Source organism: Allobosea sp. Root483D1 (assembly GCF_001429505.1).
Classification (GTDB): Bacteria; Pseudomonadota; Alphaproteobacteria; order Rhizobiales; family Beijerinckiaceae; genus Allobosea.
On the sequence record NZ_LMJW01000022.1, the window covers coordinates 306,372 to 364,042 of the forward strand.

Here is a 57,671-nt window from a genome sequence, read left to right on the forward strand (position 1 = left end):
TCGGTCTGGAACTCGCGCTCCGAGACGTCGTTGCAGACGCAGAAGCCGGCGATCGCGGCCATCGCGTCCTTCTCCGCGATATAGGAGCCGCCGTCGCCGATCACGATGGCGAGCTCGACTTCCCAGTCGGTCTTCTTCGAGTTCTTCGGAATGATCACGTCGTCATTGGGGCCGACGATGCAGTTCGGCGCCTTGTTGAACAGGATCGGTTCGGCCGGGATCGCCGCCCCGGTTTCGGCCGCGTGGTCGGCGAAGTTGAGGCCGACGGCGATGAAGTTGCGGACATCGCCGACGCAGGCGCCGACACGCGGCGAGCCCTCGACCAGCGGCAGTGATTCGGGGGACAACGCCTTTAGCTTGGCGAGAGAGGCCGACTTCAGCGTCGCTCCGGCGAGATCGGAGACATGCGCCGAGAGGTCGCGCAGCTTGCCGGCGGCGTCGATCAGACCGGGCTTCTCCTGGCCGAATGCGCCGTAACGAACCAATTTCACGTCGTTTCCCCCTTTTTCAATCGTTTCAATAGGGTTGAAAGGCAAGACCGAAGGTCGGGATGATTCTGGGCGGACTGTCTGTCCGATGCAAGCCCGCTCCGACGCATGCCATGCCTGCGGGCATGCGAGAGCCGGATTCGAGCAGGTTGCCGCAGCCCTGACCGGTGAATCCGCCTCTCAGTTGAGTTCAGAGACCGTTTTTGCCGATCGGCCGCCGCATCGAGCCGCTCGGGATGGCTCTGGAGGTTGTGGCGCTTATGCAACGCTCCTCGCTAAAGAGCGGCATCGTTTCGGGCCCGCGGGCAAGGTTATGTTGCGGCGCACAATGCCAAAATCACGATAGTTCGTATCTAAACTATCTTTTCCGTCGCCGGCTTTGATGCGGGACACGCGAAATACGTGATTTTTGCACGTTTTTGGCCCTGCCGATGCGGAAACCCGGCCGAGCATGGCGATTTGAAGGTGGTCAAGGCGGGATTGCGGCGTAATCCGGCAGGCGGCATGTTGATGACAGATTCCGCGGCGTGCTTCGCCGCAACTGCCACAACAAGAACCTCAGCCTGGGGAAGACGCCGCGATGAAGAGCCTCCTGAAACTCACCGCCGCCGCCACCGTCTCGCTTTCGGCGCTACTGGCGGCCGGCGCGGCTTCGGCGAGCTCCTTTGCGATCCGTTCGGGCCAGAGCGCCGAAGGCCTCGGCATGGCCTATGCCGGCGCGGCCTCGGGCGGCATCGGCATGGGCTCGATGGCCTGGAACCCGGCGACGATCACCATGTTCCCCGGTCGCAACAGCCAGTGGAACTTCACCTACGTCTACGCCAATGCCAGCTATGATCCGACCTCGACGACGCGGCTTGCTCCGCCGTTCGCACCGCTGGGCACGCCGAATCCGATTCAGAACGGCACCGGGAACATCGGTGGCGACGGCGCCTTCATTCCGGCCTCCTATTCCGCCTGGCAGCTGACGGACCGGTTCTGGATCGGCCTGACCACGGGCGCTCCCTACGGCCTGCGTTCGAAGCCCGACAACCAGATCAATGCGGGGCAGGTCTACAGCCGCTCGGCCAAGGTCCAGACGATCAACGTCTCGCCGACCATCGGCTATCAGGTCAACGACTGGATTTCGGTCGGCGCGGCCTTACAGGTCCAGTACTTCAATGCGTCTCTCAAGACCGCCGCGACTCCGGCGCCGACCTCGGCGCCCGTCATCATCGAAGGCGACACGATCGACTTCGGCTATCGGTTCGGTGTCAACCTGACCCCGTTCAAGGGAACGACGGTCGGCCTCGCCTATCGTTCTGCGGTCCGTCAGACACTGACGGGTAGCTTGCGTACGCCTTTGGGCGGCCAGCCGGTCAAGGCCAGCCTCAACCTGCCCGATTCCGTGGTCTTCGGCCTGTCCCAGGAGATCAACGACCAGTGGCAGGTCCATGCCGGCGTCGAGTGGACCAATTGGAGCCGGTTCCGCAACATCCCGATCGTCAGCACGTGGACGGGCCGGCCTGCGACCAGCCTGAACTTCCAGTATGACGACGCCTGGTACTTCTCCGCCGGTGCCGAGTACAAGTACAGCCGCGATCTCACCCTGCGCGCCGGTATTGGTTATGAACTCTCCGCGGTCAACGATCGCAACCGGACGCTGTTCATCTCGGACAATGACCGGCTCTGGCTCTCGGCCGGTGGCAGCTACCAGGTCACCGACAAGCTCAAGCTCGACGTCGGCTACACCTATATCCATGTGAAGGAAGCTTCGGTCAGCTACACCGGTACGCATCCGCAGCAGTCCGCGGTAATCTACACCGCCGAGGCCAAGCCCTATATCCATATCGTCTCGGCCGCTCTGACCTATCGCTGGGACAATCCCGTCGAGACGATCCCGGTCCGCCCGGTCGTCCGCAAGAACTGAGCAGAGCCGCTGCGACATTGAAAAAGCCGGCCTTCGGGCCGGCTTTTTTGTTGTGGTGAATGGCTCGGGTCACAGGCGAAGGGCGTAGAATCGCGTCCGCCAAATAGCGGCCGGACGTTCGAGCCAGCAGTGACGGCTGCCGCTTACGCCTTGATCTTCACATAACTGCCGGGCGCGTCCTCCAGCGCGGGCAGGGGGCCCTCGCCGGGGATGCGCGGCTTGACGCGCTTGGGCGCCTGCTTCTCGACCCAGGCGAGCCAGTGCGGCCACCAGGAGCCCGGATGCTCCTCGGTCTTCTCGAGCCAGTCCTCGAAGGCGCCCGCGGGTTTCGGGCCGGTCCAGTACTGGTACTTCACCTTGGTCGGCGGGTTGACCACGCCGGCGATATGACCGGAGCCGGCCATGACATAGTCGACCGGGCCGCCGAAGGTCTGCGAACCGAGGAAGACCGATTGGGCCGGGGCGATGTGGTCCTCGCGAGTCGCCAGATTGTAGATCGGGATCGTCACCTTCTTCAGGTCGAGCAGCTTGCCGCCGAGGCGCATCTCGCCCTTGCTCAGCTTGTTCTCGAGATAGCAGTTGCGCAGGTAGAAGGAGTGGTTCGCCGCCGGCATCCGGGTCGAATCCGAATTCCAGTAGAGCAGGTCGAAGGCGGTCGGCGCCTTGCCTTTGAGGTAGTTGTTGACCGCGTAGGACCAGATCAGATCGTTCGGCCGCAGCATGTTGAACGCACCCGACATGCGCGCTCCGTCGAGATAGCCGCGCTCGGCCATCTGCTCCTCGACGGCGCGGATCTGCTCCTCGTCGACGAAGACTGCGAGCTCGCCGGCATGGGAGAAGTCGACCTGCGTGGTGAAGAAGGTCGCGCTGGCGATGCGCTTGTCCTTCATCGCGGCCATGTAGGCGAGGGTGACGCCGAGCAGCGTGCCGCCGACGCAATAGCCGATCGTGGAGACCTGCTTCTCGCCGGTGATCTCTTCGATCGCTTCCAGCGCGGCGAAGATGCCCTCGCGCATATAGCTCTCGAAATCCTTGAGTGCGTGGCGATGGTCCGGGTTGACCCAGGAGATGCAGAAGACCGTCAGCCCTTGCGAGACGCACCAGCGGATGAAGCTCTTCTCGGCATTGAGGTCGAGGATGTAGAACTTGTTGATCCAGGGCGGCACGATCAGGAGAGGGCGCTTCAGCACCGTCTCGGTCGCCGGTGCGTACTGGATCAACTCGATGATGTCGTTGCGGTAGATGACCTTGCCCGGCGTGGTCGCGATGTTGACGCCGACCTGGAAGGCGCCGGCATCGGACTGGCGGATCTTGAGCTCGCCACCGCCGGCCTCGACGTCCTCGGCGAGCATCTTCATGCCGCGCACCAGGTTTTCGCCATTCTGCGCCATGGTCTCGCGCAGCAGCTCTGGATTGGTCGCGACGAAATTGGACGGGGAGAGGGCCCCGGCGATTTGCTTGACGTAAAAGCGCGCCTTCTCGCGCGTATGCGGGTCGAGCTCATCCGCTTGCTCGACCATGCCTTCGGCCCAGCGCGTGGTCAGGAGATAGGCCTGCTTGACGAAGTCGAAGACCGGATGGGTGTTCCATTCGGGGTCGGCGAAGCGGGCGTCGCGCTTCTCCGGTGCGATCACCGGCTCGACCTGCTCGCCGCCGAGTCGCTTCAGCGTCGAACTCCACAGGCTGAGGAAGTCGCTGGTGAGCGCGCCCTGGGCCTCGATGATCTTCTTGGGATCGCTGACCCAGCGCTCGGCGACGCGGCCGAGCACCTTGACCATCTCGCTGGCTTCGTCGGCCTGGCCGGTCTTGGCTTCGCCCCGCTCGATCGGCTTCATATAGGCGGCCGTCACCTTGCCGGCCTGCTCGACCAGCTTGCCCATGTTCTGCGCCATCGCCTCGAAATCGGGCACCGCCGGCAGCTCTGCCTGCGGCGCTTCTGCCGGTTTCCGGTGGGCTTTGCCCTTCTCGTCAGCAGGCGGACACATGATGGCGCTTCCCTCGGTAGCCTTACGCAGGAGTTGCACTCCCCATTTTGGACCCATTAAGGACCTAACCGGTATGAGTGACAAAGAAATTTTGCGGAAGCAGGGCGATGGCTGACAGGCGGACTCAAATCTCGCTCAAGGCGGCTGGGCTGGTCCTGTTCGTCGGAGCCGCGCTCGGAGGCTGCGGGGCGGCGCGTGGCGTGGCCGAGATGACCGATTTCGCCACGACGCCGGGCGAACCCAAGCCCTTCGTGGTCGAAACCAGGCCGCAGGATCCGAAGTTCATTCCGATCGGCACGACCGTCTCGCGACAGGCCAAGCGCAAGACTGTCGACGAATTCAAGAAGCTCGAGGCGGAACTCGAAGCCAAGCGGACATCGAATGAGGCGGCGGGCACGCAGGCCCAGAGCCTGGGCAAGGTCCTGCCACCCCCGGCGCCGCCGCCTGCTCCGCCGCCGTTGCCGTAAGAATGAGGGTATGGCTGCGCGCGAGGTGGCTTGCTTGACGCTGGTCAGGCGGCTCCAATCGCGGTCTTCGCGCCGGAGCCTCCGCAATGATCCTGATCGGCCAGTATGATTCGCCTTTCGTGCGCCGCGTCGGCATTGCGCTGACGCTCTACGAATTGCCCTTCGAGCACCGGCCCTGGTCGGTCTTCGGCGACGGCGAGAGGATCGCGCCGCTCAATCCCCTGGTCCGCGTGCCGACGCTCGAGCTCGATGACGGGCTGGTGCTGGTCGAGAGCCATGCCATGCTCGATTATCTCGACGGCTTGGTTCCGGCTGAGCGCGCCTTGTTCCCCCGGCAGGAGCCGGCGCGCCATCCGGCGTTACGTGTCGCCGGGCTGGCGATGGGGCTGGCCGAGAAAGCGGTCAGTCTGTTCTACGAAGTGCGGTTGCACGATCAGGTCTCGGAGATCTGGGCCGGGCGCTGCCGCAGCCAGATCGCCAGCGTCCTCGCCGCTTTGGAGCGGGAGCGGGCCGAGCGGAGCAGCGACTGGTGGTTCGGTGACCGCATCGGTCATGCCGATGTCGCGCTCGCCTGCGCCTTGCGCTTCGCCAGCGACGCACATCCCGATCTCGTGGTGCTGAGCGATTATCCCGCCTTGGCGGCGCATTCGGCCCGCTGCGAGGCGCTCGAGGTCTTCCAGGCGATCAGCCAGCCCTTCATCCCGCCGGCCTAGAGTTTGATCGGCAGACCGTCCCTAGGCGTTGCTCGCGGGTGGCATGCGTCGCCTTTCGATGAATCTTGCTTATTTTGCTCTGTCGGGGCGAAAGTTGCGGTGGTAAGGCATCTCAACGCAAGAATGTGATCGGCCGCCTTCCGGGCCGGCGATCCGCAAGGACCTGTTGCCGAGATGACCGACTTCCACCGCATCAAACGCCTGCCGCCCTATGTTTTCGAACAGGTCAACAAGATCAAGGCAGCCGAGCGCGCCAAGGGTGTCGATATCATCGATCTCGGCATGGGCAATCCCGACCTGCCGGCGCCGAAGCACGTCATCGAGAAGCTGGTCGAGACCGCCGGCAAACCGCGCACCGACCGCTATTCCGCTTCGAAGGGCATCGCCGGCCTGCGTCGCGCCCAGGCGCATTACTATCAGCGCCGCTTCGGCGTGACGCTCAACCCCGACACCCAGGTCGTCGCGACGCTCGGCTCGAAGGAAGGCTTCGCCAATATGGCGCAGGCCATCACCGGCCCGGGCGACGTCGTGCTCGTGCCCAATCCGAGCTATCCGATCCATGCTTTCGGCTTCCTGATGGCGGGCGGCGTGATCCGCTCCGTCCCGGCCGAGCCGACGCCGGCCTTCTTCCCGGCAGTGGAGCGCGCCATGGCGCATTCGGTGCCGAAGCCGATCGCGCTCGTCACCTGCTATCCGGCGAACCCGACCGCCTATACCGCTTCGCTCGATTTCTATCGCGACCTCGTCGCCTTCGCGAAGCGGCACGACCTGATTCTGCTCTCCGATCTCGCCTATGCCGAGGTTTATTTCGACGAGAACGACCCGCCGCCCTCGATGCTGCAGGTGCCGGGCGCGATCGACGTCGCCGTCGAGTTCACCTCAATGTCGAAGACCTTCTCCATGGCCGGCTGGCGCATGGGCTTCGCGGTAGGCAACGAGAAGCTGCTGGCGGCGCTGGCGCGCGTGAAGTCCTATCTCGACTACGGCGCCTATACGCCGATCCAGGTCGCGGCGGCGGCAGCGCTGAACGGCCCGGAGGACTGCATCCGCGAAATGCGCGATGTCTATCGCAAGCGCCGCGATGCGCTGGTCGAGAGCTTCGGCAAGGCCGGCTGGGAGTTCCCGGCGCCGCAGGCCTCGATGTTCGCCTGGGTGCCGATCCCGGAGAAGTTCCGCCATCTCGGCTCGCTCGAGTTCTCCAAGCTGCTGATCGAGAAGGCCGAGGTCGCGGTCGCGCCGGGCATCGGCTTCGGCGAGCATGGCGACGATTACGTCCGCATCGCCATTGTCGAGAACGAGCAGCGCATCCGCCAGGCCGCGCGCAATGTCGGGCGTTTCCTGAAGACCGCGGATCAGACCCTGCACAACGTCATCCAGATGCCGAAGGCAGGGTAGGGGAGCAGCTGACGCATCGCCCCGTCATTGCAAGCGCAATGACGGGGCCGGTGTTGCACGCCGGCACTGGACCGAGCCTCCGAAACATGGGAACCCAAGCGGCGGGGCGGATAGCAGGGATTGAGCGCGCATCATGGTCTCGAAAGGCCGGTTGATCGGGATCGTTTTTGGCCTGTTCGCGCTGGTTTGCCTGTTTGCGACCTATGATTTCTCGCGCGGCCGCAACACCGACACAGACTCAGCCCTGATCGCCGAGGTGCTGACCGCTTCGCGCGCCAAGGAATGCGGCCGCGACGCGACCGAAATTGCGACCAAGTATTTCCCGGCCGGCATGGGCCGCGCCGAAGCCGAACAACTGCTGGCGCAGACCGTGATCCGGGCGCCGAAGCCCTGGTTCTGGAAGCCGGTCGACGAGAACTCCACCCTGGCGGATGGCGACAGCATCGAGGCGCTGCGCACCATCAAGATCACCGCCTTCGGCAACCAGCTGCTGCGGCTCTATCTCGGCTTCGAGGGCGGCAAGATCCACAAGCTCGCCGCCGAGGTCGTCTGCCGCTTCGAGTGAAGGCGGTCGAAGCTGACCTTGAGCCTTGCGATCTCTCCTCATTGCGTACTCAATCCAGCGTTTCCGAAAGGGTTCCCTACACCCCTTCGCCGTTGACTCCCCGCGCGCCTCATGCGACCCCGCCGACCATGACCATGCACGCTGCTCCCTCCGAGATCAGGCCCCTGCGCGTCGGCATTGCCGGCCTGGGAACAGTCGGCGCGGCGGTCGCCGGCATTCTGAAGCGTCAGGAGAACGCGCTCGCCGCCCGTTGCGGCCGGCCAGTGCGGGTGACCGCGGTCTCGGCCCGCGACCGCAACCGCGATCGCGGCATCGATCTCTCCGGCTTCGTCTGGTTCGACGATCCGGTGGCGCTCGCCAGCTCTGGTGACATCGACTGCCTGGTCGAGCTGATCGGTGGCTCGGACGGCCCGGCCAAGCAGGCCGTCGAGGCTGCGCTCTCGGCCGGCAAGCACGTCGTCACCGCCAACAAGGCGCTCCTTGCTGCCCATGGCGTCGCGCTCGCCGAACTCGCCGAGGCCAATGGCGCGGCGCTCGCCTTCGAGGCCTCCTCGGCCGGCGGCATCCCGGTGGTGAAGACGCTGCGCGAGGCGCTCACGGGCAACAATGTCAGCCGACTCTACGGCATCCTCAACGGCACCTGCAATTACATCCTCTCGCGCATGGAGCTGGAGGGCCTGACCTTCGAGGCCTGCCTGAAGGATGCCCAGCGCCTCGGCTATGCCGAAGCCGACCCGACCTTCGACGTCGAGGGCTTCGACACCGCCCACAAGCTCGCCATCCTGACCAGCCTCGCCTTCGGTACGAGGATCGACGCCGAAGCGATTCATGTCGAAGGCATTTCCTCGATCACGCCGCTCGACCTGAAGATGGCCGACGAGCTCGGCTACCGGATCAAGCTGCTCGGCGTCGCCGAGCGGACCAAGACCGGCATCGAGCAGCGCGTGCATCCGACCATGGTGCCGAAGTCGTCTGCGATCGCGCAGGTCATGGGCGTCACCAATGCGGTGACCATCGATGCCGACGCGGTGCGTGAGATCACCCTGGTCGGCCCTGGCGCCGGTGGCGGCCCGACCGCCTCGGCCGTGATCGCCGACATCGCCGACGTTGCCCGCGGCACCGCCGGCCATCCCTTCGGCATGCCGGTCGCGCGGCTGGAGCAGCCGACGCGCGCGCCGATGCAGCGTCACGAAGGCGGCTACTATATTCGCCTCGCCGTCGCCGACCGCCCTGGAGCTGCGGCCGCGATCGCGACTCGGATGGCGGAAGCCGACATCTCGCTCGAGAGCATCGTGCAGCGTCGCTCTGAGATTGCCGCCCAGCGCGATCCCGGCGGGCGTTCCGGTGCGCCGGTTCCTGTCGTGCTGATCACCTACGCCACCAGCGAGCGGGCGATCCGCGCCGCGCTGGAGAAGGTCAGCGCCGACGGCCACATCGCAGAAGCGCCGCAAGTCATCCGTATCGAGCGGGAATGAGCATGGTAGGCGTGGCCATCCGCGGCTTCGCCATATCCTCGCCAGTCCGTTCGCCATTTGCCTCGGCCCACCGCTAATCGCGCTTAGGGAGTCCCCCATGTCCGTCGATCTCCGCATCTCCCCCGACCAGATCATCGAGCGCTATCTCTCGATGGAACTTGTGCGCGTCACCGAGCGTGCCGCCGTCGCCGCCGCCCGCCTGCGCGGCCATGGCGATGAGAAGGCGGCTGACCAGGCCGCGGTCGATGCGATGCGGCGCGAGCTCAACCGCCTGCCGATCGACGGCGAGATCGTCATCGGCGAGGGCGAGCGCGACGAGGCGCCGATGCTCTTCATCGGCGAGAAGGTCGGCAACAAGCAGGGCCCCAAGGTCCACATCGCCGTCGACCCGCTCGAGGGCACGACGCTTTGCGCCAAGGACATGCCGGGCTCGATCGCGGTGATGGCGATGGCCGGCGCCGGCCAGCTGCTCTATGCGCCCGACGTCTATATGAACAAGATCGCGATCGGCCCGGGCTACCCGATCGGCGTCGTCGATCTCGACGCCTCGGCCGCGGACAACATCAATGCGCTGGCCAGGGCCAAGGGCGTGAAGCCGCACGAGATCAACACGCTGATCATGGACCGGCCGCGCCATGAGAAGCTGATCGCCGAGGTCCGCAAGACCGGCGCCTCGATCCGCCTGATCACCGATGGCGACGTCGCCGGCGTGATCTTCTGCACCGAGCCGGAGAAGACCGGCATCGACCTCTATCTCGGCATCGGCGGCGCGCCCGAGGGCGTTCTCGCAGCCGCCGCGCTGCGCTGCGTCGGTGGCCAGATGCAGGGCCGCCTGATCCTCGACACCGAGGAGAAGAGGGCGCGCGCCGCGACCATGGGCGTCAAGGATCCGAACCACAAATACGACATGGCCGAGATGGCCTCGGGCGACGTCATCGTCTGCGCCACCGGCGTCACCGATGGCGGCATGCTCTCGGGCGTGCGCTTCGGGCCCGACGTGATCGAGACCGAGACGATCGTCTACCGCTCGATCACCGGCACCGTCCGCCGCATCTATGGCGAGCACCGCGAGTTCTCGAAGTTCCAGCTCGACTGAGCGCTGGGCTGACTGCGACGGCAAAGCCCGTTCCGCAAAGCTGCAGAGCGGGCTTTTGTTTTTGAGCTGACGATGCGCTGCTTCAGCCCTGCAGGGTGCCGCCGGCGAGCGTGTGCTCGACGCAGGCGTTGATATGCGTGGCCAGGACATCCGTGGCACGGGCGATGTCGCGCCGCATCGCGCAGTCGAGCAGAATCTGGTGCTCCTGCGCCGCCGCCTCGCCGCGGAAGATCACGGCGACCATCTGATAGCGCAGATAGCGGTCATAGACCGAGGCGTGCGTCTCCATCAGCACCTGCGAGCCGCAGGCCGAGATCAGCGCATGATGGAATTCCCAGTCATAGCGCTTCCAAAGCTCGGGATCGGCGCGGTCATTGTCGAGCATGCGCTTTTCCATCAGCGCCAGCTTGTGATGTGCGGCGACGACCCGGCCTTCCCACTCCATGTCTCCGGTCGCGAAGGATTGTGCCAGGGCATGCCCTTCCAGGAGCAGCCGCAGTGCCGCGATCTCGCTGAGATTGCTGGCGGAGACCGGTGCGACCATGAAGCCCTTTTGCCCCTCGGCCTCGACCAGTCCCTCCGACGAGAGCCGGTTCAGGATTTCGCGCAGCGTGCTGACGCTGGTGCCATAGGTTTCCCGCAAATCGTCGAGCTTCAGCCGCTGTGCCGGTGCGAGCCTGCCGAAGACGATATCGGCCCGGATGCGGCGATAGGCGAGCTCTCCGATCGAGGCGGTCGGCGGCGCGTAATTCAGCATGCGTGATCCGTGTGGACTGCGGCAGAGGGCGCAGCTTAGCGGCGCGGGTGGGTGGGTACAATCGGTATGGTGAAATCAAAATCGTCAGAGGAAATCGAAAATACCAGTTGATTGGTGTCGAGGGCTTCGGCATGGTCTGCCTCGAAGCGGGGCCAACCCGCACAGGGAGGAACGGCATGAAACAGGGAATCGACAGGCGTGCTCTGCTGGCGGCCGGTGGCGCGCTGGCATTGACGGGCGGCGCCGCGTTCGCGCAGGGCAAGACCAATCTGCGCTTCTCGGCGGTGTTCTCCGAGCAGGACATCCGCGCCGAGATGATGAAGCGCTTCGCCGAGGCCATCAAAGACGACTTCACGCTGCAGCCCTATTACGGCGGCAACCTGTTCAAGCAGGGTACCGAGCTGGTCGCCATGCAGCGCAACAACCTCGAAATGGGGAACATCGCGCCGCAGGACGTCTCGAACCAGATTCCGGCCTGGTCGATCGTGACCTCGGCCTATCTCTTCCGCGACGCCGACCATCTCAAGAAGGCCTTCGCCAGCGATGTCGGCCGCGACCTCAAGAAGATGGCCGAGGACAAGCTCAACATCAAAATCCTGGGGCCGACCTATTTCGGCGCCCGCCAGGTCGGCCTGAAGCCGAAGAAGAAGATCAGCACCCCGGCCGATCTCGCCGGCGTCAAATTGCGCATGCCCGGCGGCGACGCCTGGCAGTTCCTCGGCCAGTCGCTCGGCGCCAATCCGACGCCGATGGCCTATGCCGAGGTCTATACCGGCCTGCAGAGCGGCGCGATCGACGGCCAGGACAACCCGCTGCCCAACGTCCAGAACATGAAGTTCTACGAGGTCTCCTCGCAGATCGTGTTGACCTCTCACCTCGTCGGCTTCGACCTGCTCTGCGTCACCAAGCGGGTCTGGGACGGGATGGATGCGAAGAAACAGGCCGCCTTCCAGGCCGCGGCCGACGCCGCGATCGACTGGAGCACCAAGGAGCACCTCGCCAAGGAGGCCGAGCTGGTCGACTTCTTCAAGAAGCAGGGGCTCGAGGTCTATGCGCCCGATCTCAAGGCCTTCCGCGACTTTGCTCAGAAAAAGTATCTGGAGTCCGAACTGGCCAAGGGCTGGACGCCGGGCATGCTCGACAAGATCAACGCGCTCTAGAGCCGGATGATTTCAGTTGGAATCGCAAGGCGATGCTAACTGAAATCTGAATCCGTCTCTCATTAAAGAGTTAGAGCAGGATCATAGCGAAAAACCGGTTCCCACTTTTTCGCATCCTGCTCTAGCGTTCGCTAGGCTTACGCGATCAGTTCTAGCGCTGGCCCTTCGGGGCCGGCGCGGCNNGCGCTGGGCGCCTTTATGGCGCGCCGGGCCGAGAACCTGCTCGTGCTGATGCTCGGGGCGATGTTCGTCGTCTTCCTGGTCCAGATCGTCTTCCGCTATCTGCTGAATTTCCCGATCGGCTGGACGCATGAGATCAGCGTCATCCTCTGGCTCTGGCTGGTGCTGTTCGGCGCCGCCTTCGTCGTCCGCGAGAACGAGGAGATCCGCTTCGACATCATCTATGGCGCCGTCGGCCCGGGCCCGCGCCGGGTGATGGCACTGATCACGGCGATCGCCCTCGTTGCGCTCTACGTGATCTCATTGCCGGCGATGGTCGACTACGTCACCTTCATGAAGGTCGAGCGCACCGCTTATCTCAAGCTGCCGTTCAACTGGGTCTACGCGATCTACATCGCCTTCGCGGTCGGTGCGATCATCCGCTATCTCTGGCTCGGCTTTCGGGCATTGCGCGGCACGGCGCCCGAGGCCTTCGATCCGACCAAGGCGAGTTCGGGCGTATGAGCACGCCTTTCTCCCTCGCCATTCTCGCCATCATCACGCTGTCGCTGCTCGGCCTGCCGATCGGCCATGCGATGATCGCCGGCTCGATCCTTTATCTCCTCGTCGCCGGGCAGGACCTCTCCATCGCCGCCGAGCAACTGCTCAACGGCATGTACACCAACTATGTCATCCTCGCCGTGCCGCTCTTCATCCTGGCGGCCGAGCTGATGAACATCGGCTCGATGACCGAGCGGCTGCTGCGCTTCTGTGATGCGCTGGTCGGCCGCTTCAGGGGCGGGCTCGCCCATGTCAACATCGTCCAGAGCGTGATCTTCGCCGGCATGTCCGGCTCCGCCATCGCCGACGCCGCCGGAACGGGGCGGATGATGCAGGCGATGATGACCAAGGACGGCAAGTACCCGCCGGCCTTCGCCGCTGCGCTGACCGCCGTCTCCTCGGTGATCGGGCCGATCATCCCACCCTCGATCCCGATGGTGATCTACGCGCTGGTCTCGGACGCCTCGATCGGCTTCCTCTTCCTCGGCGGCGTCATCCCCGGCCTGCTGATGGCGCTGGCGCAGATGGTGATCGTCGCCACGGCCGCCAAGCGCCGTAATTTTCCGGTCGAGCCGCCGATCCCCTTGCGCCAGTGGCCGGGCATCACCTGGCGCGCTTTCCCGGCGCTGATGATGCCGGTCGTGCTGCTCGGCGGCATCTATGGCGGCGCGACGACGCCGACGGAGGCCGCGGCGGTCGCTGCCGCCTATGCGCTCGCCGTCTCGGTGCTGCTCTATCGCAGCGTCAGCCTGCAGGCCTTCTACAATTCCCTGGCCTACAGCGCCCGCACCACCGCCTCGATCGGCATGCTGATCGCTGGTGCCCTCGTCTTCAACTATGTCGTCACCATCGAGAACATCCCCGACGCCCTGCGCGCCTTTCTCGCCGGCTGGAACCTCTCGCCGCTCGGCTTCCTGATCCTCGTCAACGTCCTGCTGCTGATCCTCGGCTGCCTGCTCGAAGGTACCGCGATCCTCCTGATCGTTGTGCCGGTGCTGATCCCGACCGCCAAGGCGCTCGGCATCGACATGGTGCATTTCGGCGTCGTCGTCGTCGTCAACATCATGCTCGGGCTGATCACGCCGCCTTACGGCCTGCTGCTCTTCATCATGACCAATATCGCCGAGGTGCCGCTGCGCCAGATCGTGCGCGAATGCATGCCGTTCCTCGGAGCGATGATCGTTGCGCTGGCGCTGATTACCTTCTTCCCCAGCCTCGTGCTCTGGCTGCCACGCCTGATGGGCTACCAGGGCTGACAGGACAGGACCGACTAGTGACCAAACCGATCTACGTCCTCAACGGTCCCAATCTGAACCGGCTCGGCACGCGCGAGCCGCAGATCTACGGCTCGACCACGCTCGTCGAGGTCGAGACGCTCTGCCGCGAGGCTGCTGACGGGCGCGAGATCGTCTTCCGCCAGAGCAATCGCGAATATGAGCTGATCGACTGGATCCACGAGGCGATCGACAAGGGCGCGGCGATCGTCATCAACCCGGCCGCCTATTCCTTCACCTCGATCGCGATCCTCGACGCGCTGAAGATGTTTCCCGGCCCGATCGTCGAACTGCACATCTCGAACATCCACCGGCGCGAGGCGCACTACCACAAGTCCTACGTCTCGCTGGCGGCGACGGCGATCATCGCCGGGCTCGGCGCGCAGGGTTATGCGGTGGCGGTGACGGCCGCGATCGATCTGGCGGCGCGCGCCAGCTGAGGCCGCTCAGCGCGCCGTCATCACCGCACGGGTGAAGCCTGGCTCGACGAAGGGGATGCTGCCATCGGGCAGGCCGAGAATGCGGTCTACCGCGACGCCGTAGAAGCGCAGGCGCTGGTCGAGCGCCTCGATCGCGGCGTCTTCGTCCGCCGTGCCAGTGGCTGCGATGGTGCGGGCGACGGCATCGTGCGTGCTCGCCCCGAGATGCAGGATGATCTCGGCGGCAGCCTCGGGATCGGGCACGGCGAAGACACCTTCCGTCTTGCCCTGGGCGATGATGCCGGTCAGCACCGGCCGCATCACCGCGATCGAGGCGGCGTTGATCCGATGGTAGAGCACAAGGTTCTCCGGCCGGAAGACCACGTCGAAGGCCGCCCGCAACTTCGGAGCATCCTCGACCTTCATCTGCCGTGAGCGGGCAAGGAAGCCGTTCAGCCGGGCGAGGGCGTCGAGCGACGGGTCTTCCAGGAGATCGCGGACGCGCGCGACGGCGTCCTGCGCCAGCCGGGCGGTGATCCCTTCGAGCAAATCCTCCTTGGCGGAGAAGTGGTGATAGAAGCCGCCCTTCGAGATACCGATCTGCGCGATGACGTCATTGACGGTGGTCCGCTCGTAGCCGCGCTCGAAGAACAGCGCCTGTGCGGCATCGAGAATCTCGTTCCGGCGGTCATCGGGGCGCTTCACGACACGGGGCATGCTTCTCGCTCTCACTTGACGACCGACCGTCGGTCTGTAAAATGACCGACGGTCGGTCTCTTGCGATTGTGCGCGAGAGACGCTGCCGGCGCAACGCTTCCAGACCCGCGAAACTCCTGGGTCGAGCACGTTCGCGCGAGGCCTCCCGCGGAGGGTGCCGTGAAATTCGCTCGCAGTCTTCTTGCCGTCGCGGCCCTGGTCGCCGCCGGCGGCGCCTATTGGTCGCTGTCGAAGCCGACCGCGGTCGCGACCGTCGCGCCAAAACGCGGCGACGCGGCGGAGATCGTCTACGCCACCGGCACCGTCGAGCCGCGCAACTGGGCCAAGGTCGCGGCGCTGGTGCGCGAGCGCGTTATCGAGCGCTGCGATTGCGAGGGCCAGCGGGTGGAGCAGGGGCAGATCCTCGCCCGGCTCGACAGTGCCCAGGCCGAGGCGACTCTGGCCGAGCTCAAAGCCCGCCAGAAACTCGCCACCGCCGAACATGACCGTCTCGCGGTGCTGGTCGAACGCAATGTGATGAGCCTGCAGGCGCTCGACCGGGCGCGCAGCGAGATGAGCCAGGCCTCGGCGCTGATCGCCGGCCAGACCGCGCGCCTGGAGAATTATCTGCTGCGCGCACCGATGCGCGGCACCGTGCTGCGTCGCGACGGCGAGGTCGGCGAGATCGCCGAGCCTGGCACCGTCCTGTTCTGGATCGGCGAGGCCAAGCCATTGCGCGTCGTCGCCGAGGTCAACGAGGAGGATATCCCGCAGGTCAAGCCGGGCCAGCGCGTCCTGATCCGGGCCGACGCCTTTCCGGGGCGGGCGCTGGAGGGAACCGTCGACAGCATCACGCCCAAGGGGGACCCCGTCGCCAAGACCTATCGCGTCTATCTCGCTTTGCCGGACGACACCCCGTTGCTGATCGGCATGACGGTCGAGCTCAACATCATCGTGCGGGTGGCACAGAACGCGCTCCTGCTGCCGGTCGCCGCCGTGCAGGGCAATGCGGTCTTCATCGTCGAAGGTGATGTCGCCCGCCGCCGCGAGCTTGCGATCGGCATTCGCGGCACGGGCGATGTCGAGGTCGTCTCCGGCCTGCAGGATGCGGCGCGCGTGATCGCGCCTTTTCCCGCGAAGCTCGGCGACGGCGCACGTGTCGCGCAGCAGGGCAGGTGAGCCATGCGCCTGATCCTCGCTTTGGCGCTGACGCATATCCGCGGCCGCGGTCGGCAGACGCTGGTCGCGATCATCGGCGTTGCGCTCGGCGTCGGCTTCTCGATTGCCATGGCGGCGCTGATGCAGGGCGGCGAGGATGATTTCGTCGCGAGGCTGGTCGACACCATGCCGCATGTCGACATCACCGACGAATACCGCACGGCCCGCCGCCAGCCGGCACAGGATGCCTTCGCGGCGGCCCGGATCGCCGGCCTGCGCCCGAAGGACGACCGGCGCGGCATCCTCAACCCGACCGAGGCGACGGCCATGCTGCGCGCCTGGGTGCCGGGGCGGCTGGCGCTCAGCCTGAAGACGCAAGGGGTGGTGCGCTATGCCGGGCGCGATGTCGGCATCGCCATCATCGGCATCGAGCCGCAGGCCGAGATGAAGGTTTCCTCGCTCGCCAAGGATTTCCGCCAGGGAAGCTTCACCTCGCTGATCGCCGGCGGGAACAACATCGTCGTCGGCGACCGGCTGGCGCAGCGCCTCGGCGCCAAGCTCGGCACCACCGTCACGGTGGTCTCCTCCACTGGCCAGAGCCGCGCCTTCAAGATCGTCGGCCTGTTCCACACCGGCACCACCGCCCGCGACGAGGGCGAGGGCTATGTCCTGCTCAAGAGCGCCCAGATCCTGAGCGAGCGCCCGAACGCGATCAACGAGATCAGGCTGAAGCTCGACGATCCCGCTGCTGCCCCGCAGGTCGCGCGCCGGGCGGAAGCGCAGATCGGCTACAAGGCGGTCGCCTGGCAGGAGGCGAACGAGTCGCTGCTCGAGGCGCTCGTGATCCGCAATGTCATCATGTACACCGTCGTCGGCGCGATCCTGCTCGTCGCCGGCTTCGGCATCTTCAACATCATCTCGACGATCACCCACGAGAAGGCGCGCGACATCGCCATCCTGAAGTCGCTCGGCTTCACCGAGACCGACATGCGCCGCCTCTTCCTGCTGGAGGGGCTGGCGCTCGGCGCTGGCGGCTCGCTGATCGGCTGGGCGGTCGGATTCTCGCTCTGCTTTGCGCTCTCGCTGGTCCGCTTCGAATTGTCGGGCGCGAGCGTCGCACAGGAGATCACCCGCCTGCCGCTGGCCTGGAGCATCTGGCACTATCTGATCGCCGCCGGCTTCGCGCTGGTCTCGGCCGGGGTCGCCGGCTACCTGCCGGCAAGGCAGGCGGCGCGCCTCCACCCGGTCGACATCATCCGGGGCGCGACATGAACGCGCTGATCGAGACGACGGGGCTCACCCGCGTGCTGCCTGCCGCCGTGCCGGTGACGCTGGTCCATGACATCACCCTGACCATCGGCGAGGGCGAGTTCGTCGCGATCACTGGTCCCTCCGGCTCGGGCAAGTCTTCGCTGCTTTATCTGCTCGGCCTGCTCGACCGGCCGACAGCAGGCACGCTCACCATCTCGGGCAGGGATACCGCCGGGCTCAGCGAGCGTGAGCGGGCCGAGATCAGGCTGGCGACGCTCGGCTTCGTCTTCCAGTTCCATTTCCTGCTGCCGGAGTTCACCGTCCGCGAGAATGTCGAGATCCCAATGCGCCGGCTGGGTCGGCTCGGGACTGCCGCCATGCGCGAGCGCTCAACGGAACTGCTGACGGTGCTCGGTCTCGCCGATCATCTCGACAAGCGGCCGGACCAGCTCTCGGGCGGCCAGCGCCAGCGCGTCGCGGTCGCACGCTCGCTTGCCAACGATCCGCCGCTGATCCTCGCCGACGAACCGACCGGCAGCCTCGACAGCAAGAATTCCGAGCAGGTCTTCGCCATTCTCGACGCGCTGGTGCGCGAGCGTGGCAAGACCGTCATCGCCGTGACCCACGATATCGACATGGCGGCCAGGGCGAGCCGCCGCGTCCATCTGGTCGATGGCCGGCAGGCGGAGGCTTGAGGTGGGGCTTCTGCGTCAGTCTTCCGCAGCCGGTTCGGGCTTCCGCCGGAAGCCCGTCGCCAGCACGTAGAGCTCGGAGGAATCGGCTCGGCTCGCCGCCGGCTTGATGTTGCGGACCTGGGTGAAGTCGCGCTTGAGCTGCGCCAGCAGCTCGGCCGTGTCGCCGCCCTGGAACAGCTTGGCCAGGAAGAAGCCGCCCGGCGCCAGCACGTCATTGGCGAATTCGAGCGCCGCTTCGGCGAGGCCGATGATCCTGAGATGGTCGGTCTTCTTGTGGCCGGTGGTATTGCCGGCCATGTCGGACATCACGCCATCTGCCTTGCCGCCGAGCTTCTCCATCAGCAGGGCAGGAGCTTCCTCCGCCATGAAGTCGAGCTCGATCAGCTCGACATGCGGGATCGGGTCGACCGGTAGCAGGTCGATGCCGACGATCCGGCCCTTGCCTTGTTCGAGGCCGACCTTCGCCGCCGCGATCTGGCACCAGCCGCCTGGGGCGCAGCCGAGATCAAGCAGCTTCTGGCCGGGTTTCAGGAACTTGTAGCGCTCATCCATCTCGGCGAGCTTGAAGGCTGCGCGCGAGCGATAGCCCATCTCACGCGCCCGCTTCACATAAGGGTCGTTGAGCTGGCGTTCGAGCCAGAGCTGCGAGGAATGGCTGCGCTTGGCCGGCTTCTTGACCTTGATGCGCAGATCGCGTGCGCCGCCGCCTGATTTGGTTGTCGTCATTGCCTTCGGCGCCACCAGGCGCGATCCTCGTGCATCATTCTGAGCAGAATGCCCTCGCGCAGGCCACGATCGGCGATGCGCACTTTCGGGCTCGGGAAGGCGCGCCGTATCGCCTCGAAGATGGCGCAGCCGGCGAGCACCAGATCGGCCCGCTCGCGGCCGATGCAGGCATTGGCCTGACGCTGGGCATAATCCATCGCGACGAGCTCGTCGATCACGCTGCAGACGTCACGTTCATGCATCCACAGCCCGTCGACCTGGCGCCGGTCATAGCGCGGCAGGCGCAAGTGGATGCCGGCGACGGTCGTCACCGTACCCGAGGTGCCGAGCAGGTGGAAATTCGGTGCGTTCCTTGCCGCCGCTGCCTTCGCCGCGAAAGGCGCCAGCGCCTCGCTGCAATCGGTGACCATCCGTTCGAACTTCTCGCGCCCGACCTCGACGCCGCCATAGCGCTCCGCCACCGAGACGACGCCGATCGGCAGCGAAGCCCATTCGCGGATGCGCGAGGCCGGATCGCGCCCGGCCTCGCGCCCGCCGAGCCAGACGATCTCGGTCGAGCCGCCGCCGATGTCGAAGACGATCACCGCACCGGCTTCCGGCGCCGCCAGCGCGGCGCAACCGGTGACGGCGAGCGAGGCTTCCGTCCGCTGGTCGACGATCTCGAGGTCCAGCTGCGCCTCCTCGCCGACACGGCGCACGAACTCGACTCCGTTGGTCGCGGCGCGGCAGGCTTCGGTGGTGATCAGGCGGGCGCGGGTGACGCCGCGATGGTCCATCTTGCTCTTGCAGACCTTGAGCGCCTCGACGGCGCGGTCCATCGCGTCATTGCAGAGCCGGCCGCTGGCGCTCAGCCCTTCGCCGAGCCGCACGATCCGCGAGAAGGCGTCGACGACCCGGAAGCCATGCTGCGCCGGCCGCGCGATCAGCAGGCGGCAGTTGTTGGTGCCGAGATCGAGCGCGGCATAGGTGGTCGGAGGAGGGCGCTGGAACGGTGCCGGAGCAAATCGAGCGGCATCCGGCGGCGCGGGCCGCTCGCCCGGTAGCGGGACCGCCGCCACGAGGGGGCGGTCGGATTCCTGGCGGTCTTCGACCGTCACTTGCTAACCCTTCGCCGGCCATGGCCACTTCCGCGGCCGCCGGGAGTCCAGCACGGGGCTGGAACGTTTCCATTCGGAAGGCAGCGTAACAACAGCACACAGCCTCTGCCAAGCGGAACCTGTGGCGAAACTGCGGCGGCTCTCTCGTGCTTGCCTGTACCCGGCCTTCGCGGCAAAGCTCGAAGCGAGCCGGCATTCCGAGCCCGGCAGCGACTGATCGGGAGAAACGGCATGGCGGCGCGGCGCATGATCCTGGCGATCGACCAGGGCACGACTTCCTCCCGCGCCATCCTGTTCGACGAGAATCTCCAGCCGGTCGCCAGCGCCCAGCAGGAGTTCCCGCAGCATTACCCGGCCTCGGGCTGGGTCGAGCACGAGGCGGAGGACCTCTGGGACAGCACGCTTGCGGTCTGCCGGCAGGCCTTGGCGCGAGCCGAGGCGCGGGCAGGGGAGGTCGCGGCGATCGGCATCACCAACCAGCGCGAGACCACCCTGGTCTGGGACCGCAAAACCGGACAGGCGATCCACCGCGCCATCGTCTGGCAGGACCGGCGCACCGCCGAGCGCTGCGCCGCGCTGGAGGCGGATGGCCATGGCAAGCTCGTCGCCGAGCGCACCGGCCTGCGCATCGACCCCTATTTCTCCGGTACCAAGATCGCCTGGATTCTCGACCATGTCCCCGGCGCGCGCGAGCGCGCCCGGCGCGGGGAGCTCGCCTTCGGGACGGTCGATTGCTTCCTGCTCTGGCGCCTGACCGGCGGGCGCGTCCACGCCACCGACGCGACCAATGCCTCGCGCACCATGCTCTTCGACATCCATCGGGGGCAGTGGGACGAGGAATTGCTGGCGCTGCTCGACATTCCCGCCGCGATGCTGCCGGAGGTCCGCGACTGCGCCGCGCATTTCGGCGACAGCGAGCCCGGATTGCTCGGCGGCGCGATCGCGATTCGCGGCATCGCCGGCGACCAGCAGGCCGCGACCGTCGGCCAGGCCTGCTTCGAGCCCGGCATGCTGAAATCGACCTATGGCACCGGCTGCTTCGCTTTGCTCAACACCGGGACCAAGGCCGTCGCCTCGCAGAATCGCCTGCTCTCGACCATCGCCTACCAGCTCAAGGGCGTGCGCCATTACGCCCTGGAGGGTTCGATCTTCATCGCCGGCGCCGCGGTGCAATGGCTGCGCGACGGGCTCGGCATCATCGAGAAGGCCTCCGACAGCGGCCCGCTCGCGGCCAATGCCGATCCCGGCCAGCAGGTCTATCTGGTGCCGGCCTTCACCGGCCTCGGCGCGCCGCATTGGGACGCCAATGCCCGCGGCGCGATGTTCGGGCTGACCCGCAACACCGGCCCGCGCGAATTCGCCCGCGCCGCGCTCGATTCGGTCTGCTTCCAGACGCTCGATTTGCTGGAGGCGATGCGCTCCGACTGGCCCGAGGCCGATGGTGCGCAGACGGTGCTGCGCGTCGATGGCGGCATGGTCGCCTCAGACTGGACGATGCAGCGCCTGGCCGACATCCTCGCCGCTCCGGTCGACCGGCCGCAGGTGCTGGAGACGACGGCGCTGGGCGCAGCCTATCTCGCCGGCCTCGATGCCGGCCTTCTGCCCGAGCCGGCCCAGTTCGCCGATCGCTGGCGGCTGGAGCGGCGATTCTCGCCGGGCCTCGCCGAGGAGACCCGCCGCAACCACGTCGCCGGCTGGCGCGACGCGGTCAGGCGCACGCTCAGCGCCGGCTGAAGCGTTTTCCGCGCGCCAGCACTCGTGCTGGGGGCATTCCGGGCGTTGCGCGAGCTGTCGTGCACGTCTTGCATGTCGAAATCGTCACAGAAGGCTTGCAACCGGGCGCGAGGTTGTTTAGATCGCGGCCATCCGACGCGTCGCACCACAACGCGCCCGTTGGGGGATCGTCTAACGGTAGGACCCCAGACTCTGACTCTGGTTGTCTAGGTTCGAATCCTAGTCCCCCAGCCACTTTGCTAAGTGGTTGATTTTAAACCGATAATCAAAAGCGCCGTAACAGCTATCCGTAACAGTCGCACGTGACAGCGACAGTTGGGCACGGCGTTGCCACTCCGCACGCCTAAAACGCAGGACGCGCTCCGCTTGGCGACTCGTCAGCTGCGCCCTACTCAATGAGCTTACGAATTTGATTCAGAGGCGATCGATCTCCCATGGCCGAAAGCGAACCCCTGATTTTCATCAGTTACGCCAGTCCTGACCGAGCGCGCGTAGATCCGTTTGTCGACGATCTTGAGAGAGCTAATTTCAATATCTGGATGGACCACCGGCGCTTAGTAGCCGGGCAGAACTGGGACGCCGAAATCCGACGCGCCCTTGGCAGGTCGGCTGTTGTGATATTGTTTATGTCAGAAAATTCCGTCGATAGACGCGGATACGCTCAGCGAGAAATCAAACTCGCTCTCCTTAAAGCAGAAGAGAAATTAACAAGCGACATCTATATCATTCCAGTATTGTTAGACGAACTTCCAGCGTATCCGGATTCGGTAGCGCATCTTCATATGGTTCGTGCGTGGGAGTCGAACGCCGCTGCTAAGATCGATGCGGCGATATCTGAACAATTGAATCAAATCGGCCAGCACGTTAGATCTGTCCAGGTAGATAATCGCATAAGGTGGGTCGAGAGGAATTACAAAGAAAAATGGGATGGGCTCCCCGGATACGAGGCGGAGTTTAATATTATGGAGCTTTCATCATCTGAAATTGATAATGTATCTGATATAAACGGCATCGTCAGAGGAGTCATTCTAAAATCCGTCTCTAAACAGAGGGAGGTAAAATTTAGCCAAAATTCTGTTGATTATTCTTTTGGACAAAGCAGATATATGCGGACCAATACATATTCTGCTCATTGCAGAGAGCCAGTAATTTGCAATCATGTTCTATCGCTGCCATACATGATTCATTATTACAACGCTGGCGCCGCACATGGGATGGAGCACATAGAGAGTTATAATTTTACGTTAGACCCGGTAACTATGATACCAGGGCCAATGGATCTGTTTCAGTCTTCAAACGAGGTATTTCCTATCATTCAAGATATCTGTAGAAAGAATCTTTACAAGCAACTACTTAATGAATTTGTTGATTCAAACGAGTGCATGAACTGGATATGCGGCGGAACCGAGGAGTGGTCTCACTTCCAGTTTTATGGGTTCTCGAAAGAGGGTGTTGAGTTCTATTTTCCGCCTTATCAAGTGTCCTGCTACGCCGACGGAATTAGAACTGTATTGGTTTCGAAATGGGATATCCATCAGCTTATACCCAAGCACTTGGCAGAGGCCTTAGGCTGGAGCCATCTGCGTTGGCAGCAAAGGCCTTCTGAGACGGCGCCGGCTTCAGGCTAATCGTCTCAGCGACAGCACGAACCGAGCCCATGCATGCCGCTGGCTCGCCGTTAGATTGTGGCTGCTGGCGGTCATGACGTTGAGAGCGTCGGCTGCTTGGCTGTCTACAGGCGAGAACTCGCTCTCGAGCAGGTCGTAAAGGACATCCGCCGAGCGACGCGGCGACAGTTCTCGGCCGAAGAGAAGATCCGCATCGTGCTGGAGGGCGTGCGCGGCGAGGAGAGCATCGCCGAGCTGTGCCGGCGCGAGGGGATCGCCGCGTCGATGTATTACGGCTGGTCGAAGGAGTTCCTCGATGCCGGCAAACGCCGGCTGGCGGGTGACACGGCCCGCGCCGCGACCTCCGCTGAAGTGAAGGACCTGCGCCGTGAGGCACAGGCGCTGAAGGAGGCCATGGCCGATCTGCCCCTGGAAAACCGCCTGCTCAAAAAAGCATGCTCGCGGATGGGAAGAGGACACATGGGATATCCCCCATCCGAGAAAGCCGAGATCATCCGGCTGGTCGAGGCCTAGCATCTGCCGGCACGGCGCACACTGGACAAGCTCGGCATTCCCCGCGCCACGTTCTACCGCTGGTATGATCGCTATNNACGGCCCGACCGCGTCTGGAACCGGATCCTGACCAACGCGCTTACGAGCTCGACTAGGACAAGAGGTCGGGAACCCGCCCCGTGAAAAAGGGCGCGAGCAGCTGAGGTTTGAGCTCGACGAAATCAGACGCCCCGCCTACCGCCCCTTTCCCCTCAGCCCCTTCACCCTCGCCGTCTTTGCTCTGTTCTCCAGGTCGAGCTTGCGCCAGCGTGCCAGACGCTCAGGGTCGATCACGCCTTTGGCAACTGCATCCTGAACCGCGCAGCCGGGTTCGTGCTCATGGCTGCAGTCGCGGAAGCGGCAGAGCGGGCTTAGTTCCGTGATCTCGGCGAACAGCGTTTCGAGACCAGACGCCGCATCGCTGACGTGGAGCGTACGCATGCCCGGCGTATCAATCACCCAGCCGCCGCAGGCAATCGCATGCAGCGAGCGCGACGTCGTTGTGTGGCGCCCCTTAGCGTCGTGGGCGCGGATGTCGCCGGTCTGCTGCGGTTCGCCCTCGATGGTGCCGGCAAGCGCGTTCACAAGCGTCGATTTGCCGACGCCGGACGACCCGACCAGCGCGAGGGTGCGGCCCTCGCCACACCAAGACGCGAACGCAGCCGCCGCTTCAGAGCTGCGCGGATTGACGGTTGCAACAGCCAGCCCGCGCTGCAGGGCGGCGGCCTGATCGAGATAGGGCTGAACGTCCGGCACGAGATCGGCCTTGGTCAGCAAGATGACGGGCTCGGCTCCGCTCTCATTGGCCAGCGCGAGATAGCGCTCCAGGCGCGCGACGTTGAAATCAGCATTGCAGGAGGTGACGATGAACAGCGTGTCGATATTGGCGCCGGCAAGCTGCGGCGTCAGGCTGCCCTCGGTGCGCCGCGCCAACACCGTCGCGCGCTCCAGCCGGCGCCGTAGCAGATGTGTGCCGGGCTCCACCAGCACCCAATCACCCACCGTGAAGTCGCCCGTATTGGTATGGACCGGCAGCTTGAGCCTGATCGGCCCATCGGGCGTGATTGCGCTCATGCGGGTGCGGTGTACAGAGGAGATGCGCGCAGGCCGGAGGCAGGGGTCATCTGGTTCGCATTGATGTGCAAAGAAATCCGTCCAGCCCAGCGCCGCAAGCGACAGTGGTGCGGAGGCAGTGTCGACTTGCGTCACAGTATCGCCCCACCGCTCGGCGTCCTCGTCATGGGCGCCGATAGAGCGGGGTTTTAGGCTGGCTTGCAAGCGCCGGAAGACGGAAAGTGAGCGCAGTCCCTGACGCCGAACTCGCGGTCGCGCCAGCCCCGCGCTCGACGCCCGCTATGGCACCCTCAAGTCGTGGGCCCAGCAGCTGGGCCACAAGGACGCTGTCGCCCTACTCGACGCAACGCTCGCCGAGGAGACCAAGACAGACGAGTTGCTCACGAAAATCAGCAAATCGACGAATTCAGCGGCCGTCGCGAAGGCGGCGTGAGTTCGATCAGCTTACGATCAGGCCCGCCAAGCGCCATTCGGCGGGCCTGATTGTTTGTCGTGCGGGCGAAGCCGTCCAAGAAAAATGCGACAGGAAGCAGAATAATTATATAAACTGGATCGTATCAAATAAAAATAACGCGCGTAATCAACCTGTTGCAATGCTTTATATGAGAAAATTCCTTTCAAAATCTAACTTTGAACGCATTTCGAAAATAAAAATATCTTAGTGTATTGTTTAATGCCAAACTGATCCTATATCCGAGCCTTGGCGGTCAGCGATCAAAACGCTAATCGCACGCCGGGGTATTGCCGTGAAACGCTTTCCCGGTTTGTCGGGAATCTCTGACGCTTCGAAATCATACCATGAGGCATGAGGTCGTCGCGGCCGATCGCGTCACGGAATCTCCGTCCGCTTTTCGTTTCCATTTCTACCGCCGGACTTCGAGGCGCGCAGGCAGCCTCACTGCAGCCCTTGAGAAGGACTGCCAGCTGTTGTGATCGTCGAGAACTAAAAAAATCCCGGTTCAAGAGACTGAGCCCGAGGGAATCCGATGTCTCCCGCCGACATCAATGCTTTGCCGGCCCCGCCGCAGCGCCGTTCGACAATTCTGTCGAGCTTGTCGAAGCCCGGCGACTTTGGAGTTCGCTATGGCTCTCGAACCGGCTCGCTTGCAGGCCGTACCTAAACCCTGGGGGGCACACGACCTCCAGCCGTGGAGCGGAACCGATCATCAAGGCGTCACCATCGGTGAAATCTGGTTCCAGCGTCACGATCCGGCTGTTGAGTCTGCCTTGCTGTTCAAGCTGCTGTTCACGCGCGAGGCCCTGTCGATCCAGGTGCATCCGGATGACGATGCCGCCCGGGCCATGGGGCTAACACGGGGCAAAACCGAAGCCTGGTACGTGCTTGCTGCCGAGCCCGGCGCCACGGTGGCGGTCGGGCTGCTGGCATCACTCTCACAGGCGCAATTGCGAGCCGCGATCGGCGACGGCTCCATTCTCCAGCAGGTTTCCTGGCGAAAAGTCGTCGAGGGGGATGTCATCTTCGTCCCGGCCGGGACGATCCATGCGATCGGCCCGGGTCTCGTGCTGGCCGAGATTCAGCAGCGCAGTGACACCACCTTCCGCCTGTTCGATCACGGCCGCGGTCGCGAGCTCCACATCGAATCCGGCATTGCCGCCGCCAATGCCGGGCCGGCTGCGGAGCAGGCGCCGCAGCGGGGGCTCGGTAACGCCAGGACCCTGCTCGTGGCGAGTGCCTTCTTCGTGCTTGAACGGCTCGAGCTCGCGCCGGGATCGGTGTGGAAACTGCGGGCGCGACCGGAGACCTGGCTGATCGTCATCGCCGGCGATGGTTGTCTGGGTCCGATGCAGGCAGGCGTCGGCGATGGCTGCTTCGCCGAAGCCGAAACCATGCGCATCGCGGCGGGGCAGCAGGGTCTGACCTGCCTCATAGCCTATGCGGCCGCGGTGCCCAGTGGCGACCTGCTTCGTCCGCTGGCAGCGAACGATGCCCTCACATCGACGAGCGCGGAATCTCGCCGACGCCTCGCGCTCGCCGCACCGGCGGTTTCGCCTATTCCCCTTATGGAGGCACGACCTTGAACCCGCTTCACCGCATCGCCTTCATCGGCAACTCACTGCCGCGCCGCTGCGGCATCGCGACCTTCACCACGGACCTGCAGCAGGCGGTCGCCGCATCGGACCTTGATCTGGCGACCTCCATCGTGGCGATGAACGATGGTGAGAGGTACGACTATCCGGGCTCCGTCGGCTTTCAGATCCAGGACGACCGGGTCCCAGATTATGCGCGTGCCGCCGACTTCCTGAATGACGGCCGGTTCGACGTTGTCTCCCTGCAGCACGAATTCGGGATCTTCGGCGGCGAAGCGGGCGCGCATCTCACAGGATTGCTGTCACGTTTGACGATGCCGGTCGTGACCACGCTCCATACCGTTCTGTCGGAGCCAAGCCCCGCACAACGCAGCGTCATGGAGCGGATCGTCGATTCCTCCTCTCGGGTCGTCGTCATGGCCGAGAAAGGGCGCGACTTGCTGCGCACGATCTATCGGCTTCCCGCCGACAAGATCGAGGTGATCGCGCACGGCATTCCCGATTTCGCCTTCGTCGAACCGGACGATGCCAAGGCCAGGCACGGCTTCGCCGGCCGCTCGGTCATCCTGACCTTCGGCCTGCTATCGCCCAACAAGGGCATCGAGGTGATGATCGATGCGATGCCCTCGATCCTGAGACGCCGACCCGATGCGGTCTACGTCGTCCTGGGTGCAACGCACCCTCATCTCGTCCGCGAGCAGGGCGAGACCTATCGCATCGGCTTGCAGAAGCGTGTCCACGAGCTCGGCATCGAGGATCATGTCGTCTTCCTCGACCAGTTCGTCGATCGCGAGACGCTGCTGGGCTTCATTTCCATGTGCGACGTCTACGTCACGCCCTATCTAAAATTGGCGCAGATGACCTCGGGCACGCTGGCCTACAGTTTCGGGCTCGGAAAGGCTGTCGTCTCGACACCGTATTGGCATGCCCAGGAACTGCTTGCCGACGGCCGCGGCGTTCTGGTGCCGTTCGGCGACGTCGTCGCGACCGGCAACGAGATCGCGGCCTTGCTGACCGATGCCGAGCGGCGGCAGGCCATGCGCCGGCGCGCCTATGCCAGCAGCCGCTCGATGACCTGGGAACAGACCGCAAAGCGCTACCTCGCCACATTCGAGACGGCGCGCCGCGGCCGTTTGCTGAACGTCGTTGCCGGACCGGCGCAGGCAAGGCCGTTCGCCCAGCCGTCCGCTCCGCCGGAGCTGCGCACCGAGCATCTCCATTGCATGTGCGACGATACCGGCCTGTTCCAGCATGCCGTTCATTCCGTGCCAGATCGCACGCACGGCTACTGCGTCGACGATAACGCCCGCGCGCTGCTGCTCGCGTGCGCTCTCGGCGGAGGCGGCGAGCAACGCCTGCCCGAGCCGCTGACGGCGCGCTTCGCGTCCTTCGTCCAGCACGCCTGGAATCCGCAGGCGCAGCGCTTCCGCAATTTCATGAGCTTCGATCGACGCTGGCTCGAGGAGGTCGGCTCGGAAGACAGCCATGGCCGCACGCTCTGGGCTCTAGGCGAGTGCGCGCGCAGCGACACCTGCCCATCGCGGCGGCGCTGGGCGACAGCGCTGTTCGCCGATGCCTTGCCCATCGTCGAGAGCTTCAGCTCACCCCGCGCCTGGAGTTTCGCTTTGCTCGGCCTCGACGCCTACTGCGCCGTAGTCGCGGCGCCGCCCTCGACCACTCGGCTAAGATCCTTGCTGGCGGACCGCCTGCTCGGCTTGTTGTCGACGGTCGAGACACCGGACTGGGTCTGGTTCGAGGAAGGTCTCTCCTACGATAACGCCCGGCTGCCCCAGGCACTGCTCGCCACCGGGCTTTCGATGCAGGCTCCCGCCTATGTCGAAGCCGGCCTGCGCTCGCTGCGCTGGCTGGTCGAGGTGCAGAGCACGCCTGCCGGCCTGTTCAGGCCGGTCGGCTCGGACAGCTTCAGCGACAGGCTCAGCCCGCCGAAGGCATTCGACCAGCAGCCGCTGGAAGCCACGGCGACCATCTCGGCCTGCCTCGCTGCCTGGCGCGCCGATGGCGACCCGCAATGGCGGGCCGAAGCTGTGCGCGCCTTCGCCTGGTTCATGGGCGAGAACGACTTGTCGACGCCGCTGGTCGATCTGGATACCGGCGCCTGCCGCGACGGCCTGCACCGTGACCGACCCAATGAGAACCGCGGCGGCGAATCCGTGGTATCCTACCTTCTCAGCCTCGCCGAGATTCGCCAGCTGTCCCGCATGAGCGGGGACCGCCCGAAACTGGCGCCGCTTCGGGTCTTGCACGCCTGAGCCTTCGGCGATCCGCACAAACCGACTTGGGGGCGACGTGTCGCAAGCCACCTTCCTGAACCGGCAGGCCTTGCACCTGTATCCGGATCCCGCCCGGGTCGTGGTGCGCCGCTTCGGGCCCTCGCCCGATCCGCGCGACATGAACCCCACGGACAAGCTCCGTGCGAACCACATCGTCGCTCGTGTGACGGCACTGGACCATGAAACGGCAGCAAGCCAGCTCGCCGAGGTGCTGGAGAACTTCAACGGCCGGCACCGAAACCTGCTGGAGCGCTTCGAGGCGCGCGCCGACGAGATGGAGGAGGTGTTCACGGCCCACGGCGCGTTCACCAAGACGCAGCGCCAGTTGGTCGGGTCCTATTTCCTGCACGAGTATTCGTTCGAGGCGGCGGCGCTCTTCAACCCAAGCATCGTTTTACACCCCGACCAGTCCGGTGCTCCGTCAGGCGGTTGTCGCTTCGTTCTCAGCGTGCGCGCGGTCGGCGAGGGCCATATCTCGTCCCTGACCTTCCGCTCGGGCACGGTCGCTGCCGACGGCAGCCTGAGCGTCGATCCGACCTCGCGCCTCGCGACGATCGCGACCTTCCGCAACCGCATGGTGCGCGTCGATGGCGACGACGTCGAGGTGGTGTTCTCCCCGGAGGGCGACATCAGCGAGCGAGTGATCTTTCCGATCACGGCCTCGCAGTCGAACGGCATCGAGGATGCGCGCTTCGTCGCGTTCGACGAGGGTGGGCGTACCGTGTTTCGGGCGACCTACACGGCCTATAACGGCAGGGGAATCCGCTCCGAGCTGATCGAGACCACCGACTTCCTGTCCTTCCGGATGTCACCGCTGCGGGGCAGCGCCGCCGTGAACAAGGGTATGGCCCTGTTTCCGCGCAAGATCGGCGGCCGCTACGCCATGATCGCGCGGCAGGACAACGAGAACCTCTATCTCGTCTATTCGGACGACCTGATGAACTGGGACGGCGGCGTCGCAATCCTGAAGCCGCAATATCCCTGGGAGTTCATTCAGATCGGGACCTGCGGTTCGCCGATCGAGCTCGATGAGGGCTGGCTGCTGTTCACCCATGGCGTCGGCCCGGTGCGGCGCTATGCAATCGGCGCCGTCCTTCTCGACAAGAAGGATCCGTCGCGGGTGCTCGCGCGCTCACGCGAACCTCTGGTCCGACCGGAGCCGTCCGAGCGCGAGGGCTACGTTCCCAACGTCGTCTACACCTGCGGTGCGATGCGTCATGGCGGGCAGATCGTCCTGCCCTACGCAGTCTCCGACACCTACTGCAATTTCGCGACGATCAGGATCGAAGCGCTTCTGCAGGCCCTGGATCCCGTCGTTGCGGAAGAGACGCACTATGTGCGGCAGGCCGCCTCTCCGTGAAAAGGAACATGGAAATGACCCGACATCAGCCCGTGATCCAACGCTCGATCGAGCTTGGGGATGTGGTCCGGCTGTCCTTCGGCTTCGCCGATCAATCCGGTGCCGGCGAGTATGAGGTCGTGAGGATCATGCCGACGCGTGCAAGCGGCGAGCGCGAATACCGCGTTCGCGGAGCCGATGGCCATGAACGGGCGATCGGGCACGATCAGATTGTTTCGGACAATCTCGAATCGGTGCGCAGCCCCGCCGGGTGATGCTCACTGCGAGGCTGATCTCATCCCGCAAGCCGCCCCCTCTGGAGAAGACACTTGGCAGAGAACTCGAGATCCCGCGTGACGGCAGATGCCGCGTTCCTGAGGACGCAAACCCAGTCATTGACGCGCAACCGCGTCCTTTCCGAAACGGAGACCATCAACCAGGCGCGCGACGTCAACACAGCGCGCTTGAAAGAGCTTCGGCTGCAGAAGGAGGCGGCAGAGCGCGCCGCTGCGGCATCCGCGCCACCGACGCCCAAGCGCAAACGAACTGTTTGACCGGCTCGATGCCCGTTTCCGGGGCCTCGACGACAAGACCGCTGTTCCGGCGGGTTGAAGCCCGCACCTTGAGCCCGCCGGATTGCGGGTTCCGACCAACGGAGTTCGCTTGGATATCGATGTCACGCAGAAGCCGGATGGAACGACCTGGTCGCTGACCGATCTGCTCGGCCGCGATATGGGATATATCGCGGACCGGGCGACTGGCGAGTTTATGATCTATCCGGCAGGCCATGCACTGCACACGATGGAGGCCATGCGGCGGGGGCCCTTCAAATCCCTTGATGATGCGCTCGCCGAGATTGAGCGCTTTACGCGAGGCACCTGTCGACGGCCGTCCGCAGATGAAGGGCCTGCTGCCGGTGGTTGAGCAAAGCCGAGCGGCTCCCCGTCAGGGCGGATCAAACCGGCTCGGGGTCTACACCTTCGATGCGCCGCTTCAGCGGTGTGTCATCCGGCAGGTCGATCAGCCTTGCCTTGCGCGAAGCCTTGGCCTGATCCGAGATCGGAAGCCCCGACAGTGCTTCATCGATATGACTGCCCGCCACCGAGCGCGCCTTGCGCTGCTGCCGCTTCCTGACGATATTGCGCGGCGCATCTGCGGGGAGCGACAGTTCCATATCGTGATCGACGGGTGGTGTCGGCGGAGTGGTCGTGGAAATGGTCATGACGAGCTAACCGCCGCCGGAGCCCTTTTGTTCCAGCCTGCGGCCTTAGGTTCGGCGCGGAACCGGTTCGGCGAAGAGCAGAGAGAATTGGCGCTTGCGATGACGCGGCGATGACCGTGCCATGGTGGCAGAGCGGGGTGATCTACCAGATCTACCCGCGCTCGTTCCAGGACACCAATGGCGATGGAGTCGGCGACCTCAAGGGCATCACCCGGCGATTGGGCTACCTCGCCGAACTCGGTATCGATGCGATCTGGATTTCGCCGATCTATCCCTCGCCGATGGCCGATTTCGGCTACGACGTCTCCGATTATACCGGCGTCGATCCACGCTTCGGCACGCTCGCCGATTTCGACGATCTGCTGGCGCAGGCTCATGCGCACGGGCTCAAGGTCCTGCTCGACTTCGTACCGAACCACACCTCCGACCAGCACCCCTGGTTCTTGGAGAGCCGCTCCTCGCGCAGCAATCCGAAACGGGACTGGTATCTCTGGCGCGATCCTGTCCCGGGGGGCGGGCCGCCCAACAACTGGATCAGCGATTTCGGCGGCCCGGCCTGGGAATGGGACGAGGCCAGCGGCCAGTATTACTATCACGCCTTCCTGAAGCAGCAGCCGGACCTCAACTGGCGCAATCCGGCGGTGCGGGCCGCGATGCAGGACGTGCTGCGCTTCTGGCTCGACCGCGGTGTCGACGGCTTTCGCATCGACGTGCTCTGGCATCTGATCAAGGCGGCGGATTTCCCGGACAACCCGTCGAACCCCGCCTATCGGCCCGAACTGGGTGAGATGCACCGCGTGCTCCAGCAGCATTCGACCGACCAGCCCGAGGTCCATGGCATCGCGGCCGAGATGCGCGCCCTCGCGGACGGCTACGGCGCCACGGGACAGGGCGAGCGAGCCCTGATCGGCGAGATCTACCTGCCGATCGATCGGCTGATGGCCTATTACGGCGTGGAGCAGGCGGGCGTGCATCTGCCCTTCAATTTCCAGCTCGTCGAGGCGCTCTGGCAGGCGCGCTCGCTGGCTGCGCTGATCGCCGGCTACGAGGCTGCGCTGCCGCAAGGTGGCTGGCCGAACTGGGTGCTGGGAAACCATGACCGGCCGCGCGTCGCGACGAGGCGTGGCCAGGCCCAGGCGCGCGTCGCGGCGATGCTGCTGCTGACCCTGCGCGGCACGCCTACCCTTTATTATGGCGACGAGCTCGGCTTGGGCGACGTCGAGATCCCGCCGGGTCATGTCCAGGATCCGCGCGAACTGCGCGAGCCCGGCAAGGGCCTGGGTCGAGACCCGGTCCGCACGCCGATGCCTTGGAACGCAAGCGAGCACGCCGGCTTCAGCACGGCTGCGCCCTGGCTGCCGCTCAACGCCGACTGGCCGGACCGGAACGTAGCGCACATGGCAGCCGAGTCCGGCTCGATGCTGACGCTGCATCGCCGGCTGCTGGCGCTCCGGCGCGCCCATCCGGCCCTGGCGCTCGGCGATTTCGCGTTTCTGGAAGCTGAAAATGACGTGCTCGCCTATGAGCGGTCGTACGGCGAGGAACGGCTGGTCGTGGCGCTGAATCTAGGAGCCATGACGCAGCGCTTCGAGATGCCCGTCTGGGCCCTGGATGGCCGGCCGCTGCTCTCCACGCTCGCCGATCTAACGCCGGTTCAGGACGGCGCGTTGCTGCTGAGGCCCGACGAGGGCGTGATCCTGACGCTCGCCGACTGACTTAACGGAGGGACGAACGCTTTGCGCATCGCCATGCTGGCGCCGATCTCCTGGCGCACGCCGCCGCGCCATTACGGCCCGTGGGAGCTGGTGACGAGCCTGCTGACCGAGGCGCTGGTGGCGCGCGGCGTCGACGTCACCCTGTTCGCCACGAAAGACAGTCATACGGCGGGTACCTTGGCCGGCGTCTGCCCGGCGCCGTATTCCGAGGATCCGACGATCGACGCCAAGGTCTGGGAACTGCTGCACGTCGCCCATGTCTTCGAGCGCGCCGGCGAATTCGACCTGATCCACAACCAGGCCGATTTCGTGCCGCTCGCCTTCTCGCGCCTGGTCGACACGCCGGTGGTGACGACGATCCACGGCTTCTCCTCGGAGCGTATCCTGCCGGCCTTCAAGGCCTATGAGGACAAGGTCCACTATGTCGCGATCAGCGCCGCCGACCGGCACCCCGATCTGCGCTATGCGGCGACGATCCACCACGGCATCCGGATCGAGGATTTTCCGTTCGATCCGGTCGGAAGCGACGACCTGCTCTTCTTCGGCCGCATCCACCCCGACAAGGGTGCGGCCGAGGCGATCGCTGCCGCACGCGCAGCCGGGCGCCGATTGGTCATGGCCGGCATCATCCAGGACCGCGGCTACCACGACGCGCAGGTCGCGCCCGCGCTCGCCGGCGAGAGCGTCGTCTATCTCGGCCCCGTCGGCGGCAGCGCCCGGACGCATGCGCTCGGCTCGGCGAAGGCGTTGCTGCACCTGATCAACTTCGAGGAGCCGTTCGGCTTGTCGGTCATCGAGGCGCTCGCCCGCGGAACGCCTGTCATCGCCTCAAGACGAGGCTCCATGCCGGAGCTGATCGAGCATGGCGTGACCGGGTTCCTGGTCGACAGCGTCGAGGAGGCCGTGGCTGCGATCGCGCGCCTCTCCGAGATCGACCGCGCCGCCTGCCGGGCGGCGGTCGCGGCGCGCTTCACCGTCGAGCGAATGGCCGATCGTTATCTCGAGCTCTATCGCTCCATCCTCGGATGAGGCCCGTGCCTCCCGGCGGATGGAGGTGCGCCGGTCCGGCGGGCAGATGCAAAAGAAACAGCGTGCGCTCTCCTCGGCCCTGGCCTAGGCTGCGACTCTGCTTCGACATGACTTGCCTGGATTCGTTCCCAGGCAGCCGCGGCAGCTGCTAGCCGGCCGCGCTGACACGAGCACCTGCTCGCCTTTCCTTGCAAGACATCCGCGCCTGCAACCACGCATGCACATTGCGACGGGCGACTGCCCTGCGAGATGCCCAGCTTCGGCCGGTACGACCCGAGATCGCGTCCAGCGGTCTCCGAACGAGGACCAGAACGGCATGTCAAAAGGCGAACGACGCGGGAACCGCGAGTCCAAGAAGCCGAAGCAGGAAAAACCCAAGGCTGCAGCACTTGCCCCCACCAGCCTTGTCGCGGCAATCGCGAAGGCTCCGGCTTCAAAAAAGAAATAGCGTTTTTCGGCAGTGGTCCCCTGGGGCCAGGCGCATGCTGCGAGCCTCGGCCAACCGACAGGACAGTGATGATCCGTTTCAGGACGATCGAGCCGAAACCGGCCGCAAACACCAACAAGCCGGTTATCGCCCCGCAAACGGCAGCCGCGCCGACTAAGCCGGCGCCGGCGTCGGCTGACGACGATCGAAAGATCGCAATGCAACGGCCACGGGACCCGGAGAAGCCCGCGGGTCCGTCATCGGCAGAAAAGCCCGAGCAAGATTAGAACTCGGAAGCCGTCAATCGGTGGTAGCTCCGGCGCTTGCGGGCATAAGCTGCCCCGGCGGCCTTCTGAATGGTGGCAAGATGCCCATCATACGCCCTCAGCATCGACGCTTCGTCCGGACCGGCTGAAGCGTCGATGCCGTGCAACGCCGCGAGCTCGACCTCGAATGCAATCTCCAGAGCGGAATCGGAACCCCAGAAACAGACGCAGTTTCGCGCGGCGTCATACCGTCGGATCGGATTAGGGAAGTGGAGGCTCATGAGATCATCCTCGAAGGGGGCTGATCGAATTCAGGCATGTATCGTAGGCAGGCCCAGATATTCGGTTACGGGGCAAGAAGTCGCCAGTCGCGGTGCCGAGCGACTGGCGAGCAATCTCAGGTTTTCGGAATGCCGAGAGCTGCCGCGCAGGCCTTGGCTACGTCCGAATCGGGCGATGAGCTGCCCGGCATTGTTGCCCATCCTCCTTTGGCGATGAAATCACCCTGCTGCCAGGAGCTGATCTTCTTGAGTTCGACGAGCTGTTCGGTCGCATTGTTCTGCTGCTGGAACCTCACCACGCAGATCGGCGAGAGAGCCGCGACAAGGGCGGCATTCGAGCGTGCCTTGGCTTCTCGTTCTGCCGTGCTCTGCGTCACCCAGCCGCCCCAGGTGAAACCGATGACGGCGAGTGCAATAGCCCCGCCGACGGCGCCCCAGGCGGCCGGCTTCAGGTCTGCTGAAATTTTCATGATGTCGGACTTTCCGAACCGGAAGAAGCCTTCCGTAAACGATCATAACACAGCCCTGGATAAAATTGCTGAGCTTTATTTCGTTTTGTATTTTCAGCTACCGCGATCGAATCGTCGTGAAATAAACCTGCACATCCGGCGCCTCAATGCTGGGTGAATTCTTTGTGCTCATGACATTTTACTGAGAAAAGCTCTTCGGCTCCACAAAGCGCATCCTCGGCCGGGCCATGGCGTTCACAGAACGCGCTGTCCGCGGCCATCCCAGCACAACAGTCGGCAAGGCCTTCGATGGGACTTCGATGGCGGCGGCTGGCGCAGCTTCACCACGGCCAAGGGGCAGCAGGTCGTCGAGTTTACCGGCAATATTAACGCGGTGCTGCATGCGACCGCGGTCCAGCGACTCTGTCAGGCGGCCGAAGAACTCCAGAAGGGTGCCAGCTCCAAAGCCCATGGCGACCAGCTCGAGTTCAACTACCGGCTGACCATCTTCCCGGTCGCCTATCGAATCTCGACGGCAAACCGGAGCTCCAGCGGCTGCTGCAGAAATGGGAATGCGGCAAAGTCGAACAGGTCAACCTGGCCGGACCATGGGTCGGCATGCTGCCGACCTGCAAGGAGCAGCGCCTGCCAATGCGTCAGGGCAAGCGCCGCAGCTCCTTCCGACTGGCCTTTGGGCACCGATTGCAGGCCGGCGCGAAAGATCTCGGCGAGGTTAGGCGGAGCCGAAGAGGGTGAAGCCGACCTGCGCCCGGACGAGCACTTCGAGCTCGATCCCTTCCGGCAGGAAGAGCGGGATCGCCGAGATCGAGGTCGCGATGGCGCTGCAGAGATCGACATTGAAGCCGACCCGTTTGCCGCCCGGGCCGGGGATGCCGAAGCCGGGATTCGACGGGCCTTGCACGGTGCATTTGAGTGGGGCTTTTTCGCAAGAATCCGATGCCATAACAAATAGATAGATCACCGTTATCGCGTCCGATCGGACGCGCGGTGATCTAGGCAAGATCTCTGTTTCGATGCTGCCGAGGCGCGACGCCGAAGCGGTTGCGGAAGGCCCGGTTGAACACCGACAGGTCGTTGAAGCCGACCGAATAGGCGATGGATGCTATGCCCTCGGCGGCGCGGCGGGGGTCGAGCAGGGCGCGGCGGCTCTCCTCCAGCCGCGTCGCCAGCAGCCAGCGCCCGAAGCTCTGGCCCGTTGCGGCGAAGCGCGCATGAAGCGTGCGCACCGAGATGTTGAAATGGGCCGCGACGGCGCCCGGCGACAGCGTCTCGTCCCCGAGCCGTCCGCGGCAGAAGGCGAGGATCGCCTCGTGCAGGCGATCGGGACGGGCCCCGGCGCCGGCATCGCTCGAGAGTCCGATCAGGTTGCACAGATTGTCGGCGAGCAGGCTCGCGGACATCTCGTCCATGGCCTCGCCATGGCGCGCCAACTCCAGGAGATGACGCCTTGCGAGCGATATGAACCGCGAGGTGAGCGCGATACGGTGCGGGCGGCCACGCACGAGCCAGGGCGCCTTGAGCAGAAGCGTGCGGCGCGGCAGGACGGCGACGACACGCCGGACATCTTCCGAGAATGAGAGGCGGAATGGCCGCGCCCCGTCGACCAGGCCGATCTCGCCGGGCTGGAGCAAGAGCCGCTCGTCGCCCTGCGAGAGCCGGCATTGGCCTCGCTCCTGCAGGCTGACGAGAACGCTGTCGTCGCCCTCCGCGACATGGCGGGGGGTGCGCACGACATCGTGGCGCGTCGACCGGAAGCTCGCGATCCTGACATCGCCGAAGCTGCGCCCGACGATGGAGCCGTGGAAGGCCTCCTGCGGGTCAGGCGCCTCGGTCGTGACGTTGAGCACGGCACGGCACACCGTCTCGCGCCAATAGTCGAACCCGGAATCGGGCTCCAGACCTTGCGTGCCCCAAACAATGGTCCCCATGACCTTCTCCGCCCGGCAGCCGACAGAACCCGTCCGGACGCGCCCAGCTTTTCATAAGAATGGCTTGCACTCAAAGCCGGATTTTTCTGCGCGCATCGCCGAGACCTCGCCTGCCTCCGTTTCTAGCTTTCCGCTCGGAGGACAGACAGGCGATGCAGACAGATTTCACGGCCGCGCAATTGCGCGATCCCGCGATCCGGGAAGCCGCCGACATCCTCGGAACCTGCGTGCATTACGGCTTCTGCACCAACACCTGCCCGACCTATGTCCTGAGCCGCGACGAGAACGAATCCCCGCGCGGGCGCATCGACCTGATCCGCGAGATGCTGGAGAGCGAGGCGCCGCCGAAGGCGCAGACCGTCGCGCATCTCGACAGCTGCCTCTCCTGCCTGTCCTGCATGACCACCTGCGCGGCGAAGGTCGACTACGCGCATCTGATCGACCGGGCGCGGGTCCATGTCGAACGCCGGCATCGCCGGCCGCTCGCCGAGCGCGCCTTGCGAGCGCTGCTCGGCTTCGTCCTGCCGCGGCCGCGGCTGTTTCAGGTCGCGCTGGCCCTCGGCCGTCTCGGGCGGCCGATACAAGGACTGCTGCCGTCGCGGCTCAGGCCTGTCCTCGCGATGATCCCGGAGCGGACGCAAGGGCGGATACTGGCACCGCAGGTGTTCGAGGCCGAGGGCGAAAGGCGGGCGCGGGTGGCGCTGCTCGCCGGCTGCGCCCAGCAGGTGCTCGACGGCAACATCAACACGGCGACGATCCGCTTGCTGACGCGGCATGGCTGCGAGGTCGTCGTCGCGGCGGGGGCCGGCTGCTGTGGCTCGCTGACGTTGCATATGGGCCGTGAGGAAGAGGCCATGGCGGCCGCTGCCGCCAATGTCCGCTCCTGGATGCGCGAGCGTCGTGGCGAAGGGCTCGACGCCGTGATCGTCAACGCCTCCGGATGCGGCACCACGGTGAAGGACTACGGCCATCTCCTCGCCCGGACGGAGCTTGCGGGCGAGGCGAGGGAGGTCGCCGGCATCGCCCGCGACGTCACCGAATTCATCGCCGGAATCGGGCTGCGGCCGGCGGCGCCGGAACGTCCGCGCTTGCGCGTCACCTATCACGACGCCTGCTCGATGCAGCACGGCCAGCGCGTCACCCGGCCGCCGCGCGACCTGCTGCGCGCCGCCGGCTTCGAGGTCGTGGACGTGCCGGAGAAGCATTTCTGCTGCGGCTCGGCCGGGACCTACAACCTGCTCCAGCCCGCGACGGCCGAAACCCTGGGCGGGCGCAAGGCCGGCCATATCGACAGCACGGCGCCGGACGTCGTGGCGGCCGGCAATATCGGCTGCCTGACGCAGCTGCGGCGCTATGTCGGCGCGCCGATGGCGCACACCGTCGAGCTCCTGGACTGGGCGACGGGCGGCCCGCTGCCGCCGGCCCTGGCCGGCGTGGCGTTGCAGAGCCGGCCCGCGCCGCAGCCGGAGGAGGCGCCGGCTGCGGCCGCCGCCCCGGCGCCGAACGACGACGCCGGCTTCTGGTGAACGGCGCAGACACACGAAAACAGAGGGGAGACGCCGGCATGGCGGAGGCATTCTTCAACGAGGTCGCGGCGACGATCGGCGCCGAATGGATCAACCGCAGCGAGGAGACGCTGCGCCGCTATGGCGAGAACACCATGCCGGGCGGCGACCGGCGCCCGCTCGGCGTCGTCTATCCCGGCAGCACGGCCGAGGTGCAGGCGATCGTGAGGGCGGCGAACCGCCACGGCGTCGCGCTCTATCCGGTCAGCACCGGCAACAATATCGGCCTCGGCAGCCGCTCGGCAGTGCACGCCGGGCAGGTCGTCCTCGACCTCGGGCGCAGGATGAACCGCATCCTCGAGATCGACGAGACGCTGGCCTTCGCCGTGGTCGAGCCCGGGGTCAGCTACCAGGCGATGTATGACGAGCTGGTCCGGCGCGGCGACAAGTTCATGGTCGACGTCACCTCCGGTCCACCGCAAGGCGGCATGCTCGGCAACGCGCTCGACAAGGGCGCCGGCTACGGCCCGTATTTCGACCATTTCGGCTTTTCCTGCGGCATGGAGGTCGTGCTCGGCAACGGCGAGGTGTTGCGCACCGGCGACGGCGCACTGCAGGGCTCCGAGCTGCCGAACTGGCACGTCAGCAAGTACAGCTTCGGCCCGATCCTCGACGGGCTGTTCGCCCAGTCGAATTTCGGCATTGTCACGCGCATGGGCATCTGGCTCCTGCCGCGCCCGCCGGCGGTCCGCAGCTTCCATTTCACCTATCCGGATGATGACGACCTCGCCGAGATCGTCGACATCTGCCGGGCGCTCAAGCTCTCGAATTTCGTGCCGACGCTGCTGCGCGTCGCCAATGACGTCTATCTCTGCGGGTCCGAGCACCCGAGCCCGGATTACAGCCCCGGCGACCGCGCTCCGATCTCCGAGGCAGGCAGGCGTGCGCTGCGGGAGAAGGACGGGCTCGGCGCCTGGACGGTGTCGGGCGCCTTCTACGGTCCCAGCATGGCGGCGCTCGAGCCGCAGATCGAGCGCGTGCGCGCCGCCTTCGGCAAATCCGGCAAGGCGACATACATCCCGCATGAGGAGGCCCTGGGCTTCCATGCCCTGCAGGTCGCCATCAACGCCTGCTCGGGCGTTCCCGGCGTCGGCGAGCTCGGCTTGCTGAAATGGCGTCCTGGAGGCGGCAATCTCTGGTTTCTGCCGGGCACGCCGATGGTCGGAAGCATCGCCAATGAGTGCCAGCGCATCTCGCGCCGGATTTATGCCGAGCACGGCATGGATTACATGATCATGAACGTCTGCAGCGCCCGCTTCGCGCGCGGGCTGCACGTCATCACCTTCGACCGCGAGAATCCCGACGAGAACGCCCGCGCCAACGCCTGCTACGAGGCGCTCGCACGGGCCTATGCCGAGCGCGGCATCTTCGTCGGCCGCGCCCCGCTCGACTATCACGCGCTCCATATGGGCCAGGCCATGCCGGCCTTCCGCGACAGCTGCACGGCGATCAAGGCCGCGCTCGATCCGGCGGGCGTCATCGCACCCGGGCGCTATGGCATCGGCTGAGATCGAACCGACCAGGGAGGAACCAACGACATGCCCAAGACCCTCAGGACCACTGCGAGTGCGCTGGCGCTGCTTTCGGCCCTTTCGACGATGGCGGCCGCCGAGCCGGTCAAGTCGATCAAAATCGGCCTGGTCACAACCTTGACCGGGCCGCCGGCGGTGCTCGGCCAGCATACGCGCGACGGCTTCCAGCTCGCGATCAAGCAGCTCGGCGGCAAGATCGCCGGCATCCCCGCCGAAGTCCTCGTCGTCGACGACGAACTGAAGCCGGAAGTCGGCATCCAGCGCGTGCAGCAATTGATCGAGCGCGACAAGGTCGACGCCATCGTCGGCATCGTCTTCTCCAACATCCTGATGGCGACGGCCCGGCGCATGGTGGACGGCCAGACCGTCTTCATCGGCACGAATGCCGGCCCGTCGCCGATCGCCGGTGCGAGATGCAGCCCCTATCTCTTCTCCGCCGCCTATCAGAACGACCAGAACGCCGAGGCGATGGGGCGCCACGCCACGCAGAAGGGCTATCGCAAGATCGTGGTCGTCGCGCCCAACTATCAGGCGGGCAAGGACGTCGTCGCCGGCTTCAAGCGGGAATACAAGGGCGAGATCGTCGACGAGATCTTCGTGCCGCTGACGCAGCCGGACTTCTCCAGTGATCTCGCCAAGATCGTGGCGGCGAAGGCGGACGCCGCCTTCATCTTCATGCCTGGCGGTCTCGGCGTGACCTTCGTCAAGCAGTGGCGGCAGGCCGGCGTCACGCTGCCGATGCTGTCGGCCCATACCATCGACGAGACGAACCTGCCCGCGCTCCAGGATGCGGCGGTGGGAACGTCGGGCGTCACCAACTGGTCACCTGCGCTGGACGTGCCGGCGAGCCGCAAATTCGTCGACGCCTTCAAGGCGGAGTACAAGTACACGCCCGCCAACTATGCCGCGCACGCCTATGACGCCGCGATCTGGCTGAACGCCGCGGCGACCTCGTTGAAGGGCGAGATCGCCGACCGGACGAAGCTGATCGAGGCCCTGCGCAAGACCAAGTTCGACTCCGTGCGAGGACGCTTCGAGGTCGGGCCGAACCAGTTCCCTGTCCAGGACTATTACCTGGTCGCGGTGAAGAAGCGCGAGGACGGCAGCTTCGCCACGGAGATCGAGAGCAAGATCGTCGAAGGGCTGCCCGACGCCTATGGCAAGGACTGCAAGATGCCGTTCTGATCGGACGGGGAGACCGCGCCGGAGGTGGAGATATGATTAGCGGACGCGGCCGCTGGCAGGTTGGCAGAGAGCCAGGGGCGGCTCCCGGCGCGCCCGCACTATACAAATCGTCAGTGCCAACAATACGCGGTCAGAAGACCGGATATGGATTGGCCTTTCCTGCCGGGCGAGGCGAACCTCGCTCTGGAGGTAGCGCTTCTCGCAAGGTCAATCGTCAACATGGTCGTGGCCGCCGATGCGGCCCGGCCGCCAATAGCCTTCCGAGGCGATCGCGGTCTTCGGCATCCCCGATTGCGCGAGATGATGCCGCCAGGACCGGACATTGCTGGTCTCACCCATGAGGTAGGCCTGGCCTCGGCCGGCGGGAAGCGGCAGTGCGCGCAGTGCTTCCAGCACCAGCCCGTTCGGTCCGGCAGGAACGTCGTCGCGCGCAAGCCAGCGGCAGGTCAATGTCGCAGCGGTCTCGATGGGTGTTTCGCCCTGCTCCGAGGCGGTCTCGATCAGCGCATGGACGATCGTGTCGGCAGGGACCCTCTCCAGCATATGGAGCAGGGCCGGCATGCCGGTCTCGTCGATGCAGAACAGGTGCCAGTCGGCGTCCGGCGCGATCACGTTGCGCCCGCGCGGGCCATGAGCGAGCAGGGTGTCGCCCGGCTGCGCTGTACGCGCCCAGCTCGGCGCCGGGGTCGAGCCGTGCAGGACGAAATCGATGGCGAGCCGCTTCGCCTCGCGATCGAGCCAGCGAATGGTGTAGTCGCGCCGGCCGGTGCCGCCCTCCGGCAGCGGCATGCGCAGGACCAGCGCCTGGCCCGGCCGATAATCGAGTTGGTCGAGCGTGTCGGCGGTGAAGACGACCCGCCGGAGTCGGGGTTCGACATCGAAGGCCTCGACGACGGCAAGGTGCCATTCTTCGAGGGCGGGACGGGGCGAGGGCGCGGTCGGCATATCGGTCATGGCAGCGAGATCCAGTAGACACCATCGAGAGGGAAGGGCTGGAAGCGTTCGTGCAACTGGCGCAGCAGTCCTTCGGGATCGAGATCGGCGAAGAGGGCCGGGTGCATCCATCTAGCGAAGGCCTGCACTGCCGCGACGTTGAACGGTGAATTGTAGAAGTGGTGCCAGACCGCGTGCGCGCGGCGCTGGCGCACGGCCTCGAGCTGGGCGATGCCGGTGCGGGCCATGGAGCGCGCCAGGCTGGCGCGCGCCACCTCCGCTGAAACGCCCGCGCCGAGCGCGAGCCAGGGCTTGCTGCCGGCAGAAGCCGCGCCGCCGATGGCGGTGCCGACATAGACCTGCGGCGGATGGGCGATGAGCCATTCCAGGCTGACGGTGCCAGCTTCGCCCGGCACCATCGGCTCGGCGATGTTGAAGCCGCCCGCCGCGGTGACGAAGCGGCCGATCATGCCGCGCGTCATCGTCTCGCAACAGCTTGAATCGAGCCCGACGCGGCTTTCGACGAAGACGCCGACGGGGGCGGGCCTGGCCTGCTTCAGCCGGTCCTCGACCTCAGCCAGGGCCGCACGCCAGACGGCGAGGAATTCGGCAGCCTCGCGCTCGCGGCCGAGCACCTGGCCGAGCAGCTCCAGCGATTTCGGCGTGTTGACCAAGGGATCGCTGCGGAAATCGATGAAGACGATCGTCGTGCCGGTTTTCTCGAGCGCCGCGATCACCTCGCCGGAGCGCGTATCGGGACCATGGCCCCCGAGGCCGAAGATCGCGACCTGCGGCTTCAGCGCGATCGCCTTCTCCAGGCTGAAGCTTTCCTTGGCGGCGCGGCCGACCCGGGCGATCTCGGCGATCTTCGGGAAGCGCTCGCGATAGCGGGCATAGTTCGCCGGATCGACGGCCTCGTAGTCGCCCATCATGCCGACGAGGCGGCCGACCGGATCGTCGCGGTCGAGGATGGCGAGGGCCGGGACATAGCGGCCCTCACCGATGATGATGCGCTCGACCTTGTCGGGAACTGTCACCGTCCTGCCGGCGAGATCGGTCACCTGCTTTGCATCCGCCATGGCGGGTGGAAGCAGGAGGGACAGGCTGAGCAGGATGGCGCGCAACATGCGTTGGGAACCCGATGTGGTTTCAGGCGAGCGGCTAGAAGTCGACCTGGGCGGAGAGCACGTAGGTCCGGGGCGCTCCGACCGCCAGGAAGCCGCGCGCGGCGGATGCCCAATAGGTCTTGTCGAAGACGTTCTCGACACTGGCTCTGAGCACCACGGGCTTGCCGGCCGGGCCAGTGAAGGCATAGCGCAGGCCGAGGTCGAAGCGCGTCCAGTCGGGGACCGATTGCGTATTCGCCTGATCGTAGAACATCTTGCTCGTGTAGATCATCCGGCCGGTGAAGGTGAGCCCTCGCACCCAGGGCAGATCGTACTCGCCATAGAGGTTGATCGCGGTGGTCGGGATGCCCGGCGCGGTCTTGCCGTTGAACCGGCCGCCGGCCGTGTCGGCGAGCTCGGCGTCCATGAAGGTGACGCCACCGAGCAATCTCACGCCTTCGAAGGGCTCGCCGAACACCGTGAACTCGGCGCCGCGGTTGACCTGGAGGCCGCTCACCGAGAAGCGGTTCGTGCCTGGGTCGGTGTAGGCGTTCGGCTGCCTGATCTCGAAGAGCGAGGCCGTGACGGCGACGGTGCCGAAATCGTATTTGACGCCGACCTCGGTCTGCTTGTTGACGACGGGGGCAAAAACCTCGCTGGAGTTGATCGCCGTGGCCGGGGCGCTCGGCCCCTCGGTCAGGCCTTCGATATAGTTGGCGTAGATCGAGAGCTTGTCGGTCGGGCGCACGACCGCCGCTATCGCGGGACTGAACCGCCCCTCCTTGTAGGTCGAGGCGAGGGAACCCCGGGTGGGAACGGGGCGCGTGACATAGCTCTGCAGGTCGATGTCCTGATAGCGCCCGCCAACCGTCACCTGGATCCGGTCTCCGGCGATCGAGAGCGTATCGGCGACCGCCAGGCTGCGCAGCGTCAGCCTGGTGAAGAGCGGCTGCCGGCTGGAGCGCGGGAAGCCGAAGGTGCTGATGGAATCGCGCGGCAGATGAACCGGAGCGTAGATGTTGGTCTGGAAGGTCGGCAGCGCCGGCGGGAAGAATCCGCGCGAATAGTTCTCGTTGATCGACTGGGACGCGGAGATGTTGATCTGATGGTCGATGAACCCGGTTTGGAACTTCGAGCGCAGGCCGACCTCGCCCGAATAGCCCTGCAACTCCAGCGGCATGATGGCGAGGCTGTTGGTGGCGCGGCCATCCATGCGGGTGATCTGGTAGGACGAGGACAGAAAGTCCTCGAGATAGCGGCTCGCACCCGCGGCGGCGTAGATCGTCGTGTCGGGCAGGATGTCGAATTCGACGCGGCCGGCCGCCATGTTGTAGCGGCTGTCGTTGTATTCGAGCGAGCTCGAGGTGTTCCTCCGCCCGTTCGGAGCCCTGGGTATGGCGATGTTCGCAGCCGCCGCGTTGAACAGCGATGTCGGCGCGGTGACGTTCTGGGTGGAGTGGGCAAGGTCGAACGAGGCGCGGAAGCGATCGCCGCGATAGTCGAGGCCGAGCGAGAGGTTGCCGACCTCGATGGCGTTCTTGTCGAGCGGCGTGTCGCCCTTGCGATAGGAGCCGTTGAAGCGCACGCCCCATTCCTTGGACGCGCCGAAGCGGCGGCCAACGTCGACCTGCGTCCACAATTGCGCGTCGCTCAGATAGGTCGTCGTCAGGCGCGTCAGCGGCTCGTCGAAGGCGCGCTTGGGAATGAGGTTGATCGTGCCGCCGATGCGGGCGACCCCGCCATTGAGCAGGGCGGTCGGGCCTTTCAGGATCTCGACGCGCTCGATGCCTTCGACGACACTGCGGCGCGGGTTGGCGATATAGGCGAGACCGTCGAAGGCCGTGTCGAGATTGACGACCGAGAAGCCGCGAATGAAGAACGAATCCCGCTCGCTGAACGCGGGGGCGTCGTTGCGCACGGATGGGTCATTCTGCACCACGTCGGCGAGCGACCTCGCCTGCTGATCCTGGATCAGCTTCGCCGTATAGCCCGTGACGTTGAAGGGTGTCGTCAGGACCGACCGGTTTCCGAGGAGACCGATCCGGGTCCCGGTTCCAACCTGGCCGCCGGCGTAAGGCGCGGGCGGCTGGCCGATGGTTCCGGTCGGCGGCGGCAGTCCGCGCGCGCCTTCGACCACCACCTCGTCGAGCGGGATCGCGCCGGCAGGCGCAGCGCCAAGCGCACCGGCGCGCGGCGCGGCCTCGACCGTGATCGAGCGCCCCCCCGTGAAGCGATAGGTCAGGCCGGTGCCGGCGAGCAGCCGCTGCAGGGCCGCTTCCGGCGCCTGCGCCCCGGAGACCGCGCTGGAGCGCTTGCCGGAGGCGAGCGAGGACGCAACGAAGATTTCGATCCGGGTCTGGCGCGAGAAGGCGATCAGCGCCGAGGAGAGCGCCTGGGAGGGGATGTTGATCGCAGCGCTGGTCGCCGCCGGCGTTTGAGCCAGCACTGGCTGCGTCGCGAAACAGCCCAACGCCGTGCCCGCCAGCAGCGCAGCCATCACCGCCGGCCGGACAGCCTGCTGTCCGACCTTGTTCCCGCTCTTCATCGTCCGATGCCCCTGTCCGCGATCACGCGAAGCGCCGTTCTGGCGCTCCCCTGCTGGGGAAGACGCTTGCGGGGCGAAAACTAATTAGGCAGTCGCGCGATTTTTCTTCACCAGGCGACGAGCGCGGCGAAATAGTCGCTCGCACGCAACAGGCGCAGGTCGAGATTGCGGGCGATCGTCTCGAGGGCCGCATCGGGGCGTTTGGCGTCGAAGACGGCGGTGATACGCCGCTTGCCGAGCTCGCCACCGAGCAGCTGGATCGTGCCGCCACGGTAGCGGCGCAGTTCGGTCAGGACGGCGTCGAGAGGCGCGTCGTGGAAGACGAGCTGGTCCTGCCGCCAGGCCTGGGCGGCATCAAGATCGGCCCCACGCACGGCAGAGACGCCGTTGCGATCATAGCTGACCTCCTGGCCGGCGGTGACGCCGACGGCCTTGCTTCCGGCTGCGCTGACCGCGACCTTGCTCTCGGTGACGACGACCGAGACCGCCTCGCTCTGGCCGATCTTCACATCGAAGGCAGTGCCGAGCACGGCGATCTGACCTTCGCCGGCGCTGACCACGAAGGGCCGGGCCGTGTCCCGCGCTACGGTGAAAAAGGCCTCGCCGGCGACCAGGGTGATGGCGCGTCGGGCGCCGGTGAAATCGACGTCGATGGCGCTCGCCGGCCCAAGTTCGACCCGCGATCCGTCCGCCAGCGCGACGACGCGGCGCTCGCCGATGCCGGTGCGGTGGTCGGCGAACATCCCGGCCGGCGGCAGGCGCCAGGCTGCGGTCGCGGCCAGCAGGAGCATCGCCGCAGCAGCTATCGGCCGCCATGACCGGCGGGGCCGATGCCGGGCAGGGCTGTGCGCGACGATGGTCGGCGTGATGGTCGTCGGCTTCGGCGCGGCGACCTGATCCAATGCCCCCCAGACGGCTTCGAGCTCGCGCCAGGCCTGCCCGTGCGTGGGACTGGCCTCCAGCCAGTCGGCAAAGGCGGCCCGATCCGATTCTGACGCCTCTTCGTCGCGCAGCCTGACGAACCAGGCGACGGCTTCGTCGTCGACGGTGCCAATGGGGCCCGTGTCCATCAGCGCGTCGGTCCGAGCCGCAATGCCGGTTTTCGCAGACGCATGGCGCGCCGATGCTCCATCTCTCGGCCCGTCGGCCGCCCTGTTGTTTAGACGATCCCCAGAGGAAAACTAATTAGCGCCAGCTCGATTTTTCTCGCGCATGTGCTTCCGCAGCAGGTTCATGGCGTTGGCGAGATGGACCATGACGGTGTTGCGGGAGATGCCGAGGCGCAGCGCGATCTCGGCATAGCTGAGCTCCTCGAATTTGTGCAGCAGCAGCACCTCGCGACAACGCGGCGGCAGGGTGGCGAGCGCCTGGTCGAGATACAGCGCCTTGTCGCGCTCGACGAGCCGGGCCTCGGCTGACGGGGCGGGGTCGGCGATCATCAGCGCATCCGGCGGCTCGGCTTCGAACAGGCGGCTCGCTCGCTGTTCACGCCGCCAATGGTCGATCGCGATACTGTCGGCCGCGCGGCTGAGATAGGCGCTCGCATCGCGCACATCCGTACGGGGCGTCCTCAGCAGCCGCAGGAACAGCTCCTGGACCGCATCGGCGGCCTGCTGGGCGCTGAGCCCGCGCCCGATCAGCCGCCGCCGGAGCCTGTCCTGCTCGGCTGCGTAGAGCGCGGCGACGCTGAGCGCGCTGTCCGACATCGATCCTCATGGCGCTGCGCCACGGCGGCGCGTTGGAGCGCTATGAGGTGTCTGAGAGAAGAAAGTCAATAAAAACAGTAGTTTATACGGTCTCTAATCTATGCGCGATCCAGGTTGCGTTCCTTGCCCTGCGCGGTTCGGATGAGATCCGCCGCGCCGGGCCGGCTCGCGCTCAGATTACTTTCGCGCGCAGGGTCGCGGTGACGATCTCGGTGACGACCACCACCGCGAAGATCACGACGAGCACGAGCCCGACCTGGTCCCAGTAGAGATTGTCCATCGCCGCCTGCAGGGCGACGCCGAGGCCGCCGGCACCGACCAGGCCGAGCACGGCGCTCTCGCGCACATTGATATCCCAGCGGAACAGGCTGACGGCGAGGAAGGCCGGCTTCACCTGCGGCCAGAAGCCCTTGAGCAGGACCGAGCGCCAGGGCGCCCCGGCAGCCCGCAGCGCCTCGATCGGGCCGGGCTTGGCCTCCTCGATCGCCTCGGCCAGGAATTTCCCGGTGAAACCGATCGAGTGGACCGCGACCGCCAGGACGCCGGCGAGCGCGCCGGGACCGAAGACGGCGACGAAGAACAGCGCCCAGACCAGCGTGTGGACCGAACGCGTCGCGACCAGGATGAAGCGGCCGAGCGTGTTGACCCAGGCCGAGGGCGAGACGTTGCGGGCGCACATCAGCGCGACCGGCGTCGCCATCAGGATCGCCAGGATCGTGCCGAGCGTTGCGGTGTGCAGCGTCTCGATCAGCGCCTGCTGTACGGTCTTGGGGAAATAGGCCCAGTCGATCGGCCACATCCGGGTGAAGAGGTCTACCGTCTGCGCCGGCGCATCATAGAGGAATTCCGGGATGACCTCGATGGTCTGCACCGACCAGCCCAGCGCCAGCGCCGCTACGGCCCAGAAGGCGAGGCGCATGCTGCGCTCGGCCGTGGTGAAGCGGTGCCAGACCGGGCCGGAGGCGCCCTGTTTGACCTCGCCGCTCGGCGCCTCGTCCTGATAGACCCGGCGCATGAAGGCGGAGAGGATCTCGCCCGCCATCACCGCCAGGATGATCGCGATGATGATGGTCAGGACGAAATCATAGTCGAAGCGCTGGAAGGCGGTGAACAGGGTCGCGCCGATGCCGCCGCCGCCGACCAGGCCAACCAGCGCTGAGTTTCGCAGGTTCGAATCGAGCTGGTAGGCGGCAAAGCCGATGAAGCGCGGCAGCACCTGCGGCACCACGCCCATGGTGACGACTGAGAGGAAGGGCGAGCCGGCGGCGCGCAGCGCCTCGATCGGCTTCATCGACATCTCTTCGATCGCCTCGGCGATCAGCTTGGCGATGAAGCCGATGGTGGCGACGATCAGCGCCAGGATGCCGGCGAGCGCGCCGAAGCCGACCGCCTTGACGAAGAGGATGGCGACGATGACCGGGTGGAAGGTGCGGCAGAGCGCGATCAGCCCGCGCGCCAGCACCGTCACCGGCAAGGGCATCAGGTTGCGCGCGGCGCAGAGGCCAATCGGCAAGGCGAGCAGCACGCCGGCCCCGGTGGCGATGATGGCGATCTGCAGCGATTCCAGCATGCCCTGCGCGAGCAGCTGCATCTTGTCGGGGGCAGTGTTGGGTGGCAGCATCCGGCCGATGAAGCGCGCGCCGTTGCCGAGGCCCTGGACGAAGCGTTCCCAGCGGATATCGACGATGCCGGCGGCATAGATCGCATAGGCGACGAACAGCGCCGCGCCGATGCGCAGCGGCCAGTTCGGCGGGAAGGCGCGAGCGCGCAGGCTGTAGCTGGCGCTGACGGGAGGGGCGCTCATTCCATCCAGCCTTCGCCGCCATAGATCTCGGCGAGGTGGCTATCCTGCAGCCCGGCCGGCGGGCCGTCATAGACGATGACGCCCTTCGACATGCCGATCATGCGCAGCGCATAGCGGCGGGCGAGGGCGACGTTGTGGATGTTGACCAGCACCGGGATATCGCGCTCGCGGCCGACCTTGGCGAGCAATTCCATGATCTCGACCGAGGTCTTGGGATCGAGCGAGGAGGTCGGCTCGTCGGCGAGGATCAAGTCGGGCTCCTGCATCACCGCCCGGGCGATGCCGACGCGCTGGCGCTGGCCACCGGACAGTTGGTCGGCGCGGCGGGTGGCGAAATCGGCGAGGCCGATCGATTCGAGCAGGGCGAAGGCGCGGGCGATGTCGGCTTCGGGGAAACGGCGCGTCCAGGCACGCCAGACCGGCACATAGCCGAGCCGGCCGCAGAGCACGTTCTCGATCACCGTCAGCCGCTCGACCAGGTTGTATTCCTGGAAGACCATGCCGAGGCGCCGGCGCGCGGCCCTGAGCGCCTCGCCCTGCAGCTTCGCCAGGTCGGTGCCGCCCAGCATGATCGAGCCGGAGGTCGGGTCGACCAGCCGGTTGATGCAGCGGATCAGCGTCGACTTGCCGGTGCCGGACGGGCCGATGATCGCGACGATGCCGGGCTCGGAGACGCTGAGCGAAATGTCGCGCAGAACCGGCTGGCCCTTGCGATACTCCTTGACGAGGTTGCGGATGACGAGCGCCCGGCCATGGCCGGGCGCCTCTGCGGCGGGAAGCGCGCTCATGAGCTGGTTATGGCCTTCGCTCAGGGAGCCTTGGCCGGCGCGGGCTGCTGCGCCTTCTTCTTGGCCAGTTCGTCGGCCTCGCGCTTGGCCTCGGTGTCGTAGGCCGACTTGTTGTAGGGCGTGCCCGACTTCTCGGCGACGTCACGCACGACCGCCCAGTCCTTCTGGTAGGTGATCGGCAGGAAGCGGTCGTCGCCGTTGAACTCCTTGGTCATCTCCGGGGTGAAGCGGAAGGAGAAGAAGCAGTCGGTGAGCTTCTTGGCGAGCTCGGGCTTGAGGTCGTGGGCATAGGCGAAGGAGGAGGTCGGGAAGATCGCGCTGCGATAGATCTCGCGGGTATCTTCCTTCTTGATCGTGCCGCGCACGATCATGCGCTCATAGACGTCGCCGGCGACGGCACCCATGTCGTAGTCGCCCGAGACGACGCCGAGGATCGACTTGTCATGGCCGCCAGACATCAGCGGCTTGTAGTCCTTGTCGGCTTCCAGGCCATGCTCGGGGAAGAGCACGCGCGGCGCGAGATTGCCGGAGTTGGACGAGGGCGAGGTGTGCGCGACCTTCTTGTCCTTGAGGTCGGCGAGCTTCTGATAGGGGCTGGAGGCCTTGACCACGGCGACGAGGTTGTAGCCGCGCACGCCGGCGGCCGAGCCCTTGGCGGCGAAGGGGATCGCGCCGGCAAGGTTGACGGCAAAGCCGGTCGGGCCGGTCGAGAAGCCAGCGAAATGCAGGCGGCCGGAGCGCATCGCCTCGATCTCGGCCGAGTTCGACTGCACCGGATAATAGACGATGCGCTTGCCAGTGCAGGCGGCGAGATGGTCGGTCAGTGGCTTGAAGATATTGGCGTAGACGGCGGGATCCTCGACCGGCGTATAGGCCCAGACCAGCGCCGACGGGTCCTTCTGCTTTGCGGCCTCGGTCGGCACATCGGCGACGAGGTCCTTGTTGGCGTCGCAATATAGTGTGTCGAGCTGGCCGCGATTGGGGCAGGCGTCCTGTGCCTGCGCCGCGCCGGCGAGCCCGAGGCTCAGGAGCAGTGAGGTCGTGGCGGACAGGCGAGTCAGCGTCTTCGTCATTGTAGGCGTCTCTCCCGGTCGATCTTGATTATGAGCTGGCTATAGTATGTGACACAAAACCGTCATATTCCAGCCGGGCGAGGCGTCTCGTCTTACGACTATAGTGGCCTTGTCCACCGCGACGGTTGGCCTTTCACCAACCCTGATGATGCAAAAAGCTCCTTCCACAACCTTTCCGGACGGCCTAGCTGCTCTTGCGGCGCGTTATGACGGCTTCTTGCTCGACCAATGGGGCGTGCTGCATGACGGCGTGCGGGCGTATCCGGGCGCGGTTGTGGCGCTCGAAGCCCTGCGCCGCGCCGGAAAGCGGGTGATCATCCTCTCGAATTCCGGCCGCCTTGGCAGCGAAAACGCCGCACAGCTGGCGAAGCTGGGCTTTGCGCGCGAACTCTATGACGAGGTCGTCTCGGCCGGCGATGACGCCCGGGATGCGCTGGCGGCGCGCGACGAGCCGTTCCACCACGCGCTCGGCCGGCGTTGTCTGCTGCTTGCTCGGGAGGGCGAGGCGCATCTGGCGGAGGGGCTTGGCCTGGACCTCGTCGATGATGTCGAGGCCGCCGATTTCATTCTGCTGATGACCATGGACCCGCCCCGGCAATCGGTCGCCGGCTGGATGGACGTGCTCAGGGCCGCCAGCGAGCGCCGGCTGCCGATGGTTTGCGCCAATCCGGACCTGCATCGCGCCAGCCCTGACGGCGGCCTGCAGGAAGCGCCCGGTCTCGTCGCGCGTGCCTATGAGCAACTGGGCGGCACGGTGCGCTATCACGGCAAGCCCGAGGCCCGAATCTACCGTAGCTGTCTTGCGAAACTCGGACTCGACCGGAGCCGTGTCGTCGCGATCGGCGATTCGCTGGAGCACGACATCGCCGGTGCGCAAGGCGCCGGCATCGACAGCGTCTTCATCGGCGGCGGCATCCATCGCGGCGAGATCGTCTGGGACGGTGCGGCGATGGAAATGTCGAGCTGTCTCGCACTCTTTGCCCGAGCCGGACGAAGCCCGACCTACGCGCTGCCGCTGCTCGGCTGAGAAAGAGCCGGTTCAGCGGCCGGTCAGGAAGAAGCCCGACAGGAAATAGGCCAATGCCGAGATCAAGCCCGCCGCCGGCATGGTTACGATCCAGGCGAAGACGATGCCGCGGGCGACGCCCCAGCGCACCGCCGTGACCCGCCTTGCCGCGCCGACGCCGATGATCGCGCCGGTGATGGTGTGCGTGGTCGAGACGGGGACGCCGAGATAGGTCGCCATGAACAGGGTGATCGCGCCGCCGGTCTCGGCGCAGAAACCCTGCTGCGGCGAGAGCCGGGTGATCTTCGACCCCATGGTGTGGACGATGCGCCAGCCGCCACAGAGCGTGCCGAGCGCCATCGCCGCCTGGCACGAGATCACCACCCAGAACGGCACCGAGAAGGTCTCGCCCATCATGCCGTGCGAGAACAGCAGCACGGCGATGATGCCCATGGTCTTCTGTGCATCGTTGGCGCCGTGGCCGAGCGAGTAGAGCGAGGCCGAGACGAATTGCAGGACGCGGAAGGTCGAATCGACCTTGATCGGCGCGACCCGCAGGAAGGTCCAGGAGACGATCAGCACCAGGAGCAGCGCCAGGGCGAAGCCGATCGCCGGCGACATGAAGATCGCGACGAAGGTCTTGCCGAGCCCCCACCAGACGATCGACGAGAGGCCGACCTTCGACAGCCCAGCCCCGACCAGCCCGCCGATCAGCGCATGCGACGAGCTCGACGGGATGCCGGCGATCCAGGTGACGACGTTCCAGACGATCGCGCCGGTCAGCGCGCCGAAGATCACCCGGTCGTCGACGATCGCCGCCTGGATGATGCCGGAGCCGACCGTCTGGGCGACGTGCAGCCCGAAAAACAGGAAGGCGATGAAGTTGAAGAAGGCGGCCCAGAACACCGCCCATTGCGGCGCCAGCACGCGCGTCGAGACAATGGTCGCGATCGAGTTGGCGGCATCGTGCAGGCCGTTCAGGAAGTCGAACAGCAGCGCGACGGCGATCAGGAAGATGAGGGCGGGAGCGAAGCTGGCGAAGTCCACGGGGGGCTCAGCCTCTCAAGATCACGATGATTTTGGATCGAACCGATCCAAAATCGTAAAACGTGATCGATTCTAGGAGTTTAGAGCAGGATTTCTGCGAAAAACCGGTTTCCACTTTTTCGCATCCTGCTCTAGAGGTGTTCGAGAACGATACGGCTGACGCGCTTGGCGACGTCCTCGAAGCGATCGACGACCTTCTCCAAGTGATCGTAGATCTCGGCGCCGACGATGAAGCCCATCGCATCGGTGCCGCGATGGGCCTTGAACAGCTCCTTCAGGCCCTGATCGTAAAGCACGTCGGAGCGCTCCTCGATCGCGCCGATCTCCTTGGCGAGCGCGCCGATGCCGACTGCATGCTTCTTGATGTCGCGCAGCATCGGGAGCAGCACGCCGACCTTGAGCGAAGCGGCCACGATGGTCTTGCCGAGCTCCTGCATGCTCGGGGAAAAGCTCTCGACCTCGAAAAGCCGGATCGCCTTGGCGGTCTTCTGCATCTGGTCGATGGCGTCATCCATCGAGCCGATCAATTCCTCGATGTCGCCGCGGTCGAAGGGCGTGATGAAGGTGCGGCCGACCTCGAGCATGACCTCGCCGGCGATGGCGTCGGCACGGTTCTCCTCGGCGAAGATCTCGGCGCAGCCGGCCTCGATCGGCCTTGCCCCGCTGAGCACGCCGTCGAGCGCTGTGGCGCCGGCCTTCAGCGTTTCGGCATGGCGCTCGAACAGCACGAAGAACTTGTCTTCCTTCGGAAGCAGCTTCTGGAACCAGCCGAGCACCGCGCACCCCTTGACGATCGCATGGCGAGGCCCGCTGGACTGCCGCGTTTCGTGGCGGCCGGTTGCAGGGCGCATGCAGGCGGTTCTTGTGACAGTTTTACGACGGCCGCAAGCTGGAGTCAGTCGACTTGCCCCGATGCTGCACGGCAATCTCAAGGTCGAAGACCAGGCGTTCCAGTCCATTCGAGAGCGATCGCGACAGATCGGCGGCCCCTGCCGCAAGTCGTACCATCGATCTATGCGGGTAGGATCGCCGGCTATATGACGGTTGCATGAGCCGCCGCGCCATTTGCCTCTGGCTTGCCCTTTTGGCCTTCGGTTGGCAGAGCGCTGGCCAGGCGCAGACTCGTCGCGTCCAGATCGTCACCTCGTTCCCGCCTTCCTTCTTCGAACCCTTCCGCAGCGCGTTTCGGACCCGGCATCCCGATATCCTCGTCGAGATCGTGCAGCGTAAAACGACGGCTGCGGTCGCCGACATCCGCGCGAGCAAGCGGCATGACGCGGACCTGCTCTGGGCTTCGGCGCCCGATGCCTTCGAACTGCTGAAACAGACCGGCCTGCTGGCACAGCTGCAGCCTCGCGCGACGGGCGCACCCGAAACCATTGCCGGCTACCCCGTCAACGATCCGGCCGGTCGCTATCTCGGCTTTGCCATCTCCGGCTACGGGCTGGTCTACAACCCGGCCTATCTTGCGGTACGCGGCCTGCCGGTGCCGCGCAACTGGGCCGATCTCGCCGCGCCGGCCTATGCCGGCCATATCGGCCTGACCTCGGCGGCCCGCTCGGGCACCACCCATCTGATGGTCGAGGCCCTGCTGCAATCGCTCGGCTGGGAGCGCGGCTGGGCCTTGTGGTCGGCGATCGGCGGTAATCTTGCGACCATCACCGCGCGCAGCTTCGGCGTGACGACCGGTGTCGCGCGCGCCCGTTTCGGCATCGGCATCTCGATCGATTTCCTGACCGAGGCGGGCTCGGTCGAAGGCGAGGCCAATCGGTTCGTCCTGCCCGAGGAGACCCTGTTCGCACCCGCCAATATCGCGCGGCTGGCGACCTCGCCCAACCCGAAGGAGGCCGAGCTCTTCATCGACTTCGTGCTGTCGCTCGACGGGCAGAAGCTGCTGCGCGAGCCGCGGATCGGCCGTCTCGCGGTTTCGCCGGCGGCCTATGGCCCGAACGAGACGCCACCGCATCTGTCGGAGACGGCGGGCCTGTTCAACAAGACTCGCTTCGATGCGAGCCTCTCGGCTGGCCGCTACGAACTGGTCAACATCATCTTCGACGAGTGGATCACCTTCCGTCGCGCCGAGCATGCCAGGCTCTGGCGCAGCCTCCAGACCATGGAGGCGGCGCTGCTGAGCCACCCTGACGAGCAGGCGGCGCGCTTCCTGACACAAGTCCGCGCTTCCCTGACCCGCCCTCCGGTCGCCGCTGAGGAACTGGAAAAGCCGGAACGCTTCCGCAAGCTCGTGCGCGTGCCGCGTGGCCTCGCCGTGCCCGAAGAGCAGGCTCGCATCGAAGCCGGGATCCGCGGCGCGATCGCGAGCCACGCCGCCGAGGCCGCTGCCAGTCTGCGGCAGGCGGCCGAACGGCTCCNCTGGGCCGGCGCCGAGGACGGGCTGGCGGGAGGCCGACCATGAGGCTTCCCTGGGCCGGCCGACGTTTTGGCATCGGCGGGCGCTTGATCGCGGCTTTCCTCGGTGTCGGCCTCTTTGCAGTGGGCGCCGGTATCGTTGGCGTCATCTCCTATGAGCGGCTGAGCAAGGAGCTGGCGGCGATCGCTCGCGACCATCTGCCCGGCCTTGCCTCGGCCGCCAGGCTCGCCGAAGCCAGCGCTCGCGTGATCGCCGGGATGCCGGAACTCGCCAATGCCGAGCGGCGCGATGGCTACGAGCGCAGCCGGCGCATGGTCGGCGAGCGGCTGGACGACCTCGACAGCGTATTGTCGGAGCGGACGAAAGGCGGTTTCGATGTGCCGGCCCTGACGGCGGTGGCGACGGCGATCCGCGGCAATCTCGGCGCGATCGATACCGTCTCCGAGCGCCGCTTCCCACTTGGCGAGCGCAATCGCGCCATCGGCGAGGAGCTGCGCTGGCTGCAGGCGGACCTTCTCGACGAGATCGAGCCGCTGACCGACGATGCTCGTTTCAACATCGAGACGGCCCTGGGGCAGGCCGGCAGCGATGCCCTCGCGGCCGGCAAGCCCAATGCGATCCGCGAGGAGATGCGCAAGAGCGAAGCGCTGATGACGCTGAACGCCCAGGCCAACCTGATCGTCGGCCTGTTCGGCCGGCTGGGCACGGTCCAGACGCGCGAAGACATGGAGCAGACCGGCCATGTCATCGGCGAGGCGGTCGACCAGCTCGAGGTCGAGGCGAAGGCCCTCGCCAACTGGCCCGATACCATCACCGTCCGGCAGATCACACAGCGCCTGACCGGCCTTGCCGATACCACGACCGGATTGCCCGGCATCAAGCGGGCCGAGCTCGCCGCCATGGCCGATGCCCAGCGTCTGATCTCCGAAAGCCGTCGCCTCGTCACCGAGCTCGGCACTCTGGTCTCGCAGGAGGTGCAGAGG

At 65.7% G+C, this 57,671-nt stretch carries 52 protein-coding genes, 1 tRNA gene and 2 pseudogenes (2 of these 55 cut by a window edge); 33 read left to right on the top strand and 22 right to left on the bottom strand.

Annotated elements, in window-relative coordinates:
• Positions 1-491, bottom strand: partial view of a fumarylacetoacetate hydrolase family protein gene (locus ASE66_RS24325; protein WP_057192333.1) — the 5' portion only. Its footprint begins 358 nt before the window's first position; 491 of the gene's 849 nt are visible here — the first part of the coding sequence; it begins with the start codon at positions 489-491; its stop codon lies off the left edge, out of view.
• A gap of 577 nt (positions 492-1,068) precedes the next feature.
• Here ASE66_RS24325 and ASE66_RS24330 point away from each other — a divergent pair.
• Entirely contained in the window at positions 1,069-2,397 is a 1,329-nt protein-coding gene (locus tag ASE66_RS24330; RefSeq protein WP_057192334.1) for an OmpP1/FadL family transporter, read from the top strand.
• 143 nt (positions 2,398-2,540) lie between these two features.
• Here ASE66_RS24330 and ASE66_RS24335 read toward each other — a convergent pair whose 3' ends face one another.
• Entirely contained in the window at positions 2,541-4,382 is a 1,842-nt protein-coding gene (locus tag ASE66_RS24335) for a class I poly(R)-hydroxyalkanoic acid synthase (protein WP_082613705.1), read from the bottom strand.
• 107 nt (positions 4,383-4,489) lie between these two features.
• Here ASE66_RS24335 and ASE66_RS24340 point away from each other — a divergent pair, with 107 nt between their 5' ends.
• The 6 genes from ASE66_RS24340 to glpX all read left to right on the top strand — a co-directional run bounded on the left by ASE66_RS24340 (position 4,490) and on the right by glpX (position 10,093).
• On the top strand, positions 4,490-4,849 hold the full coding sequence (locus ASE66_RS24340; protein ID WP_057192335.1) for a hypothetical protein: 360 nt from the start codon (positions 4,490-4,492) through the stop codon (positions 4,847-4,849).
• Positions 4,850-4,935: 86 nt separating this feature from the next.
• The gene (locus tag ASE66_RS24345; RefSeq protein ID WP_057192336.1) at positions 4,936-5,562 is read left to right on the top strand and encodes a glutathione S-transferase family protein; all 627 of its coding nucleotides are present in this window, start codon (positions 4,936-4,938) and stop codon (positions 5,560-5,562) included.
• Positions 5,563-5,736: 174 nt separating this feature from the next.
• Entirely contained in the window at positions 5,737-6,957 is a 1,221-nt protein-coding gene (locus ASE66_RS24350; protein ID WP_057192337.1) for an LL-diaminopimelate aminotransferase, read from the top strand.
• A 151-nt stretch (positions 6,958-7,108) separates the two neighbouring features.
• Entirely contained in the window at positions 7,109-7,522 is a 414-nt protein-coding gene (locus tag ASE66_RS24355) for a hypothetical protein (RefSeq protein WP_210178647.1), read from the top strand.
• 134 nt (positions 7,523-7,656) lie between these two features.
• Positions 7,657-8,997: a homoserine dehydrogenase gene (locus ASE66_RS24360; protein WP_057193339.1), complete on the top strand. Its 1,341-nt coding sequence runs from the start codon at positions 7,657-7,659 to the stop codon at positions 8,995-8,997.
• 97 nt (positions 8,998-9,094) lie between these two features.
• The gene (gene glpX, locus ASE66_RS24365) at positions 9,095-10,093 is read left to right on the top strand and encodes a class II fructose-bisphosphatase (RefSeq protein WP_057192339.1); all 999 of its coding nucleotides are present in this window, start codon (positions 9,095-9,097) and stop codon (positions 10,091-10,093) included.
• An 82-nt stretch (positions 10,094-10,175) separates the two neighbouring features.
• Here the strand turns inward: glpX and ASE66_RS24370 are convergent, their stop codons facing one another.
• On the bottom strand, positions 10,176-10,850 hold the full coding sequence (locus tag ASE66_RS24370; RefSeq protein WP_057192340.1) for a GntR family transcriptional regulator: 675 nt from the start codon (positions 10,848-10,850) through the stop codon (positions 10,176-10,178).
• Positions 10,851-11,026: 176 nt separating this feature from the next.
• Between ASE66_RS24370 and dctP the strand changes: the two genes are divergently transcribed.
• The 4 genes from dctP (at position 11,027) to ASE66_RS24390 (ending at position 14,444) form a co-directional block, all read left to right on the top strand.
• Complete coding sequence (dctP, locus tag ASE66_RS24375) at positions 11,027-12,010, top strand: TRAP transporter substrate-binding protein DctP (RefSeq protein ID WP_057192341.1); 984 nt, start codon at positions 11,027-11,029, stop codon at positions 12,008-12,010.
• A gap of 243 nt (positions 12,011-12,253) precedes the next feature.
• Entirely contained in the window at positions 12,254-12,694 is a 441-nt protein-coding gene (locus tag ASE66_RS24380) for a TRAP transporter small permease (RefSeq protein ID WP_244495094.1), read from the top strand.
• Positions 12,691-13,986, top strand: a complete 1,296-nt coding sequence (locus tag ASE66_RS24385) for a TRAP transporter large permease (protein WP_057192343.1) — start codon at positions 12,691-12,693, stop codon at positions 13,984-13,986. Before ASE66_RS24380 ends, ASE66_RS24385 begins: the two co-directional genes overlap by 4 nt.
• 17 nt (positions 13,987-14,003) lie before the next feature.
• Complete coding sequence (locus ASE66_RS24390; protein WP_057192344.1) at positions 14,004-14,444, top strand: type II 3-dehydroquinate dehydratase; 441 nt, start codon at positions 14,004-14,006, stop codon at positions 14,442-14,444.
• Positions 14,445-14,450: 6 nt separating this feature from the next.
• Here ASE66_RS24390 and ASE66_RS24395 read toward each other — a convergent pair whose 3' ends face one another.
• Entirely contained in the window at positions 14,451-15,140 is a 690-nt protein-coding gene (locus ASE66_RS24395) for a TetR/AcrR family transcriptional regulator (RefSeq protein ID WP_057192345.1), read from the bottom strand.
• 159 nt (positions 15,141-15,299) lie between these two features.
• On the opposite strand from ASE66_RS24395, the gene ASE66_RS24400 reads away from it, so the two are divergent.
• From ASE66_RS24400 to ASE66_RS24410, 3 genes are read left to right on the top strand one after another with little or no spacing between them, the layout of a single operon-like run.
• The gene (locus ASE66_RS24400) at positions 15,300-16,298 is read left to right on the top strand and encodes an efflux RND transporter periplasmic adaptor subunit (protein ID WP_057192346.1); all 999 of its coding nucleotides are present in this window, start codon (positions 15,300-15,302) and stop codon (positions 16,296-16,298) included.
• Positions 16,299-16,301: 3 nt separating this feature from the next.
• Positions 16,302-17,549, top strand: coding sequence for an ABC transporter permease (locus ASE66_RS24405; RefSeq protein ID WP_057192347.1), 1,248 nt, complete (start codon positions 16,302-16,304; stop codon positions 17,547-17,549).
• Positions 17,546-18,223, top strand: a complete 678-nt coding sequence (locus ASE66_RS24410) for an ABC transporter ATP-binding protein (protein WP_057192348.1) — start codon at positions 17,546-17,548, stop codon at positions 18,221-18,223. The genes ASE66_RS24405 and ASE66_RS24410 overlap by 4 nt, the downstream gene beginning before the upstream one ends.
• Positions 18,224-18,238: 15 nt before the next feature.
• On the opposite strand, the gene ASE66_RS24415 is transcribed toward ASE66_RS24410, so the two are convergent.
• On the bottom strand, positions 18,239-18,949 hold the full coding sequence (locus ASE66_RS24415) for an RlmE family RNA methyltransferase (RefSeq protein WP_057193341.1): 711 nt from the start codon (positions 18,947-18,949) through the stop codon (positions 18,239-18,241).
• A complete protein-coding gene (locus ASE66_RS24420; protein ID WP_244495048.1) occupies positions 18,946-20,046 on the bottom strand; it encodes a Ppx/GppA phosphatase family protein in 1,101 nt (366 codons plus the stop codon). Before ASE66_RS24420 ends, ASE66_RS24415 begins: the two co-directional genes overlap by 4 nt.
• A 231-nt stretch (positions 20,047-20,277) precedes the next feature.
• Between ASE66_RS24420 and glpK the strand changes: the two genes are divergently transcribed.
• From glpK to ASE66_RS24435, 4 genes and pseudogenes are all read left to right on the top strand, one after another.
• A complete protein-coding gene (glpK, locus tag ASE66_RS24425; protein ID WP_057192349.1) occupies positions 20,278-21,780 on the top strand; it encodes a glycerol kinase GlpK in 1,503 nt (500 codons plus the stop codon).
• A 160-nt stretch (positions 21,781-21,940) separates the two neighbouring features.
• Positions 21,941-22,014 (top strand) — tRNA-Gln (locus tag ASE66_RS24430).
• 200 nt (positions 22,015-22,214) lie between these two features.
• Positions 22,215-23,408, top strand: a complete 1,194-nt coding sequence (locus ASE66_RS31595) for a TIR domain-containing protein (RefSeq protein WP_082613706.1) — start codon at positions 22,215-22,217, stop codon at positions 23,406-23,408.
• 96 nt (positions 23,409-23,504) lie between these two features.
• A pseudogene (locus ASE66_RS24435) lies at positions 23,505-23,996 on the top strand (transposase); the annotation flags it as partial.
• 138 nt (positions 23,997-24,134) lie between these two features.
• Here ASE66_RS24435 and rsgA read toward each other — a convergent pair.
• Positions 24,135-25,013, bottom strand: coding sequence for a ribosome small subunit-dependent GTPase A (rsgA, locus tag ASE66_RS24440; protein WP_413814290.1), 879 nt, complete (start codon positions 25,011-25,013; stop codon positions 24,135-24,137).
• A 274-nt stretch (positions 25,014-25,287) separates the two neighbouring features.
• On the opposite strand from rsgA, the pseudogene ASE66_RS31600 reads away from it, so the two are divergent.
• The 7 genes and pseudogenes from ASE66_RS31600 to ASE66_RS24470 all read left to right on the top strand — a co-directional run.
• A pseudogene (locus ASE66_RS31600) lies at positions 25,288-25,446 on the top strand (DUF892 family protein); the annotation flags it as partial.
• 650 nt (positions 25,447-26,096) lie between these two features.
• On the top strand, positions 26,097-27,053 hold the full coding sequence (locus ASE66_RS24445; RefSeq protein ID WP_082613707.1) for a class I mannose-6-phosphate isomerase: 957 nt from the start codon (positions 26,097-26,099) through the stop codon (positions 27,051-27,053).
• Positions 27,050-29,332, top strand: coding sequence for a glycosyltransferase family 4 protein (locus tag ASE66_RS24450; protein WP_057192353.1), 2,283 nt, complete (start codon positions 27,050-27,052; stop codon positions 29,330-29,332). The genes ASE66_RS24445 and ASE66_RS24450 overlap by 4 nt, the downstream gene beginning before the upstream one ends.
• Before the next feature lie 37 nt (positions 29,333-29,369).
• Positions 29,370-30,713, top strand: coding sequence for a glycoside hydrolase family 130 protein (locus tag ASE66_RS24455; RefSeq protein WP_057192354.1), 1,344 nt, complete (start codon positions 29,370-29,372; stop codon positions 30,711-30,713).
• A gap of 8 nt (positions 30,714-30,721) precedes the next feature.
• Positions 30,722-30,967, top strand: a complete 246-nt coding sequence (locus ASE66_RS24460) for a hypothetical protein (RefSeq protein ID WP_156412314.1) — start codon at positions 30,722-30,724, stop codon at positions 30,965-30,967.
• Positions 30,968-31,045: 78 nt separating this feature from the next.
• Positions 31,046-31,246: a hypothetical protein gene (locus ASE66_RS24465; RefSeq protein WP_244495049.1), complete on the top strand. Its 201-nt coding sequence runs from the start codon at positions 31,046-31,048 to the stop codon at positions 31,244-31,246.
• 109 nt (positions 31,247-31,355) lie between these two features.
• The gene (locus tag ASE66_RS24470; RefSeq protein WP_057192357.1) at positions 31,356-31,616 is read left to right on the top strand and encodes a hypothetical protein; all 261 of its coding nucleotides are present in this window, start codon (positions 31,356-31,358) and stop codon (positions 31,614-31,616) included.
• 31 nt (positions 31,617-31,647) lie between these two features.
• Here the strand turns inward: ASE66_RS24470 and ASE66_RS24475 are convergent, their stop codons facing one another.
• Complete coding sequence (locus tag ASE66_RS24475) at positions 31,648-31,914, bottom strand: hypothetical protein (RefSeq protein ID WP_156412316.1); 267 nt, start codon at positions 31,912-31,914, stop codon at positions 31,648-31,650.
• Between the two features lie 110 nt (positions 31,915-32,024).
• On the opposite strand from ASE66_RS24475, the gene ASE66_RS24480 reads away from it, so the two are divergent.
• Complete coding sequence (locus ASE66_RS24480; RefSeq protein WP_200964640.1) at positions 32,025-33,629, top strand: alpha-amylase family glycosyl hydrolase; 1,605 nt, start codon at positions 32,025-32,027, stop codon at positions 33,627-33,629.
• Positions 33,630-33,650: 21 nt separating this feature from the next.
• Entirely contained in the window at positions 33,651-34,658 is a 1,008-nt protein-coding gene (locus ASE66_RS24485; protein ID WP_057192359.1) for a glycosyltransferase family 4 protein, read from the top strand.
• A 710-nt stretch (positions 34,659-35,368) separates the two neighbouring features.
• On the opposite strand, the gene ASE66_RS24490 is transcribed toward ASE66_RS24485, so the two are convergent.
• From ASE66_RS24490 to ASE66_RS24515, 4 genes are all read right to left on the bottom strand, one after another.
• Entirely contained in the window at positions 35,369-35,632 is a 264-nt protein-coding gene (locus ASE66_RS24490; protein ID WP_057192360.1) for a DUF1488 domain-containing protein, read from the bottom strand.
• A gap of 116 nt (positions 35,633-35,748) precedes the next feature.
• Entirely contained in the window at positions 35,749-36,102 is a 354-nt protein-coding gene (locus ASE66_RS24495; protein ID WP_057192361.1) for a hypothetical protein, read from the bottom strand.
• Positions 36,103-36,814: 712 nt separating this feature from the next.
• Entirely contained in the window at positions 36,815-37,003 is a 189-nt protein-coding gene (locus ASE66_RS24510; protein ID WP_057192364.1) for a hypothetical protein, read from the bottom strand.
• 91 nt (positions 37,004-37,094) lie between these two features.
• Positions 37,095-38,030 carry a helix-turn-helix domain-containing protein gene (locus tag ASE66_RS24515; protein WP_057192365.1) on the bottom strand — a complete coding sequence of 312 codons (936 nt, stop codon included), beginning with the start codon at positions 38,028-38,030 and terminating at the stop codon, positions 37,095-37,097.
• Between the two features lie 152 nt (positions 38,031-38,182).
• On the opposite strand from ASE66_RS24515, the gene glcF reads away from it, so the two are divergent.
• The 3 genes from glcF to ASE66_RS24530 are packed head-to-tail and all read left to right on the top strand — an operon-like array spanning position 38,183 to position 42,312.
• Positions 38,183-39,556, top strand: coding sequence for a glycolate oxidase subunit GlcF (gene glcF / locus ASE66_RS24520; RefSeq protein WP_057192366.1), 1,374 nt, complete (start codon positions 38,183-38,185; stop codon positions 39,554-39,556).
• 38 nt (positions 39,557-39,594) lie between these two features.
• A complete protein-coding gene (locus ASE66_RS24525) occupies positions 39,595-41,103 on the top strand; it encodes an FAD-binding oxidoreductase (RefSeq protein ID WP_057192367.1) in 1,509 nt (502 codons plus the stop codon).
• A gap of 30 nt (positions 41,104-41,133) precedes the next feature.
• On the top strand, positions 41,134-42,312 hold the full coding sequence (locus ASE66_RS24530) for an ABC transporter substrate-binding protein (RefSeq protein WP_057192368.1): 1,179 nt from the start codon (positions 41,134-41,136) through the stop codon (positions 42,310-42,312).
• A 207-nt stretch (positions 42,313-42,519) separates the two neighbouring features.
• Here the strand turns inward: ASE66_RS24530 and ASE66_RS24535 are convergent, their stop codons facing one another.
• From ASE66_RS24535 to phnD, 8 genes are all read right to left on the bottom strand, one after another.
• On the bottom strand, positions 42,520-43,266 hold the full coding sequence (locus ASE66_RS24535) for a siderophore-interacting protein (RefSeq protein WP_057192369.1): 747 nt from the start codon (positions 43,264-43,266) through the stop codon (positions 42,520-42,522).
• A complete protein-coding gene (locus ASE66_RS24540; RefSeq protein WP_057192370.1) occupies positions 43,263-44,372 on the bottom strand; it encodes an ABC transporter substrate-binding protein in 1,110 nt (369 codons plus the stop codon). Before ASE66_RS24540 ends, ASE66_RS24535 begins: the two co-directional genes overlap by 4 nt.
• Positions 44,373-44,406: 34 nt before the next feature.
• Complete coding sequence (locus tag ASE66_RS24545) at positions 44,407-46,848, bottom strand: TonB-dependent receptor (protein WP_082613806.1); 2,442 nt, start codon at positions 46,846-46,848, stop codon at positions 44,407-44,409.
• A 155-nt stretch (positions 46,849-47,003) separates the two neighbouring features.
• The gene (locus ASE66_RS24550) at positions 47,004-47,966 is read right to left on the bottom strand and encodes a FecR family protein (RefSeq protein ID WP_156412317.1); all 963 of its coding nucleotides are present in this window, start codon (positions 47,964-47,966) and stop codon (positions 47,004-47,006) included.
• A 111-nt stretch (positions 47,967-48,077) separates the two neighbouring features.
• Positions 48,078-48,602 carry an RNA polymerase sigma factor gene (locus ASE66_RS24555; RefSeq protein ID WP_057192371.1) on the bottom strand — a complete coding sequence of 175 codons (525 nt, stop codon included), beginning with the start codon at positions 48,600-48,602 and terminating at the stop codon, positions 48,078-48,080.
• A 172-nt stretch (positions 48,603-48,774) separates the two neighbouring features.
• Positions 48,775-50,406: a phosphonate ABC transporter, permease protein PhnE gene (phnE, locus tag ASE66_RS33400; RefSeq protein WP_244495051.1), complete on the bottom strand. Its 1,632-nt coding sequence runs from the start codon at positions 50,404-50,406 to the stop codon at positions 48,775-48,777.
• Entirely contained in the window at positions 50,403-51,194 is a 792-nt protein-coding gene (gene phnC / locus ASE66_RS24570; RefSeq protein WP_057192372.1) for a phosphonate ABC transporter ATP-binding protein, read from the bottom strand. The genes phnE and phnC overlap by 4 nt, the downstream gene beginning before the upstream one ends.
• 20 nt (positions 51,195-51,214) lie before the next feature.
• Positions 51,215-52,267 (bottom strand): phosphate/phosphite/phosphonate ABC transporter substrate-binding protein, encoded by a 1,053-nt coding sequence (gene phnD, locus ASE66_RS24575; protein WP_057192373.1) that lies wholly within the window; start codon positions 52,265-52,267, stop codon positions 51,215-51,217.
• A gap of 148 nt (positions 52,268-52,415) precedes the next feature.
• On the opposite strand from phnD, the gene ASE66_RS24580 reads away from it, so the two are divergent.
• Entirely contained in the window at positions 52,416-53,294 is an 879-nt protein-coding gene (locus tag ASE66_RS24580) for a TIGR01459 family HAD-type hydrolase (RefSeq protein ID WP_274532970.1), read from the top strand.
• 12 nt (positions 53,295-53,306) lie between these two features.
• On the opposite strand, the gene ASE66_RS24585 is transcribed toward ASE66_RS24580, so the two are convergent.
• A complete protein-coding gene (locus ASE66_RS24585; RefSeq protein ID WP_057192375.1) occupies positions 53,307-54,320 on the bottom strand; it encodes an inorganic phosphate transporter in 1,014 nt (337 codons plus the stop codon).
• 131 nt (positions 54,321-54,451) lie between these two features.
• Complete coding sequence (locus ASE66_RS24590; RefSeq protein ID WP_057193349.1) at positions 54,452-55,096, bottom strand: DUF47 domain-containing protein; 645 nt, start codon at positions 55,094-55,096, stop codon at positions 54,452-54,454.
• A 272-nt stretch (positions 55,097-55,368) separates the two neighbouring features.
• On the opposite strand from ASE66_RS24590, the gene ASE66_RS24595 reads away from it, so the two are divergent.
• Both ASE66_RS24595 and ASE66_RS24600 read left to right on the top strand, forming a co-directional pair.
• Positions 55,369-56,689 (top strand): ABC transporter substrate-binding protein (locus ASE66_RS24595; protein ID WP_156412374.1); only part of this gene is annotated, 1,321 nt, incomplete at its 3' end.
• A gap of 40 nt (positions 56,690-56,729) precedes the next feature.
• Positions 56,730-57,671 carry the 5' end (the start) of an ATP-binding protein gene (locus ASE66_RS24600; protein WP_057192377.1) on the top strand. It continues 1,002 nt past the right edge of the window, so only the first 942 of its 1,944 coding nucleotides appear in the window; it begins with the start codon at positions 56,730-56,732; its stop codon lies off the right edge, out of view.

Coding starts and splice junctions, on each gene's coding strand:
- ASE66_RS24330 (WP_057192334.1), top strand. CDS start 1,069: ATGAAGAGCCTCCTGAAACTCACCGCCGCCGCCACCGTCTCGCTTTCG.
- ASE66_RS24335 (WP_082613705.1), bottom strand. CDS start 4,382: ATGTGTCCGCCTGCTGACGAGAAGGGCAAAGCCCACCGGAAACCGGCA.
- ASE66_RS24340 (WP_057192335.1), top strand. CDS start 4,490: ATGGCTGACAGGCGGACTCAAATCTCGCTCAAGGCGGCTGGGCTGGTC.
- ASE66_RS24345 (WP_057192336.1), top strand. CDS start 4,936: ATGATCCTGATCGGCCAGTATGATTCGCCTTTCGTGCGCCGCGTCGGC.
- ASE66_RS24350 (WP_057192337.1), top strand. CDS start 5,737: ATGACCGACTTCCACCGCATCAAACGCCTGCCGCCCTATGTTTTCGAA.
- ASE66_RS24360 (WP_057193339.1), top strand. CDS start 7,657: ATGCACGCTGCTCCCTCCGAGATCAGGCCCCTGCGCGTCGGCATTGCC.
- glpX (WP_057192339.1), top strand. CDS start 9,095: ATGTCCGTCGATCTCCGCATCTCCCCCGACCAGATCATCGAGCGCTAT.
- ASE66_RS24370 (WP_057192340.1), bottom strand. CDS start 10,850: ATGCTGAATTACGCGCCGCCGACCGCCTCGATCGGAGAGCTCGCCTAT.
- dctP (WP_057192341.1), top strand. CDS start 11,027: ATGAAACAGGGAATCGACAGGCGTGCTCTGCTGGCGGCCGGTGGCGCG.
- ASE66_RS24380 (WP_244495094.1), top strand. CDS start 12,254: ATGTTCGTCGTCTTCCTGGTCCAGATCGTCTTCCGCTATCTGCTGAAT.
- ASE66_RS24385 (WP_057192343.1), top strand. CDS start 12,691: ATGAGCACGCCTTTCTCCCTCGCCATTCTCGCCATCATCACGCTGTCG.
- ASE66_RS24395 (WP_057192345.1), bottom strand. CDS start 15,140: ATGCCCCGTGTCGTGAAGCGCCCCGATGACCGCCGGAACGAGATTCTC.
- ASE66_RS24405 (WP_057192347.1), top strand. CDS start 16,302: ATGCGCCTGATCCTCGCTTTGGCGCTGACGCATATCCGCGGCCGCGGT.
- ASE66_RS24410 (WP_057192348.1), top strand. CDS start 17,546: ATGAACGCGCTGATCGAGACGACGGGGCTCACCCGCGTGCTGCCTGCC.
- ASE66_RS24415 (WP_057193341.1), bottom strand. CDS start 18,949: ATGACGACAACCAAATCAGGCGGCGGCGCACGCGATCTGCGCATCAAG.
- glpK (WP_057192349.1), top strand. CDS start 20,278: ATGGCGGCGCGGCGCATGATCCTGGCGATCGACCAGGGCACGACTTCC.
- ASE66_RS31595 (WP_082613706.1), top strand. CDS start 22,215: ATGGCCGAAAGCGAACCCCTGATTTTCATCAGTTACGCCAGTCCTGAC.
- rsgA (WP_413814290.1), bottom strand. CDS start 25,013: ATGAGCGCAATCACGCCCGATGGGCCGATCAGGCTCAAGCTGCCGGTC.
- ASE66_RS24445 (WP_082613707.1), top strand. CDS start 26,097: ATGGCTCTCGAACCGGCTCGCTTGCAGGCCGTACCTAAACCCTGGGGG.
- ASE66_RS24460 (WP_156412314.1), top strand. CDS start 30,722: ATGGAAATGACCCGACATCAGCCCGTGATCCAACGCTCGATCGAGCTT.
- ASE66_RS24475 (WP_156412316.1), bottom strand. CDS start 31,914: ATGACCATTTCCACGACCACTCCGCCGACACCACCCGTCGATCACGAT.
- ASE66_RS24480 (WP_200964640.1), top strand. CDS start 32,025: ATGACCGTGCCATGGTGGCAGAGCGGGGTGATCTACCAGATCTACCCG.
- ASE66_RS24490 (WP_057192360.1), bottom strand. CDS start 35,632: ATGAGCCTCCACTTCCCTAATCCGATCCGACGGTATGACGCCGCGCGA.
- ASE66_RS24495 (WP_057192361.1), bottom strand. CDS start 36,102: ATGAAAATTTCAGCAGACCTGAAGCCGGCCGCCTGGGGCGCCGTCGGC.
- ASE66_RS24515 (WP_057192365.1), bottom strand. CDS start 38,030: ATGGGGACCATTGTTTGGGGCACGCAAGGTCTGGAGCCCGATTCCGGG.
- glcF (WP_057192366.1), top strand. CDS start 38,183: ATGCAGACAGATTTCACGGCCGCGCAATTGCGCGATCCCGCGATCCGG.
- ASE66_RS24525 (WP_057192367.1), top strand. CDS start 39,595: ATGGCGGAGGCATTCTTCAACGAGGTCGCGGCGACGATCGGCGCCGAA.
- ASE66_RS24530 (WP_057192368.1), top strand. CDS start 41,134: ATGCCCAAGACCCTCAGGACCACTGCGAGTGCGCTGGCGCTGCTTTCG.
- ASE66_RS24535 (WP_057192369.1), bottom strand. CDS start 43,266: ATGACCGATATGCCGACCGCGCCCTCGCCCCGTCCCGCCCTCGAAGAA.
- ASE66_RS24540 (WP_057192370.1), bottom strand. CDS start 44,372: ATGTTGCGCGCCATCCTGCTCAGCCTGTCCCTCCTGCTTCCACCCGCC.
- ASE66_RS24545 (WP_082613806.1), bottom strand. CDS start 46,848: ATGGCTGCGCTGCTGGCGGGCACGGCGTTGGGCTGTTTCGCGACGCAG.
- ASE66_RS24550 (WP_156412317.1), bottom strand. CDS start 47,966: ATGGACACGGGCCCCATTGGCACCGTCGACGACGAAGCCGTCGCCTGG.
- ASE66_RS24555 (WP_057192371.1), bottom strand. CDS start 48,602: ATGTCGGACAGCGCGCTCAGCGTCGCCGCGCTCTACGCAGCCGAGCAG.
- phnE (WP_244495051.1), bottom strand. CDS start 50,406: ATGAGCGCCCCTCCCGTCAGCGCCAGCTACAGCCTGCGCGCTCGCGCC.
- phnC (WP_057192372.1), bottom strand. CDS start 51,194: ATGAGCGCGCTTCCCGCCGCAGAGGCGCCCGGCCATGGCCGGGCGCTC.
- phnD (WP_057192373.1), bottom strand. CDS start 52,267: ATGACGAAGACGCTGACTCGCCTGTCCGCCACGACCTCACTGCTCCTG.
- ASE66_RS24580 (WP_274532970.1), top strand. CDS start 52,416: ATGCAAAAAGCTCCTTCCACAACCTTTCCGGACGGCCTAGCTGCTCTT.